The sequence below is a fragment of the Peribacillus sp. NPDC058075 genome, assembly GCF_042885195.1.
In the GTDB taxonomy this organism is placed as follows: Bacteria; Bacillota; Bacilli; order Bacillales; family DSM-1321; genus Peribacillus.
In genome coordinates, this window is record NZ_JBHVSL010000001.1 from 236,062 (window position 1) to 293,732 (window position 57,671).

The window sequence follows — 57,671 nt, forward strand, 5'->3', positions numbered from 1 at the left end:
ATGCAAACGCGTGTCGGACAATATAAGGATCTGAAAGAACAGCTCACGGAACTGAAAAAAGGATTTGATAGTATCGTTCATTTGGATGATGAGCTGCAGGGCCAAGGCGCAGAAGCCATTAAAGGGTTTTATAAAGCACAGATCGATGTCGTTGATTCTTGGCTGCGCCTGGTCGATCGGCATGTTGCCTTTTTAAGTGGAATTCAAGGAGATACCATCGAAGCGAACCTGAGTGAAACCGTGGTTACGGTTCCTTTTTTAGAGGAAGAGCTGACAATTGCCACTCGAAATTCCAAGGAAATGGTCACAGCCCAGAAAAATGATCTAAAAAAAATATTGGCTGGAATTGATGATATCATTCAGTTAGAGCCCTTTTCTGACGATGCGTTCCATGAGAATATCGAGAAGGCTGAAATGAAACGAACCGAAACGATAGACAAAGTAAACGAAATCGATCATAAGTGGACGGCTGAATACGCCAAATCCGAAGCGGACCAAGCGGCAGTGCTGGCACTCATGGAGCAATTGAAAGTATCGAGTACAAGGGGAGGAGTGGTATCCCCTCTCTATTTTAATGCCACAGCTTATAAAAATAGTGAAGCCTATAAAAACCTGGAAGTCAGGAAAAAAGAGACCGCACAATATCTGAAGGTTAAGAAAGAGGAAGCAGAGAATCGCCTGATCAAAGATTTGAAGGAACAACTCGATCATGTAACAGATCCAGATGAGTTCCTCAAAATCGCCAAGCAAATCGGGTACGAAAACTTAGCGCCCACCCAGCAGCAATATGTCATGCAGCTAGAAGCGGCTAAGCAAACCGCAGACATTGCAAAAGGAATCGGCGTAGGACTTTATGATGTAGGGAAAGACTTCGTGACAGGAGTTTGGGACTTTGTCACAGATCCTGGGGAAACGGTTGAAGGTGTAGCCAATTCAATCATGCACCCGATTCAAACCTATAAATATATATCCAAATCCATCTCCGACTCATATGAACGGGATATGGTAAATGGCGATGCCTATTCGCGGTCCCATTGGGTAACCTATGCCCTCGGAACAGTCGTCACATCAGTAGCAGGAACAAAAGGCGCAGGTGCTGTAGCGAAGACTGGTGCAGCAACTACAAAAGCGGCTGCAGTAAAAGGCGTTACGAAGGCAAAAGAACTGACCACTATCCCTAACCTATTGCCATACAACCCTAAAAATCAACTGTCGATGGCAGGTGGAGTACCTTATAATGTTGTTAATGGTGTTGGGTTGAAGGAACAGTTAATTTCTATGGCGAAAGTGGAGTCTGAGGTTAGTGGTAGGGGAACGGGGAAAGTTCTAGACTCTGTACCAACAGTAAGAAATGGGCAATTTAAAAACTGGTTTAATTCCTTAACTACAGAAGAATTTGATAAAGTATGGGCAGACCCTAAGCTAAGAGAGTCAATTAAAGACCGGTTGCGCCACCCTGGTGGGTTGCACGAATGGCACTTGGTTTCCCGTGCTGATACATTTAAATACTGGGGGGTAACTGCCGAACAAATTGTAGAAATGAGAACACTGATAAGTGAGACGAAGTTTGTTAATCCAACCGGAAAACATGGTGGAAAAGGCTCTACAAAAGCACATAATGAGCTATTAAAAATAATTGATACATCGGAAGACTATGATATGTTTAAAAGGCGCCTGCAAAATTGGGCAGATTATCGTTTTGAGGGTGGTTCTGATGCACTGCCAAGTGGATTGAAACCAAAATAGGAGGTAGCTTATGCAAAAAGAAGGATTTGTATCATTTTGGGTAGGGAATATTAATTCATCAGAGGAATTAGACAATTTACTTGAAATTTCTTATACAGAGGATGGGGATTTTATTCCCTCAATGTTTGCTCGAAGTTTTGGCATCGATAGATATGACGACGCTGTTAGAGAAGCGGATTTTTATGATGAAGCTGATAACTCGCTTAGTCGATTATTAGAAGGGTTCTCTTACGATGAGGACATTATTCCTAAATTTTCTTCATTGTGTGGCGCACAGTTGCCGAGCCAGTATAATGTTGTAATTCTTTTATACAACTTTAAATATGAGGGAATTAAAAAGAAAACTACTATTAATAATAGTAATTTAGAGTTTTTAGGTGCAGTAGAATACTTGTAATTTAGTTGAAAAACCTTGATTGGCTTAAGCTACTCAAGGTTTTTTTGTCAATATAGTTCAAAGTTTAAAATAAAAGAGGTTGCCTCGATTCTTTAACTAAAGAGATCGACTTTTTAGGTTGTAATTCTATTAGCTAATTTAATTACTGAAATGGGTGATATTTTTGTCTATTAAGAAATCAATGGGCCAATACTTCAGAATGAGACAAGAGCTTGTGGATGAAGGAATGGACTTTTTATTTAAGACTTCAGTGACTGAAGATGTTAATTCAATAATTTATGAAGGTGAAGTTGACGAAGAAGATTATATTACATGGAAACCTGTAGAAAAAACTACTTCACATGACTTAAAGGAGTTAGAAGAGAACTTAGGGGTGGGATTCCATAAATCAATTATTGAATATTTTAATTCGTATTGGTTCGCTGATTTAGACGGATTTTTAAATGATTTCTATATTAAATTAGAAGCGATTTTGCCAAACTTCGAGTTTGATTCATTCCGAGGGACCTTAGAAGGGTATAAGAGCAATCATAACAATAGACTAGAAAATATCCCTTTAGGTATTGAAGGGAATGGTTTGTTAGTGGTAATTGATAATGAGAACGGTAAAGTAAAGTTAGAGGATTTCGAAAGGAATTCATTTGAGGTTATATCAGAAAGTATTGAAGCATTAATTTCTAAACTAAGAATAAAAAGATAGTCGGAAATAAAGGAGAAACTAAATGGATAAAATTCAAATTGCGAAAGACATTAGAGGTGCCATAAAAAGTGGCCAATTGGATACATTAAGAGATTTGCTTGTACAAGAACCAGAAATGTTAACATGGGTGACACCCTTTGGTACATGGTTACATATAGCAGTAGCTTATGGGCATATAGAAATAATAGAATATCTTATTAATGCCGGGATAGATACTAATGTACAAGGGGGAACTTTTTCTACAAATGCTCTTGAAAGAGCAGCTACAAAAGGGCATTTAAATATTGCCGAATATCTCATTAACCAGAATATTGAGATTGATATAAGTGAACCAGATAGAAATCCTCTGTTTGCTGCAATATATGGTGGTCATTTTGAGATTGTTAAATTGTTAGTTGAGAAAAATATAGATATATCTATAAAATACTCTGGTGACAACATGATAGATATGGATGCTTATGGATTTGCCATTGAAAGAGGGCAAACAGAAATTGCTGAGTATTTAAAGGAGAAGGTGGATGAAAAAGAATAGAAAAGACTGAAAAGGAGGAAAAAGTTAAAGGATGGATAATAAACAAGTTGCAAAAGAAATTCGGTCGGCTATAAAAAAAGGCAATATGGAAAAAGTAGTTAAATTAATCGGTTCTAATGCTGAACATTTAAATATGATGACTCCTTTTGGTACATGGCTTCATGTTGCAGCTTCTAGAGGGGAGTTAAATATAGTTAAAAAACTAATAGAACTTGGTTCAAATATTAATGTGCTAGGTGGAGTATACGGTGGTGGAGCATTGAACGAAGCTGCTTTTGCAGGGCATATTGATATAGTAAGCTATTTATTATCTTGTAGAGCTGATATGGACGTAAGCGAGCCAGAAAGAAACCCATTGTTTGGTGCAATTAGTAATGGGCATGTTAATATTGCAAAACTATTAATTGAAAGTGGCATAGATACGGATGTTAAATATAGTGGTGAATCTATGAAAGATATGGACGCATTAACTTTTGCAAGGGAACAAGGGGAAGAGGAAATCGTTAAGTTGTTAGAAAATAAAAAAAGGAATAAACTCATATGAAATATTCATATGAGTTTAAGAAAGATCCATTTGGCGATTTAGGAATAATTTTGCCGGAAGAAATTTGTCTTTTCTCAAATTTCATTGAGAATATTGCAACAGTAGAGCAAGTCGATGAATACATAGAATATATCGAAAAGGTTTTAAACGGGACATATGAGGACTTTGAAATCGAATTAAATGCTACAAGTGTACTCATAAAAAAAGATGTAACAATTGTTGAAAACCTTTTTAGAATTGAAGAAACTTATGGAAATGCGATAGCGACAAAGCAATTTATAGAATTACTAGTAGTATGGAGAGATGAAATTCCAGAAATATTCCAAGGGTAAATCCGGGGGGTAAACCATTAATGGGAAATAGATAAGAGGAGGATATTAAAATGGTTAGAATTGAAAACTCGCATAATAAGCTTTCTCTAGAAGTGATAGAGCATTTGAAACAGAAAATAATGTGAAATTAACGGAAAAGTATAAGGGATTTTTACTTAAATGGAATGGGGGAACCCCCGAGCCAAGTATTTTTGATATATCTGAAGAGCAGGGAAAAAGTGTTTTGAATGTATTTAATGGGATAGGTGACATGTATGATAACTTGGAAGAGGTTATAGACATATATGAGTATAGACTTCCAGAAGGATTTATCCCAATAGCTGATGATCCTGCTGGTAATGCTATATGCTTAGGCACTAAAGTACCTTATATGGATAATATTTATTTTTGGGATCATGAGCAAGAATCTGAAAATCCTGATGATATGAGCAATATGTATTTTCTAGCGAATGATATTAATGAATTTTTAGAAAAATTACATGAAGACGTTGAAGAATAATCCATCTTATTTAATCAAGGATTTCAAAGTATTGGAAGGGGAGAGGAAAGCAATACGGAACTCAAGACTAGAAGGTGAATTAGTTGAAGTATTCTAAGTTACAAGAATTTATTAAAACAAATCGTCAAGAAGCTTATTTTGGAGTAAGTGAAGACAAAGTAAAAGAAACTGAACAAAAACTAAAGGTCTCATTACCGGAAAGTTACAAGTGGTTTTTAAGAAACTATGGCTCAGGAGGAATTTTTGGTATAGATATATTAGGGTATGATTTAGTAGGTCCATCAGTAGTAGATGCCACTAAAGATTATCAAAAGCATTATAAATTAATTGACGGGATAGTGATTATAGAAAATGTTGATGAATTTGCTTACTGTCTCGATACTAATAAAATGAAAGATGGAGAATGCCCAGTTATTATGTGGGATAATCAGGAGGGGTATGGTGTTAAACTAAAGAAGGCCTGTGGTTTTATGGATCTATCATAGCCAATGAAAATATAAAAAAATATAAAGATTTTCTAGCGGCTCTTGTTAATGAGGAGAAAGAATTCAAGGAAGATAGTTTTAATGAAGATTGGCTGAACGATGATAATTGGTTTATTATTGATGAGCATCAAAATAAAAAGGGAATATATTTACCGGCAATACATGAAGATGGGGAGATAAATTGGCGGTATAGATAAGTTAAAATTATGCCTTGAAAGCGTAGGTCTTTCAAGGCTTTTCTGAGTTAACTGTATTATTATGATTACCTTTTAAATGGATAACACGAACCAATATATTTGAAAGGACTTTGAAATTCAATATTAGAAGGTGATTTTGGGTGAAATATTCAGCTTTACAGGAATTTATTAAGCAGTATGGCAAAGGTGATGATTTTACAGGTGGAGTAAGTGAAGACAAAGTAAGAGAAACTGAACAAAAATTACAGGTCTCATTACCGGAAAGTTACAAGTGGTTTTTAAGAAATTATGGTTATGGTGGACTTTTTGGTGTAGACATTATTGGATATGGTTTTACGGGTCCAGCAGTAGTAGATGCTACCAAAGGTCATCAAAAGTATTATGATTTAACAGATGGACTTGTGGTTATAGAAGATATTGATGAATTTGCCTATTGCCTCGATACTAATAAAATGAAATATGGAGAATGCCCAGTTATTACATGGGATAATCAGGAGGGGTATGGTGTTAAACTAGCCGATAATTTTTTAGACTATTTTATCGAACGCCTTGAGGAGGCTAAAGATAATTGGGATGAAGATGAAGAAGATTGGTAAAAGCTGAAGGTAATAGTTATTTATCTTGTTCTTATAAAGTAAGAAATGTTTTTATATAAAAAGAAGTGGATAGAGCCTTTCGAAGATCAAAGGAACTATCCATTTTTTTATTAATTTAGATTTATTTGGGCGTCAAATACCGTAAGAGGACAACATAGCCTTGATTGTTTAGAGAAAGTAGTGAATCGGTTAAGGACTGTTGAAGCTTTTGACGATTTAGGAGACATATTTAGTACAAGGTAGTAGAAATACAGGAGGTAATATTATGGATGAAAAAAGTCTAAATAAAACTATAAGATATGCTATTAAGCTTGGTGATATTAATGAAGTAAAGCGTTTAATAGCCGATAATCCAGAATCTTTACATACAATGACGCCATTTGGTACGTGGTTACATGTTGCAGCAAAGAAAGGACATTTTGGAATAGTAGAATATCTGATCCATAAAGGAATCGATGTTAATACAAAAGGTGATATATTTGATGCTTCTCCTTTAAGAGTGGCTGCAGGAGCGGGGCATTTGGAGATAGTAAAGTATTTAATAGAGGCAGGCGCAGAATTAGATATGACCTTAGCGAAAGGAAACCCATTATTTGGAGCAATTTATGGTGGGCATAAAGAAGTAGTTGAGCTTCTAGTTGAAAACGGAATAGATATTTCAATTAGATATACGGGAGAGAGTATTAAGAATATGGATGCATATGAATATGCTAGAGAATTTGGGCAAACAGAAATTGCTGAATATTTAAAGCAGAAAATGGATGAAAAAGAATAGAAAAGAACAGACAGAAAAGAGATAACACACTAAGGGAAGGTATCTTCGAGTATGACCCTGACTTAGTGGGGATATATGAAGTAGCAGACCAACTTGTTTTTTTATGAAGTAAACGAGAGTGTATATTTAACTCTTGATTTAAATGATACTCAAATGACCTTCGTACACTTCTTTGAGACTAAGATAGCTAATTCATTAGATGATTTTATAAAAAAATTGATGAGACAATGAATACTTTTTTGATATTTGAGGAGGATGAAAGAGTAGGTATGCCCCAGTGGAAAGAATTATTAATAGAAGTAGAAAAAATTGAAAGCAAATATGATAGTTCACTTAGGAATGGAGTATCAAATTCAGAAATTATTAAAATGAAACAAACTATTCAGAAGAAACTAGGAAACATTATTATTCCTGAGTCGTATATTGACTTTCTAAAGAATGTAAATGGAATAGACTTTAATGGATTAGTAATCTATGGTGTTGATGAAATGCTACTTGATAACGAAGCAGATGAAGAGGTTCAGGGGTTCATTGAAACAAACGAGCTTTGGCATGAAAAAGATTGGCAAAAGAAATACATATTTTTTGGAGATTCTGATACAGCATGGTTTTGTTATGACTTAAATGAGAGAGTATATGTAGAAATTGATAAACCTTCTGGAACTTTAATTCAGTCATTTTATAGTTTCGATTCTATGTTGAGTGATGCACTTAAAGCAAGCCTTCTGTAATTTTATACGCCGAAAGTATTATAATGAGCACAAAATGCTAGAATTTGGTGACAAGAACAAAGAAAAGCACTGGATTGTCTAATATAGGCAACAAGTATTTTTTTTCTAATAAACCAAAATACCATTCACAACAAAATGCATGGGGCCATTATTGGAGCATCAACTTGGTATCATAACATCAGTGGAAAACGAGGAGACTAGAAACTTTAGGAGGGAATTAAATATGAGTATTTTTCCTGAGAAATTAGATCAAGTTCTAGGAGAGGACATTTATAAACGTGAAGATAAAAGTAAGGTAAATGAGGCATTAAATAGTTTAGAAGTAGATGTATCGGATAGTTTCCGTGAATTCTATCATTATTATGCTGGACCTTTTTGGGAAGAGTTAGTACCTTTTGAGTTACTTGATATCGTAGATGAAGAGAATAATATTGAATCATATACATTTATTTCCCGAGAAGAGCATGGCTTTCCGAAAGAGTATTTAATTTTAAGTGAAATGTCAGCAAATGCTGTATTAGTGCTTGATACTGTAACGGATAAGGTCTATACGGTGAATTTTGAGGGCGGAGATGAGCTACTTATAAAGGGAGAATTAAAAGAAACGTGGCCTACATTCTATGAATTTTTGAAAGCATATTTTAATTGCTAGTAGAGAAACACTGAACCACCACATACTGGAAAAAATGGATAAAGCGTTTACTAGAATCTTCAGCAACGGCCGTATTCTTAGCATTGTATGTCAAGGTATTAATCTTTCAAACCCTTGGCACCTCTGGTGTCAGGGGTTATTTCGGGCCTTCTTTCTAATATTTTTTTCTGTCCGATAAATTAGAAAAAAATTCAATCAATTATTCCCTGCATGTGTTCTTCAGACTTGTCCGTACAATACGAAATTTAAAATTAGTAGGTGATTTTGGTGAAATATTCAGCTATACAGGAGTTTATTGAGCAGTATGGCAAAGATGATGATTTTACGGGAGGGGTAAGTGAAGACAAAGTTAAAGAAACAGAAAATAAATTACAGGTCACACTTCCGGAAAGTTACAAATGGTTTTTAAGAAACTATGGTTATGGTGGTATTTTTGGTGTAGAAATAATTGGTTATGGTTTAAATGGTCCAGCAGTAGTAGATGCCACTAAAGATTATCAGAAGTATTATGATTTAATAGATGGACTTGTGGTTATAGAAGATATTGATGAATTTGCCTATTGCATCGATACTAATAAAATGAAAGATGGAGAATGCCCAGTTATTATGTGGGATAATCAGGAAGGCTATGGTCGAACGCTTGCGATAATTTTTTAGACTATTTAATCGAACGCCTTGAATGGGCAAAAGAAGATTGGGATGAAGATGAAGAAGATTGGTAAAATCTGAGGGTAATAGTTATTTATCTTGCTTTGTTATAAAGTTAGAAATATTTTTATATAAGAAGAAGTGGATAGAGCCTTTCGAAAATCAAAGGGACTATCCATTTTTTTGTTCATTTGGAGCTATGGTACACCAAAAAAGGAACAAATCAGCTAGGAAAAAGAATTAGTCTCAATTTCTAACCTTTTGCCTTACAATCCTAAAACACCAACTATTGTTTGAAGGGGGATTACTGAATGAATAAAGAGGTATTAACAAATTTTATTAATAAAAATAAGGAATCAGATGACTTTACAGGTGGAGTACAAGAAAGACAAATCAACGTCGTCCAAAATGAGATAGGGGTGGAATTACCAGAAAGTTATAAGTGGTTTTTAACGACCTATGGTTCTGGTGGCTCATTTGGTGTGGATATTTTAGGAGTGGCTAAGTCAAATAGAGCTCCTGTTGTTGTTAACACGAAGAGTTATAGAGATCTAGGATTGGATAAGGATTTAGTAGTTATTGAAGATGCTGGAGAATATGTTTATTGTCTATATACAAGCAAAATGGAGAATCATGAGTGCCCAGTAATAGCGTGGAATAGACAAGGCGGACTTGATGACTACAATACAGCAAAGAACTTTTATGAGTTTTTATCACAAAGGTTATTGGATGCAAAAGACGCATGGGAAGAAGACTTTTAAAATAGATAAATAGAAGTAATTACAAATGGGACATGCCTTTTTGGTTTATGTGGAAATTAATTGGGGAGTTAAAAATATATAAGAAACCGTAGCTTCGAAAATTTGCATAAAAGGATGTGAATATAAATGAATAATGATATACCTCTTAAATCAGAAACTCCAATATTAGGAACAGATCATACTATTTTAGATTTCTGGCAATGGGGATTTTCAAAAATATTAACAAACAACCTAAGAGGAATTTTTGCTGAGTTTTTAATTGGAACTGCTCTTGGCTGTTTAAATCAATTACGAGTTGAATGGGACGCATTTGATTTAGTTTATAAAGACATGAAAATTGAGGTAAAATCTTCTGCGTATATCCAAGCATGGCATAAAGAAAAATATTCAAACATCAGTTTTAGTATTGGGGCTAAAAAAGAATATGACTATGAAACAAATACATATAGCCCGACCGTAAAACGGAATGCAGATATATATGTCTTTTGTTTACTAAAAGAGAAAAACTTAGAATTAATTGAACCATTAAATACGACACAATGGGAATTTTACGTTGCATTAACTAAAGACTTAGATTTACATTTTCCACATCAAAAAACAATATCTTTAAATTCACTCAAAAAAATAGCTCAACCAAGTACATATGAAGAATTAAAAAATACAATAGATGGTCTATTGTAGGGATTTATAACATTTAAAGGAATCTGCTAGGTAAATGAAGCTGGAAATAAGGTAATGCATAAGGTCTCAAAGTGTGAATTTTACTGAAGCGAAGGCTTTAAAGAAAATTAATGAGTTTAGTAATTTCTATTTGAAACAGATAAGCGATCGGTTTTCATACGAAAGCGTATATTTTCAAATTTAAGGTAGTTATAAGGGGATAATTGGTTCTTCTAATATTACTCAAAACGCCCTTAAGAGTAAAATTGAGTGGGATATTGAGATTATTTCTAAAGAGAATGCTCAAATTCTTATAGATCTACACAATAATGCCTGGAACAGTAAGTACAGATCAAGTCGAGAAACAACTACTAATCAATCCTAGCAAACAAGTGGAACAAAGATAGATGAAGTGCTAAAACACCATTCCTAGCCAAGCCTATGAATCAAACTCTTTAAAAATTGGCTACAGCCGTATTACTAGTGACGGTGCAGTAGCTATTACAGGTGAAGAAATTCGTGTAATCTTTATAGGGCATGATTTCATTTGAAATATGCTCTTTTTAAAATTTAATTAATTTGAAATCCACTGTCTTTGCAATTAGAAGTCGTACTAAATCCTGAATTTTGGATTCCGTTAATCATCCATTTAGGTACCAGTCTAATTAACTATACTCACGATAACTTTTTTTTGATGAAAAGTTATTGATTATTGAACAATTGTTAGGAAGTTAAATTAATGAAATGTGGTTATTGTCAAAAACGAAATGATACATTATGATTAGTGAAAAGTTAATTTTTAGGTAAGATACTACCTGTTTTTAGATGTTTATTTACTATTTTACTATCATTCGGACTAGTTTTGGTTCTCTCGCAAGGAGCAAATGATGTGGCCGGTGCCTAACAAAGCTTAAGAAATGAAAAAACGGATAAAGTTTATTAAGAAGGCGTAGCTCGTTCATCATTCGTAAAACGAAATACAAGCCCCATGTTTCAAAGGCACGATAAGATGCCATTAAAAAAGCGATCATGACAAAGGCTTGGTCGCTTGTGAAAGATAAGGGTCTCCTCATGTATTTAGTCGAAAGTTCAAGATGTGTAGTATAGTTCATGTGTAGTATAGTTCAGTCATTCTATTGATAATAAAAGGTTAATCATCAAAATGTTTGCTTGAGTGTTAAATGAAAAATAAACCATGACAAAATGTAAAATAGGAGAATAACATGAAACTGAAGATTCATTCCCATAATTTTGCTGAGAATATTCTATCTCAAGAGCCATTTAAACAATCATATGATGAGCTATTGAATATTTGCGAACAAGCACCAATTCCTATATATAAAAATAAATCCACGAATCAAAAGAAACTTGACGTAATTCAACAAATTATAGATTCCTATTTAAATCTAAGACTAAAATTCGGTGGCTGGAACCATGATGAGCATTTTCCTGTAAATGATAAGGAATATTTAACGATTGACTATAAAAAAAATGTTTCAACCGAGGAACAAGACTACAATATTCATCTTGAAGTTGAATTTGGAAACGTAGCCAGTACTTATCGGAACTATTTTAAACTTCAATTTTTAAATTATAAAAAAAGCAATAATATTGGTGTGTTAATATTACCTACGGAAAGTTTATCAAAGCGCATAGATAGTGGAATAGCCACATACGAAAAAACTGTGGGTGAACTGGAATCGGCAAACGGTATATTTAATTTCCCGATTTTAGTGATAGGGTTAGACTATAATGAAGAAGATGAATTACCATTGAATACAAGTGAGCTCACATTGAAAGAACTCCAAAGCAAATCCAATATTAAGCATGATATGTTTGTTAGGGATCTTATTAAGAACATTAGAGCTTGAATAATTAATGTATGAGATCCTCATGTTAATTAATAAAAAATAATGGCAGCTGACCTTTGGTTGGTTGCTTTTTTGTTTTTAATCAAAAATTGGCGTATTCGTTAATGTTTTTAATCTTGAACAATCATATGGAATTGTATGATGGATTGTACAACAAACTTAAACTTGGAAAACAAATGGATTATTACTCTAGGACCATTGTGAACCGTTTGCTATAATTAAACATGAAACTATAAGTATATAGTTTCATGTTTAATTTTTTCAAGGTAGAAAATGATCAATGTTCATTTTCTGAATATATATTTTTATAGGCTTTTAAAAAATCTATAGACATACTGAGGTGTTTTAGTAATTGCAGAATAATAATTTTGGATTTTTAGAGGGGAAGTTTCCGAAATTAGCGGAAATTGGTCGGCAGATTGAAGATGTCTTTTATAATGATCCGCAAACGGTTTTAATAAAAGGAAGAATATTTTCTGAAGAGCTATTGAAGGAAATTGCTAAGCAACATGAAGAGCTTGAAAATATAAGCTACTTAAAATTGGTGGAACGGATCCAGCTTCTAGAGAAAGAGGAGATTTTAACAAAGGATATTGCAAGATCTTTAGATACAATCCGTTATTTAGGGAATAAAGGAACACATGAATTCATTGATAATGATTTGGAAAATGCCTTCAAGATGCATAAACGGTTGTTTGAAGTATCAGTTTGGTTCATGGAACTTTATGGAGATTATTCATTTGTTGCACAAAAATATAAATATCCTCAACCGAAAAGTGATTTAAATATATTTAGTGAACTTGAGGAAAAGACCTCAAGCTTAGAGAAAAAATTGGAATTGATATTGGCAGCATCCAAAGCGGCTGCTGCAACAGTTGAAACTGAGAGCGAAGTTCCTGTAAATCGGGAAAGTGCGCCACAAGCTAATCTCGTATATGAAAAAGAAATAAGTGACCAATTTGAATTCACTCTTGAAGAAGGAGAAAGTTATTTACTTAAAGAGCTATCTAAACTAAAGGAATCTTCGCAAGAGGCAATCGAGAATTCAAATCAATTTAGTGGTTTTAAAGAATATTTACATGTAAAAAGGTCTATTCAAGATGATTTGGAGCAGGCATTGAATAGGTCGGTAAGTAGGAATCAGGCTCAGTTGATTTTCTTGTGTGGAAGTGTTGGTGATGGAAAATCACATTTGCTGGCATATTTGAAAAATAAGTATCCTGACTTGGTAAATCAGTTCAGAATTCATAACGATGCCACGGAGAGTTTCGATCCGCAAAAGAGTTCTTTGGATACATTGGCTGAAATTTTGAAGCCTTTCAGTGATGGAAAAATTAAAGGTGCCCAAGATAAGTTGATTTTGGCCATTAATTTGGGAGTCCTGAATAACTTCATGGAATCAACTTATGCGTTGGAAAACTTCAAAATATTATCTGAATTCATTAAAGCGGCCAATGTCTTTGAAACTTCAATCATTACGGAAAACAAAGAGAATGACAATTTTCATTTAATTAGTTTTAGCGATTATCAACCCTTTGAATTAACGGCAAGTGGATCTGTTTCGGAATATTATTCAACCATATTAGAGCGTTTAGTGAATAACACGGATGAAAATCCTTTCTACCGCGCGTACTTGAGGGATAAGGATAGTATCAAGGGTTTCTTTATCACTAACTATGAATTACTGATGTTGCCGGAAATCAGGGAAGGAATAGTAGATTTGCTGATTCAGGCTATCATCAAGCATAAAATGATTATTTCAACACGATCTTTACTCAATTTCATTCATGATATTATGGTGCCGGCTAATCAGGAAGTGGATTATATCAATACTGATGCTGTTCAAAAGACGGAAGGTCTACTTCCTTACCTTCTATTCGAAGGAAGGGAACGCTCCCATTTGCTGTCGGTGATATCAGCATTGGACCCAATTCATAAGCGTACGGATGTAGTCGATCAAATACTGATTGAATTGAATAATTCATTGGATATTAAAGAAACCTTTCAAAAGTATATTGACCTATCTACCCTTGGAGATTGGACAAAGGAAATAGATAGAGTTGGAGCATTCCATGATTTAACGGAAGCCTCTCGCCATCTGTATAATAAGGCGTTAATCCGCTTGGCCTATTTTTTAGCCAATGAAGTGAAGGAAGTCTTTGTAGATAGCGAATACAAAGAATATCTTTCTTATTTATATCATTTTAATATAGGGGATAGGAATGGTTTGAGAAGGATAACGAATTTATTGAAAGAATCCATTTTCCTTTGGAACGGTACACCAAAGAATGATTATGTATATATCGATAAATCGAATGAAAATATTCAAGTGGCACAATCATTAATGATCAAGCCTCATTTTGGACACTTGGAAAGTAGCGGCGATGGTGTATTAAATAGGTTTCATTTGACGATTCGTTTAGCTTTTGGTGATGAATCAAAGAGAAATCCTTTTTTTATGGAGATTGATTATCCTTTATATGAAATGCTGGTTAAGTTGTCTAAAGGATACCGTCCCAATAAGAAAGATAAAGAAGATTGCATTCAATTTGTTGAATTTATAGATAAAATCATGCAGCACGGTAATAGGGAAAAGGAGTTATTATTCGTAAACCTTCAATCCAATAAAGCGTTTAAATTGATTTATGATGATGACTACGAAGAATTTACGTTCAGAAGGGATTAAGTGATGGTTGAGCAGAAAAATTTACAAGAATTAAGAGATTCCTTATCTATCAAGCCTGATAATGCAGGACTTAAACATACAATCAATCGTAAGAGCACCTTTTTACCATTTACCACAAGAGGTACGGAGCGACCTAAATTCCGTAAGGGATTTGAAGGCGTTTTAGGTGAGTTTACCCGTAATATTTCATCAAATAATTTGAAGGAAAAGTTGAATCTTGAGGATTTAATTAAAAATATCAGCAAGGTAGTCGATGTTTCAGAAGAAGATAAACCATTCTTTGAACAAATACTTCGCCATTTTTTACAAGATAAAAAGGGGAATATAAAAGTGTTCCATCCACACGTTTTTCAATACCTGCCCTTTAATGAGGGGCCGGAAATGAAAGGGGAACAGGAGATAGCAAAATTTTTGTCCGATGTATTGATTGAAGCGGATAAGGAATTCGAGAAAATGTTTGAAAAGAATTCATCCGATGATTTAGTGGCGAAATTAGTATTGCATCAACTTGTCGGGGTGGAGAAGACAGATGCTAAAATTAAGTATTCAAGCAAACTTCCATACATTTCGAAGATGTTTAAAGAGGATTTCTTGTTCTTGGTGCAACATGAGGATTACTTTAAAAGTCATTATGAAATATTCTTAAGCTATTATTACTTTTTGTATATCACCCAATTGACTTTAAAGGTTTCTCAAAAAGGAAAAGGAAAACTCGATTCAAACAATGAAGTTTTTTACACTTTGGATTGGGAAGCAACGAGTAAAAACCGTAAGAGCTATGGTTATGGTTATCAGATGATCAAGGAAGCCGCACGAACTCTATTAATTGATATCAATAGTTTAGAGCATTTGAACTTCCTGATGGGCACTGATGATTCCCAGAGTTATTCTGAACTGCAGCTGACATATGAACAGTTGCCTTCGGAAGAAAAAGAGTTGCTATTGGGCCTGCTTAGTAAATGGATAGTGGAGTATCGCTTTCATCTAGCTCTACCCGAACAAAACTTACCTGAGAATTTAACATATGAAGATTTGGTTGCAAAGTTATATTCTAGCATTGAAGAGGCATACGAAAAGCCGACGATGCAAGGTCCACGGAATCGGTATAGTCTGTCAATTGAAGAAATCGGAAAAAAGTTCTTCCTGAAAACAAGGGGTTCATTAGGTTACATGTTGAATGTTAGCCAGGATTTATTATTGTTGTTAACTGCACTTAGTTTAAAAAAAGAACGAAAGTCATTAAAGCAGGTTTTCCTTGATCTGGAACTCCGAGGCATATATTTAGATAGATATTCTCGGGAAGAAATCGTTAAATTATATGATAAATTGAATTTGTTAGACAAAAAGAGTGATAGTGGGGATGCCCAATATGTTAAACCAATTTTATAAATACCTATCAGAGAAATTAATCAGTTATTTTAATCAAGTCACTTTACAAGGTGGAGAACGCTTTTATCTGCAATTTGATAATGAGGAACAAGTTAATGCGTTTTACGAATTCTTGGAATCTGATGAAACATCAAGTATTTTTAGATATCAGCATCATCAAGGCTCTCCGTATACAACTTTTTCGCTTCAATCCGGAAGAGTAAAGATTGTCGTTGCGGCAACTTCCGAAAATGTGACCCCAGATTTCTTGGTAACACTTCGTAATCAAGTGGGGGAACAGAAGGGAATTTGGTCAGGGACGGCATTACTGAGCATTTGTCATGAAACACTTGACAGTATAAGGGGTGGAAGTAGTGACTTACAAAAAGAGGGGATGCCTTTCAATGTAAAGTCAATATTAAGGACTCTGAAAGAAGAGATTGAAAAAAATAAGTCCCTTGCATCCGATCAAAAAGAATTATTGAAATTTCACCTTAACAAAAAATTGGAAGAATCTTTTATTCAATCATCATTATGGGATTATGAAGAGATACTAGGCTTCCTATCACAAGGACAGATAAAAAAAGAAGACTATTCCCATTTAGGACTTTTTTATGACGGGAAATTGGACCAGTATCCTCAAAGCCAAATGAAAAAAAGATTGGAAGAAAACTATTCTTTATTCGAAAAAGTACAACATATACATGAATATGAAAACCTTCAAAACCAATTGGAAAAAATATTTGACGATAAAGGTGTCCAAGCCTTGCGTAAAGAAAGTTGGAATGAACTGGACTATGGATTTGTGAAGGAATCAGCAGAAAATGTAGTAACTGGACGGACTCTTGGTTATATTGAAAATCTGAAAAAGAAATCCAGTGAAGGATTATTCTATTGGGAGAAGCCTCATAAAGATACCAAAGTTGGCCAAAGAAAACGGCATTTGATTGTTTTCAATACAACAAAAGAAAGTGAAGTAAACCTTACCTTTGAATTTGATGAGTGGCTAAAAAAAGAATTCATTCATAAAAAATCCGAAAACTTGTGTACCGTATCAGGAAAAAAGCTAGTGATGTCTTTATCTCATGAACCTAATAGCACCTCTTTCCACCAAATCGTCTATACACATAACAATCAATCGAAATCCAAGTATGATTTCAATGTTGCCATTGTTGAATGCGACCAGGATTTCTTTGGGGAAATTAAAACGTTATATGAAGTCAATAGTAAAACCCAAAAGATTATTTTAAATAAAAAAGACGAAATGATTACCTTTGGCGATAAAAGTTTTGGTCTGAAGGAAATATTCGTTGAAGAAGAAAACCAAGTCATCATGGAATCGAATCAAGGGATTGAAATTTCAAATGCCTCTTCGGCTTGGAATGATGATAACTTACATTTCCAAATACAAAAAAATGGAGCCCTTATTCCATTTAATATAAAGGAAGAAATCTCTAGGGTAACTCCTATTACGGGAAGCAGAATATGGAAACTTAAAAGGGAACAGTTAGAGGATTTCCATTATGATGTCGAAAATAATAAGCTAAAACAAAACACACGTGAGTTTTCAGCACGTGAAGAAATAAAAGTATTTTTATTGGATGAAAAAGAGTGGGTGGGTAAAGGACTTTTTCATGCGAAGCGAGAGGTGACTGGGCTCGAAGGTTTAAGTCTGGACTTAAACGTGGAAATTGAACAGGCTTATAACGAATTGCTAAGGTATTTTAATTCGCGAAACCTATTACCTAGTCTTTCATATATGAACGAAGAGCTTTTCGATGTATCCTTTAAGTACGTAAATTCTTTCATTGAATTGATATCGGGGATTCAGGAGAATGTAATTTTGGCGGAACAATCCAAGAACTTATTTAAACTTGGAACAATCATAGAGAAAGATAAAATTTCATTTACACCTTTACACCCTTTAAATGTAGCCTATCAATTGGAAATCCATAAAAGGTTGAAGAATGAGCCAATAGAATCGCATATTTTGGATAGACTGCATCCCAATAACCTGCTTCCATATATTTATGGGGAGGATAAAGAAATCTATCGCCCAATAAATCAAAAAGATGCTCCAGAATGGATGATTTATGAGCCGATGCAAAAAGTGGCAATAGGCGAATCAAATGCGTTTCTAGCTAATGTAGTGGAGGAAAAATTAAATCAATTCGTACAGCACTTCCCTTTTTTATTTTTAAAACAATCAAAATCACCCATTCAAATTAATGTAATTAACATCAGTAATGATCATGAGGTAGTTAGAGGACTCATCAATTTCATCAAAAAGCAAATTGATAAAAAAGGTGCATCTGAAATCGTTCCGATTGAAGTAGCCTTGTATGAAGATAAAGCTACCGTCAGTGCCTTCGAAAAATTTTCCATGAATGACGATGTGGAAGAATTTGAAGCGACCTTTAATGTATCATTGACTACAAAAAAATTGGATGCAGTCGATGTTTTAAGGTTAATTCGAGAAAACGTGCTCTATTATAAACCATTGAATGCAGACGAATATGGCTATGCCCATATTTCCTTTTATAAAATGATATCGAATGATTCACCAGCTAAAAATAAAATACAGGATATAGATACAGGCTTGTCATTGAAAGGGCTTCTATCATCCATATCATTCTTGGAAACGGAAAAGGATTATCGTACTGGTTTTGGATTGAAGAACGCTGAACATCAAACCAATGAACTTATCTCTATTGCCATTTGTTTGAATGAATTAGCTAGCAACCTTGATAGCGGGGGTACCAACCCTTATCGTAAGGATGAAACAATCGTTACAAGAACAGCCAATTATGATGAAGATATACTAAATCAATTGTACGATACGTCATATTGGGTCACTTTTATAGAACCTAATGTCGATTTGAACTTTTTCCAAAATGCATCCCGGAACCTATTGGTAATCCATTATAGTGATCAATATTCTTCCTCCACACAATATGATGCAATCACCGTTACGGATAAATCAGCACAATATAAATTAATAATTGAGCAATATCTAGCTGGTAAGGGAATAATTACCAATCCGCCTCAAATTGAAACGGCAATTCGTGGTTTTAATAGCTTAAATGGTGAGTGGCTGCTCCGGATAATTGGCAGTAAAGGACACTTTTCCCGAGAAAAGTTAAGTATCATTTCAGCGATACGCTATATCCTCAGTACTTTGGATCACGAAAACATCTTTTGGGTGCCTATATCATTGGAGGAAGTATTGCGTATTGCAGGAGCAGTAAGGCTAACGAAAAGTGAAGGTGTATTTTCTGCGAAAAACCTTAATGTCAAAGGTATGCATAGTGATGATTTGCTTTTAATCGGCATTGAAACCAGAGGTGAGGATACCTTTGTGCATTATTATCCAGTAGAAGTGAAAATAGGTTTTAATCAAGAATCAACCATCGTTAAGGCAAAAGAGCAAATAAACAAAACTCAACAATTGTTTAAAACGCAATTAGCTAAATATAATGAGGATGGCCAAGCATTATTTAAAAATGAATTCTTTAGGAATTTCTTCATCCAATTGTTATTGTCTAATGTTGAGAAATTGATTGATAATGATATCTGGCCCGAAAAGGATTACTCCCGAATCCATTCCCTGAAAGAAAAATTGTTGAATGATGATTATCAATTACGTAATCATCTCCAACCGTTTATCGGAAAAGGGGCGGTGTTATCTTTTAAAAAGGAACAGACATGGAGATCTGTTAGACTGGATGATGATATTTTGGTCGTCGATTTAACTGAAGATGATGGATATTCAGGTATGATCACTGAGATTGAAACCCTTAAAACGAATATTAGAAGTGCAAAAACAGACATTAAACCAGAAAGTTTATTGTTCCATAAATATCGATTTAAATTAGAGGATAACCCTGATTCAAGGTCTGATGATATTATGGGAATACCTGGTATTGAACCACCCAAACCAGAACCAAAACCACAACTAGAACCAAAACCAGAACCAGAACCAGAACCAGAACCAGAACCAGAACCAAAACCAGAACAAGAACAAGAACCAGTTATCGTGGACCCGAGTATTCCACATATTCCTGAGTTGAAGGATGTTAGGGTTCTTTTAGGAACTGTAGAAGGTTCTGCAAAAGAAGTGTACTGGGAATACGGTCATCGTGAACTAGCAAATCGCCATATTTTGATTTCAGGAAAGTCAGGGCAGGGAAAAAGTTATTTCATCCAATGCTTATTATTGGAATTATCGAGAAGCGGGATTTCCAACATCATTTTTGATTATACGGATGGATTTAAAAATTCTAAACTTGAGCCACAATTCAAAGAACAATTAAGTGGTAGTCTGGAACAATTCCTGGTTGCAAGGGATAAGTTCCCAATCAACCCTTTCAAGCGTAATCAAAAGGAACTTGACGAGGATGAATACATGGATGAGGATAACACGGACATTGCCGAGCGAATTAAAGGTGTGTTCTCGTCAGTATACAAAGATTTGGGAATCCAACAGCAAAATGCCATTTATGAAGCTGTACTTCGCGGGTTGGATAAGTACGGGGACAGCATGAATTTAGAACTGCTCTTAGTGGAACTTGGAGAGGACAATACAGGTCCAGCCAAAACTGCACGATCTCAAATCAAGCCACTTATAGATAAAAATCCATTCAAGAGCGACGGTGAATATAATTGGGGAGAAATTTTATCTCAAAAAGGTAAAGTGTGCATAGTTCAGCTAACAGGCTATAATCGGGATGTTCAGATGATGATAACTGAATTCATTTTGTGGGATTTATGGAATTATCAATTAAATCATGGAGATAAGACTAAACCTTTGGCTGTCATTTTAGACGAAGCCCAAAATTTGGATCACCGTGAAAAGTCTCCAAGCGCTAAAATTTTGTCGGAAGGAAGAAAGTTTGGCTGGTCAGGTTGGTATGCCACTCAATCATTCAGAGGTCAGTTTACCATCGATGAAATTTCCAGGTTGCAAGGTTCGAGCCAAAAAGTTTACTTTATGCCACCTGAAAATGAAATTAGTGCAATAGCCGCTAATCTTGCACAAGATAGTCATGCAAGAAAAGAATGGGAACGCAAATTATCCACATTAAAAAAAGGGCAATGTGTAGTCTCAGGACCTATGCTTCAGGATGATGGTACATTGAAACATAGTATGCCGATTGTCATTGATATAAGTTCATTGGATGAAAGATTGAAATGAAATACAGAAGGCTCCAGTTTTCTAGGAGCCTTTTAATATTTTTTTATCGTCCTGATGATGCAAGTCTTTTATATTGACTCATTTGCATGGACCTTTTCGTTCAAATCTTTCAGTAATGCTGCGGCATTTATATAATTATTGGTGTTTAAAATGGAATCTAAAATTCTTTTACTATTTCTTCTTTACACTTTAAAATGATAGAGATAGGATATATAATATTAAACCATTAATTCAGTATTAAAAAGATTTATATAAAATATTAAGGTTAATCCTTGATTCTTTAGGGGATTATCATTCATTATAGATATAAAAGCCGAAAGGATGTTCGGTCATGATAAATGCAATTGAATTGTTTGCGGGGGTCGGGGGGTTTCGGCTTGGCCTGGAAGCTGCAAAAGGATTTGATGTGGTTTGGGGTAACCAATGGGAACCATCAAAAAAATCACAGGATGCTTTTGATTGTTATGCAAGACGATTCGATAAAGGTGCTCACTCTAACGAAGATATTACAACAGTGGACGAAAAGAAGTTTGTGAATAAAGGGATTGAATTAATTGTAGGTGGATTTCCTTGTCAAGATTATTCAGTTGCGAGGGGCCTTTCCGGAGAAAAAGGGATCCAAGGTAAGAAAGGAGTGCTCTTCTGGGAAATAATGCGGCTAGTAGGAGGAATCAGGCCAAAGTATATCTTGCTGGAAAATGTGGACAGATTATTGAAGTCCCCATCGAAACAGCGGGGAAGGGACTTTTCCATCATGCTGGCAAGCTTCAGGGATTTGAATTATTCGGTTGAGTGGAGAGTCATTAATGCCGCGGAGTATGGGCAATCCCAGAAGCGACGCAGGGTCTTCATTTTTGCAATCAGGAACGATACGCCGTATGCCATAAGCAGATTTAACGAAGGTGAAGCCGCAATGCTGCATGAGCGAGGTTTCTTCGCAAATGCATTCCCAGTGAAGTTGGAAATTTCCACAAAGCATAAGCCCGATTGTTTTATGATGGAAGAAGATCTTTTGGAAATATCGAATTCATTCTCGAAGACTTATTTGAATGCAGGGATAATGAGAAATGGCAAGGTTTATACTGAGCAACTGGTTCCTATAGAGGAGAAACCACGTATGTTAGGTGAAATCTTACAGTCAGGTGTCGATGAAAAGTATTATTTGAACGTAAATGCAATCGAGAAGTTCAAGGATTTTAAAGGGCCGAAAAAGATTGAGAGAATCGCTGCGACTGGACATAAATATACCTTCTCCGAAGGTGGGATGGCTTTCCCGGATGCATTGGATAAGCCTGGCCGTACTATGCTGACAAGTGAAGGTACTGTGAATCGGAGTAGCCATGTGGTGGAAGACCCTGAAACGAAAAGGCTTCGCATCCTGACCCCGGTGGAATGTGAACGATTGAATGGGTTCCCTGATCATTGGACGGAAGGAATGTCCGAACGGATGAGGTACTTTTGTATGGGAAATGCTTTGGTTGTCGGACTGATTGAAAGAATGGCCAAGCGAATTCTCGAAATTGAGGAAGAAGATGCCGAAGCCATTAAAGTGAATCCACAACAACTACAACTTAGTATATATTAAATTTTAAATGGTTCTTGGCTAATGGTCAGGGACCATTTTTATTCGTCTGCCACATCTTCTTTGGCCTTATCGATGAAATTGGTGATTTTTTCGATGGTATTATTAAAATCTTTCCTTATCTCATGCTCCCAGATTCGTAAAATATGCCAATTTCCATCTGTATAATATTTTGTGATTTCTAAATCGCGTTCCTGGTTTCTCTCAAGTTTCTTCACCCAGAAATCGACATTGCTTTTCGGCATTTTCCCATGAATTGGACAAAAGTGCCAAAAACAAGAGTCGATGAATATGACGACCTTATACTTTTTGATGGCGATATCTGGTGTCCCTATCATACCTCTTACATTCCTTCTGAATCTATATCCCCTGTGCCAAAGTTCATGTGAAACGAACGTTTCCAGCTTCGAAACGGCTTTTATTGATGACATGATTTTACTCCGGGTTTCTTTCGTTTCTAGTAATCGTGCTTTATTTGCCATATGAGGAATCCCCTTTCAGCAAAGAAGTGTTGTCCATTACATTATTAGTACCTATCCTTCCAATTTATAAACATTCATATTTGCAATGTTGCTATGGGTATAATGAAATAGCATAAAGTTGTTGGGGTGTTCCTGTTTGGCAGGTATTTAAGAAGAAGCAAATCCTTGACCGTTCCTAAATTTTTTGGTAATCGCTTTCATTCGAAGAAGGTAAGACTGGCAGCTGCCATCACGACGATTCTTGGAATCGCAGCATACTTGGTAGCCGTTACCCAAGGGGCTGCGGTTTTATTGGCCGAGGTTACCCGGGGTTTCCTATCCAATGGCCCTGGTGATCATGTGGGTCGTGTATTCATCCTTTACCATTCTCTCAGGTGCGAAGGGGGTCATGGTAAATGATACCGTGAAGTTCTTTTTATTCTCGATCGCAACGTATCTTAGCTTTCCTTATATCATCAAATCTGCAGTCGGATTCCCTGATGCTGTTATGAAAGCGGCAAACCTGGCAGAACGGCCTGATTTATTAAGCTGGCATGGCATTACCGGTCCTGCCGCAACGATGGGCACTCCTTGGGAAGCATTGGCCTGGGCAGTCATCATGGGCTTGGTCTGGGGCATTGTCATTGCATTCAGTCCATGGCAAAGCAGCCGATATTTTATGGCAAAAAATGAACACGTAGCCATCCGGGCCGGCGTTTGGGCAACGATATCCATTTTGACCGTTTATTTGTTTCTTCATATCAGCATATCGACAATCACTACCATTAAAGCGGATATCGCCCCGACGGAAAAGGTATTCATTTGGGCAGCGATGAATATCGTTCCGACATGGCTTGGAGTCATCATCGTCAGCGGCATCATGGCTGCGGCATTATCCTCCTGTTCGAGCTTCCTGCAGATTATAGGAAGCAGCATAACTCGGGATATCATGGAACAATCCCGGAAAAAGGAATACACCGATCAACATCTATTAAGGGCCAGCCGCATTTCCATGGTCGTGATTAGCTTGATCATTCTCTTGATTGGATTGTTCCAGCCGCCTGCCGTCATGTGGATCGGCTACTTTGCGGCTACATTATTTGCGGCATCATGGGGGCCGATTGCCATATCAAGCGTATTTTCTAAGAAGGTAACGAAAGAAGGAGCCTTTTGGAGCATCGTATTCGGCTTCGTTGGCGTGATACTCGGAGAAAGCCTCGGCATGTTCGGAATAAGCCTTCCCGTTTACCTCAATCCTGTCATCATTGGTTTAATCTTAAGCATAGGTGCAATGATCATTGGCTCCAAGTATGGAACGATCACCATCGAAGAAAGGGAGTTTCAAGCAAATATCCTTCAAACCCCAATTGAAATAGACGAGCAAAAAGAAATGAACATCACCCGCAGATACCCAGCCTATTTGATGATAAGCGGCGTCATGATCATCATGGTAACACTAGTGTTTTATTATTGGCCGATCAATTTGAATTGATAGAAATGGCAGGGGATCTCCCTGTCATTTTTTAATGTAACTATCACTATGACTATTTTCCCTCGCCTCATGAGCAAAACCAAATGATTTGTTTATGTCAGTCTTTCAACTAATTTAGTATTATGTTGAAAGAGGTGATTTCAATATTTAGTCTCTCTTTTCAAAGTGACACAAAAGTTATGTCTTTCCATGTTATGCTTTGAGTAAACAAATAAGGAGCTGCATACATGATTAGAATATATGCTGTCATTTTACTTGCTGGCTTAATGTTAATTGGATGTTCTTCTCAATCGAATGTAAAAACATCTAAAGAAAAGACATCTTCTAAAGAAGAGTCTGAACTAAAAGATCCCGCAGACTCTTTTATTTACGAAAAAAACAAAACTGAACATAAACAAACAGTGATATTTGAAATCGAGTCGAAATAATATTATTAATATTGAAAAGAGCGACTGCAGTTAATTAGCAATCGCTCTTTATTATTTATTTACCTGGTCTCATAGTAGTTTTCAGCTGTGTATATAGGCCAACTCCAAAACGCCTCACCTTGCGAAATAATGTAACGGTCTAAGAAGATTTCAAAATTAAGGTTTAGAGATGATAGATCTGTAAACTCCATAATGTTAAGGTAATTTGGATCTCCACCCTTTAATTTATCCGTATTTAGTATTAGATAACAATCCTCTAATAGATGTGCAATAGGAATCCCGTGTTCACTTAGATATTCAATCTCTTGATATTCTTTTATTTCGTCTAAACTAAATATCTCAAGACCATCACCTAGTTTATCACCGTCTTCATCGATAGACTCATATATTCTAGCTCCATTATGGAGTGTTAAGAATGCCTTATAGTCTTCAGGAAGTTTGATGCTATTTTCATTTTCAATCTTTTCTATTTCAGATGCAACAGCTTCGGAATTAAAAGAACAAGTTATCTCTCTAACTTCTCCTTCGTAAGATATTATTTTCATTTGGTCATTGGTATTCAACAATTTTTTAAGTCCGGATAGGGTGCTATGTACAAAATGACTCAATTCGCTTGTCCCTCCAAATTAAATTAATATGAAGCCTGCCAGGTGTTACTGTTTGTTGATGGATTCCTCTTGGCAATGGAAATAAATTAGACATCGAATTTGTTCCGCCACAGTTTAATGGCCATTTCGATGCGGAACATGCTTTATTGAAACAGAAATCAAAAGTAAAATCATTCAATGGTTTCAGTAGTTGTTTTTCCTTCAGTTGGAGCGTATTTATAGAATGTCATTCCCGCTGACCCAAGAAGAATGGTTGCTACTAGAACACCAGTAACCCACATGATGATTTTCTTTTTCATATTTTTCACTCCTTAGATGCTATCGTTTCATTGCTCTTGTCTACTTAATTATTAATAATATCATGCAAAATTTAATTGTAAAATAATTACTTTTTAGGGCGGTTTTTTTAAATCAAAACAAAAAAGAACAGCCGACGTCAGGCTGTCCTCTTCAGTCTCCACATTATCTTCATGATACGTACCTACCAACCTCTGATAAAAAACCTCCAGAGTTATTAATCATCCATTACGGATGAATCGTAACAGGCGTCCCGATTGGAACAGTCCTTGATAATTCCTCCACGTCCCGATTATGCATGCGAATACAGCCTTTTGAGACGGCTTTACCGATCGAGCTGGGATCATTCGTTCCATGAATGCCGTAGTGCTCCTTGGATAGACTCATCCACATTGTACCGAATGGGCCTCCGGGGTTGGGGTCTTTATTAACGATGATGAATTGTCCTACTGGTGTACCGAACAGCATTCTTCCAACAGCGATTGGATATTGTTTTTGCAGTAGTCCATTTTTAAGCAGCATTAGCTTACGATTGTTAACGGACACATCGATTTGAAATGGAATGGTATCAGCAGGGGGAAAACCAGGGATCATGATGGGTTGACCAGGATTAACGACATTTGGATTGATGTTCGGGTTAGCAGCGATGATGGCCGATAGCGGTCTCCGATAGTCCCTGGATATCTGTGTCAGTGTTTCACCTGGTTTAACGGTATGAATCAGTCTGAACACCTCCATAGGTTATAGTGGTCATGTTTCATTCTATGTGATTTTTCAAAAGTGTTTCGTAACTCGCTGTTATCTGTTTTTAATGTAACTAATATGTTAAGTAACTTAGCCGAAAAGAAATCGAAATGAACATTTGATAAAATAAGTTTTTATGGAGATGGATTTTTTGTTAGTTAAAGAGGGGGAATAAAGGTGGAGGAACATGTGAAAAAGGCTTTAGTAGAATGGAATGAAGAAATCAGTGATGTGTTAAATGGGATAGAAAAAGAGTATGAAGAAGTGAAGCGTGATCTTCAGGTTTATTCCTATAAATTCAATATTACCAAGCAGGTTGTACAATCCACTATAAATGATGAAATTATTCGCAACATCCGTGAGCTCTATCATAAGCCTTTCGAGCAAAAATTGAACGAATTGAAAGAGTCTATAAAAGAGCTGGAAGAAAAGAGAAAGGTTTTTCAAATGTTTGTCGATAAAATTGAAAAGGTTAGTGAAAGAGAAGAAGGAAAACCGCAAATATCAGTCATATAAGGCAGCGAAGAGTAGGACTCAGAACAACTCTACCATTCTATACACAAAAACCATGGCAGCGAATATACCTGCTTTTTTTTGCTGGAATTTGCAAAAAGCGTTCCTTTGTTTACCCCAAGATCAACCCGGGTACACTATCCTATAAAAAGGAAATGGGGGAATTCTATGTGGAATGCGGTCTTTTGGGGAGGGGTTTCGGGTTCTGCCGTCCTGCTTGGCGCACTTGCCGCCATCTTCATTCCTATTAAGAAAAACATCATTGGCTATATTATGGCTTTTGGTACGGGTGTATTGATTGGTGCAGCGGCATATGAGCTGCTTGCTGATTCGGTGAGTGATGGAGGAATATGGGCGACGGCAATCGGATTCATAACAGGGGCCGCCGTGTTTACTGCCTTGGATTTTCTTATTTCCAAAAAAGGTGCGGATAAAAGGAAACGATCTAATAATAGCTCCTCGAAGGAAGCGGGCCTAGCCATTTTCATCGGGACGGTGATGGATGCCATACCGGAGTCGATCATGATTGGCGCAAGCTTAATAAGCGGTGGCTCGGTAAGCTGGCTATTGGTCATTGCCATCTTCATCAGTAATATTCCGGAGGGGCTCTCAAGTACAACGGGACTGCTTAAAAGTGATTATTCCAAGAAGAAAATCATGCTGCTGTGGTTTTCCGTCCTGATCATTTCGGCACTCTCCTCGATGTCGGGCTATCTATTCCTCGATCATGCCCCGGACTATGTCCTGGCGGCGATGGCAGCCTTTGCAGGCGGCGGAATCATCGCGATGATTGCCTCAACGATGATGCCTGAAGCATTTGAAGACGGAGGCCCGATCACGGGCATATTCACCGCCGCCGGCCTGCTTATCTCTTTGGTTCTGGATTCGATGTGAAATTGTCCCCTTGGAAGAAAGGGGGGCAATTTTTTTGTGTATACATTCTTTCATAGTAAGAAATGCACAAGGAAATCTATCTCGGAAAAAGAATTGTTGGTGTTAAAATATCATTTCAAATCATACACTCTTCATATAGATTTTAGTCATTGAGGAGATGTTAGACATGAACTTCGAGATGCAAATAGCGAATATGCTGGCTGATAATATAAATGGTTTTATTACATTCGTCCGTGAAAATCATGAAAATGAAAATAATTGCTTTTGTTTAAATAGAGATAAATTGTATCAATTGAAGCTTCTTGTCGAGGAGTATAAGTTTCATGTATGGGCAGATGAACTTAAACGAATCAATCGGTTTACATGGGATGAAAATTACACGCATTTATTGGTTGATAGATTCAGAAAAGGGATGGAGATCATTGAAGAGTACGTTGAAAATAACTACAGCGATTTATTCATTTTTACCGCTAGAATTTATACGTTGAATAACCTCAGCTTAATATTTTGCAAGGATGAAGAAGCGGGCACAGCCCTCGGCGAATAAAAGAAGAGCACATATTATCGTATATAATATGTGCTCTTCTTTATTTCATTATAGGGATAGTTGACCAAAAAGATTCTAATTCTTTATATGCTCAGAGCCTGATCTTATTTGCTTGGCATCGTAGAGATATATTTTTTGACTACTTCATACACATATTCTTGATTAGCTGCTGCTGTATTAGGGTTATATTTACCGCCGTTCACTTTATTATTGGATAGTACTCGTATACCTAAGAAGGGAACATCGTAAGCTTTGGCGATTTGTGCTGCTGAAGCTCCTTCCATTTCTTCAACAGATGTACCATATTTCGTATGGAACCATTTAATCCGATCCACTTCATTATTCCAAACGTCTGCAGAACCGATAGTACCATAAACAACCTTACCTTTTGTATAAGTATCTTTAACTGCATGAGCAGCTGCGAGTAAATCCTTATCTCCCTCGTAGAAGCGTGGTTTTTCAGCGTTAGGATCTTCTCCTGCACTTCCTTCAGAAGCCATTAGGTCCATTGGTTTCCAAATGGTTGGATCAATTCCTTCGTTTTCAGCTTTATCTGCTGTTTTTAATGAACCTAGGTTTACCGTTCTTTTTCCTAAAACAATATCAAAAACGTTTAAGTTTGGATCATGTCCGCCTGATGTCCCTTGATTGATGATGGCAATAGGGTTATATCTTTCAATGGCCAATGCTGTAGCGGCAGCTGTGTTTTCCATCCCTTTACCTGTTTTTGCAACGATTACAGGATAATTGTCTAAAGTTCCAATGTAAAATACAAAATCTCCTGATTTTTCTTCTTTAACATTTTTTAACCTTTTCGCGAAATTTTCAGCTTCGATCGGCATTGGACCTTGAATCATGATAGGCCTTTGATTCTTTTTTTCGGCCGTTTCATTTTTGGAAGCAGAACTGCATGCTGCAATCACCGACACGAAAAGTAATGTAATGATTCCTAATATCGTGTACTTTTTGAACATGTTTTTTCTCATATAATTTCTCCTTAAAACATATTTATTCGATTGTTTGATACACTCGCAGTAAGGTCAAAGAAAAAGGTCCAGAACGGCAGAATGATTACTGCCTTCTAGACCTACGATAGTCAAAGTAAAGATGATTAAGCAAAATGATTAGCATGCTAAATCATTAGCTGCTCAAGAAAGCGGGCAGCCGAATACTTTAACTCGTAGTCTAGTTCTTTCACTGGGAACCAGGTAGAAACGCTCAGACCATATTTCCGAGCTTATACGAGTAAATGACGATTATTACTTTGCTAATATAACAAACAAATGATAGATAATCAATAAAAAAAAGTGAACATTAAAATATAATTATAATTTAATGTTCGTGTTTGAAGGGGTTTGGTTCGATAATAACGCTGATTGGAACGTAGGACACCTGATTTCCTCGGCTTGCGCCTGCGGAGTCTCCCCTAGAAGCGCTTTTCCCGCAGGAGTCTCGAACACCCGCTCCAATAAACCGGAACGCTTTTTAAATAAAAAACTACAGGCAAACTGCCTTTTCTTCCAATTTTGCTATCGTCTGGAGGGGGGCGGAATGGCTCATCCCGATCCATGATTATATGGTTTCTTAATGTTTTTTTAGATTTAAAAAATCTTAATTGGATGGAAGAAATTTGCGACACTCCTGCCGAATAACTGGCTAGCCGAGACCCCACAGACGCTTGCGTCGAGGAGGCTTGGCAGACAGTCGGCGGAAAGGGAGCGGATTTCTGAAATCAAACTGGAAATAAGTTGCGACACTTCCTGCACATCATACTCACGTTACGAAATACCCCTTCAGATCCAATTGTCCAAGGGGTATTTCTATGTCGAAGAGGCTAGTTAAAACATGTGTAAGGTTTTGTCAGGGGGTTATCCCTGAACAGTTATCACGACATTTCCCTTTTTATGTCCGAGTTCTACGTATCTATGTGCCTCGGGTATCTGTTCCAGCGGGTAGCGTTTATCAATGACCGCTTTTATTTTGCCAGTTTCGATTAGCTCCTTGAGGAGTAGTAAATCTTCCGTAAGTATCTTTGCTATTCCTTGTCCTTCAACGGACACGTATCGCCCGCTCGGGGTTAGTGCCTTCTTGCAATTGGCTTTCGAGCTTTTCCCGACTGCATCAAAGATGATGTCATATCGCTCTTGTCTTTCCGTGAAATCCTCTTCGGTATAATCAATTATTTTATCGGCTCCCAATGATTTCACCAATTCAAAATTAGCGGCACTGCATACTCCGGTAACTTCTGCTCCAAAGTATTTGGCCAGCTGTACGGCTGAAGTTCCTACTGACCCGGATGCACCGTAGATGAGGACTTTTTGTCCGTCCTGGATCTTGGATTTTCTGAAAAAATGCAGAGCTGTCGTTCCTCCAAAAGAAACGGCGGCTGCTTCCTCATAGGTTACATTGGCAGGCTTTAGTGCGATTGCCCCGTCTTCAGGTAAGCATGTGTATTCGGCATGAGCTCCAAAATTCATTCCAGTCATGGCAAAAACCTGGTCGCCTTTTTTGAATTTTTTCACATTCCTGCCCGTTTCCTCTATTTCCCCGGCTAGCTCCACTCCGAGTATCGATTTTCGCGGTTTTCTAAGCCCTAGAAAAATCCGCATCGGTAGCCACAATAAAAGGGGGCTATTGAAACTCCGGACTCGTATGTCCCCTGAAGCGACTGTTGACGCATGGACCTTTACCAGAACTTCGTTGTCCTTCGGAGTTGGTTTTGCTACCTCTTTGAGTTCTATTACATCGGGTGAACCGTATTTCGTGCATACCATTGCTTTCATCGCAGGTCTCCTTAGTTTTTGATTCAATCTTTTAATACTATGATTGCAGCTGTAATATAAAACTACATTATGGAAGCATATTCATGATCACCATCATAAAATCATTAGCTGTCTTTGTCATCATTGCCCTCTATACTTGGTTTGGTATTATATAAAATGATGAATTCACGAGTAAAACCTTGAAATTCACGAGTAAAACTCCAAAACTCACGTGTAAATGCTTAGAATTCACGAGTAAATCCCCAAAACTTACGAGTAAAACCATAAAAAGGTATCCACACTTGACGTGTGGGTACCTTTTTTTATACATATTGCCAATTATAAATTATAAAATGTAATATATATATTGCAAAAAGTGAAATGAATCATATAATAAGAGTGAGTAATGGAATTAAATGGAGGTCGATCGATGATGGATTTATTTAAACGAACGAAAAAGATTACAGATGAGCGGGTTGAGCATGTAAGAAATAAAATTTATAAAGAAATGTATTACGTCATCTTGGCCATTTGCCTGGTGAGTGCACTTTTCAAACTATATAAATATGGTGCAGGCAGCGGGGAGCTATATCTGGAATTCGCGATCCTTGTTGCAGGAGGGCTGTATTACTTAGCTCGGTCCATTTTCTTAGGTGTATTCTGGGATGAGGTGGAGATGCATGACCGCACCAGCAAAACACCGATGAGCAGGAAGACGATTCTTGGTTCGGTTACTCTAGCACTCATCATCGCTATATTCATGGGGGTGAATAGTGCTGTATCCTATGCGGATGGCAGTTCCCAGGGCGTATGGTATTTTGTATTGGTATCGTTTGTATCCGTTTTGATCTATTTACCGATTTTACTTTTGTTTTTTGGTGGTATATACTTGCTGGCGAAGAAAATCGGAATGAAAAATAGCGAAGATAATAAGAAATTGTAGGTGGCTTCCCTTGAAAAATATAAAACTGAAGCTTGCGAGAGTAGAAAAGGACTTGTCACAAGATGAACTGGCCAAAATAGTCGGCGTTTCCAGGCAAACGATAGGATTGATTGAATCCGGAAAGTATAATCCCTCATTAAGTTTGTGTGTCGGTATTTGTAAAGCATTATCGCGAACATTAAATGATTTGTTTTGGGAGGAAGACTGATTAGGGTATCCATTGACTTGGATATCTTTTTAGGAATTTATCATCAAAAAATGGGGGAAGGTATAGCATGTAAGCAAAAAATCTAACATTCGAGAGGGATGGTTTGATGGATCGTACGATTGGTTACTTACGTGAGATATTATCTAACTATACGGACCAATATCCTGAAGCACAGGAAATTTATAATAAAATCAAAAGCGGACATTTTCATTCTGAAGAAGAACTCGTCAATAAGCTATCTGGTAAAGAAGCCAGTCTCCTTAACCATATTCTTCCTCAGGAAATCAAGCATGCGAAGGAAGCGAGTGATACGGAACGGGTCACGCAATTATCAGAGGTATATGAACTGATTATTATTTGATGAAACCTTGTCCATGATGATCATGGACAAGGTTTTGTTGGTTTTTTTATTCCATTTCACTTAGTGAATCCATATGACTGGCGATCATGGCGATGATCGTGCTTGCTTCTTCCTTGCTGAAAATGAAATTCGTTTCATCCTTAATCAGGTCATCATCCGCTGTCCGAATCCGGTTGATCCGTTTCAGCACACCATCACCTGTTTCCTGAACGATACCGAATTGGTAGGTGACCTCCACTTCATTATCCTGGAAATAGGCGGTCACTTCAGGCGTTTCCCAATCTACATCAATTTCGTATATATCGGAATCGTCGCCGTCAGGATCATCCAAATCATTATTATCATCATCCATATCATATTCATAATCGTAATCATCATCATCCGCTTCCAAATAGTTATGGAAGCTCTCGTGGACAGCATCGACAATATCTTCAATGTCCGAAAGGATGACCTTGCTGATTTGCCCTAAATCCGGCTCAAACGATTCCATATAAAATTCTTCATTATACGGATCAAAAAACAGCGTTGAAAAATAATCCCGCTCATTGTCATCCAGCTCTGTATAAAACTCGATCCGTGGATGCTTCGACCCGCGCTCCACGATCAAACTGCCATTGCGGTCGTATTTTTCACAAATTGATTGAAGATGATCCTGCAATTCCCCGCTTACTCTGTCAAACCATTCTAATGACATCAACATCCACTTCCTTTCGTGATTATTATTTCCCAGAAAAGGCGAACATGACGTGCCATTTAAAGCCAAATGCAATTTAACTTCCATCAAAAAGGTCAGTGATAAAAAAATGATTAAAAGGGAAAATAAACTGAAAAGCAAAAACGATAATAAAAATAGAGGGTAGATTTTAGAAGGGGATTTTTATTAAGCTTCCTTATACCTTTCAATGATAAAGTCAATAAAATACCTGCTTGCTATAGGCAATACCATTTATCTTTGTATGCCAAAGTAATTGTCCCGATAATAGAAGGAGAGATGGCTTTCGTTACAATCTTACAGGGACATTTATGTAAGAGCAGTTTCGGTAAAATCGAAATGCCAAGCTCTTGTTCAATCATCGACATAATCGCATAAGGATGATATGCCCGGTATTGTGTATCAGGTTCAAAATTGTTCTGTTTAAAAATGGCTCTTTTCGTAAAGATTGTTGTTTTTAAAACAAAACGATTTAAGGGTGATTGGAGCGGAAGTGCAAGACTCCTGCGGGAGCAGCGGGACAGGTGAGACCCCACAGGCGTTTACGCCGAGGAGGCTCACCGCCCGCCCCGCGGAAAGCGAGCATCTGGAGGGGAAATCAACCACACCGCACTACTTGGTAAATAGCAGTAAATAGCAACAAAGTATGCGAAAACAGCCTTGAAAATTAATAATGGTTCATTTATAACTCCCTCATCCAACAGAATATAAGGATCTTTTAGCAAATCCTCCAAGGAGACTTTAGTGGATGACGCTAAAGGGTGATCTACTGGCATTACAGCCACCATTTGGTCTTCTTGCAAAGGAATTGTAGATAGATCTGTAATATTTGAATTTACAAAGCCAAAGTCTAAGCTGCCTTTTTTAATCCAGTTTGGGATTTCCGTATAATTTCCTTGCTGTAATTCAAAATGAACAGTTGGGTAAAGTTCCTTGAAATCTTTGATCAATCCCGGTATCCGATGACATGTAACACTGGAGAAGGTGCCAATTCGAATAAGGCCGCTTTGCAGTCCCTCCACTACTTTATGCTTTTCAGTCAGTTCTCTATGTGAATGACAAATCTTCCGGATATATGGCAAAAATTCCTCGCCATCTGGTGTCAGTGTAATACCATTTCAAGAGCGTAAAATAAGAGTGGTGGAAAGCTCTTCCTCTAATGAATGCACCATTTGGCTAATGGCGGACTGCGTATAGCCAAGTTCTTCAGCAGCTTTTGTAAAACTGCCAGTTTCTATGGTTTTGATAAAAGCAATTCAATCTCACTAACCCCTTTGTATTAGTAATTCTAATAATATCTATTAAAGTCAAAAAAACTGATATAGAGCTGCCCAAATGATGGGGAGCTTTTTATACGTTTTCCGAAAAGTTTCAAGACCATGCTACTTTCATCCTGTAAAAGTTTATATAGAGTGTGAAAGGGGGTGAGTGATATGGCAAATCAAATTCCAGTATCAAGTACGTTGCGGATCGATTTTGAGACGGGGTTAAATGAAAAAGGGGCTCTCGTTTTCAAGCGGAGGACATTTTCAAACATCAAGGTCGAGGCGACGGCGGACCAGTTGTATTCAACAGCCGTTGCAATCGCAAGTGTACAGAATTATCCAATGGGTGAAGTGACCAGGGTGGATGCGTATTCTTTGATTGGCTAAACGGATTTCGAAAGATTTTTGAAGAGGGGGAGGTGATGTGAAATGGCTAAAGTATTGGAATTGATTTTCGTTACGGCGGAAGGAAAGTCAGCGACGATTTCCGTTGATAATCCGAAGGAGCCGGTCGGAGTTAACACGGTTAAACAGGCAATGGAAAAAATCATTGCGGGAAATGTGTTCGTAACATCCTCCGGGAATATCGTCGATTTGAAGGCGGCGCGCCTTGTTGAGCGGAATGTAGAGGAAGTGGAACTTATTTAAACGAAAGGGAGGTTCATCTTTGTTGGACACACTTGAAGTGAGGTGAATAAAAAAGTGGATCAAATTCTGCCATTTGTCAGTGATATTGGGTTCCCGATCATTGTTACCCTTTATTTGCTTCATAGAATCGAAACGAAATTGGATACTTTGAATGAAACCCTTGTAGAGCTGCCAAAACGCCTGCGAGAAGGGATTCCCAAGTAGGTTAGGAAGCATCATGAGTGATATCATTCATGATGCTTTTTCCTTTAAAATGGAAAAGTTTTAATAGATTCTAGTTTTATATCAAATCTATCGGGTATACATAAAACTGTAGCTAGTTCATAAAAAATCCCAAATAATAAGGAGGAGTTTTAATGACTAACAACAATGAAAAAATGAGCAGGGAAGAAGCTGGCCGCAAAGGCGGGGAAGCGACAGCAAAAAATCATGATAAGGAATTTTACCAAGAGATTGGTCATAAAGGCGGAGAGGCCACTTCCGAAAATCATGATAAGGATTTCTATCAGGAAATTGGCAAAAAAGGCGGAGAGGCTAGAGCCAATCAACGTGATGGATCCGATGATTGAAAAATGAGCAGGGAAAAGCAGGACTTAATGGCGAGGAAAAAAGTCGTCGCTAAAAAACGATCTGAAGTTTATAGCTGTTCAAGCGGGTACATGTCATATGTAGCTAGTACATGAAAAGTCCAAATAATAAGGAGGAATTTTTAATGGCTAACAACAATGAAAAAATGAGTCGTGAAGAAGCAGGACGTAAAGGTGGAGAAACAACAGCAAAAAATCATGATAAGGAATTCTACCAAGAGATTGGCCAAAAGGGCGGAGAAGCAACTTCCGAAAATCATGATAAGGAATTCTATCAAGAGATTGGCCAAAAAGGCGGAGAAGCAACTTCCGAAAATCATGATAAGGAATTCTATCAAGAGATTGGTAAAAAAGGCGGAGAAGCGACATCCGACAGTCATGGCAAGGAATTCTATCAGGAAATCGGCGAAAAAGGCGGACAGGCACGGGCCAATCAACGTGATGATTCCGATGATGGAAAAATGAGCCGTGAAGAAGCAGGACGCAAGGGCGGGGAAAAAAGCAGCCGTTAAAATATAATCCAGAAACTAATAAATGACCGAGGGAGTAACCACTCCCTCGGTTTTTTTATGCCATCACAGCACATTGCAAAGTGTGCTTGGAGAATTAAGTGGGTAAAGAAATAACACCTAGAAAAAGGAAGAGGTGATGAAGAAATTGATTGCCCATTATTTATTCCCCCGTTTAAAAGTAGGCGGAATTACATTCACTGCGAGGCATTCATTGCTTGCTCTTGGACTTGCGGGAATCGCTTATCTTATTTCCAATAAGAGGCAGCATCAGGCGGTATTCAAAACGGCTTCATTGATGTGTAAGATCGAACGGAAAGAAGATGCCATTACGCTTATTTGGCCTGATGAAGTCGGTTTCTATCGGGTATTTAGGGGGCAAGAGCTGATTTACAGCGGTTCAGAGCCGAAGGTTGCAGATCGGGGCCTGACTCCAGGAACCATTTACACGTACACGATAGATAGTTTGAATGAAAAAAATCAGGCAGTGAACAGGGTGAAGATACAGACATCAACGACCGCCCAGAGTAAAAAAGAAGATAATATCCTTTTGGATTTGGTATTCACGACAATTGTCGCAAAAGGCCAAACCAGTCTGGAATGGGAGCACATCAAAGGAATAAAAGAGTATACGATTTACCGAAACGGCGTGGATATTGGGAAAGTGGGCGGATGTTCCTTCAGTGATCGAAGTATTAGTGAAGATCTGGAATACACATATACCATAAAAGCTAAACGGCCCCTTCCACGGTCAGAGCAGGAGTCCTATGCCGTGAAATCACTTGTAGCGAGTATTGTCGGAGCCGTAAAAAAAGGTTCATCCCAAGCACAGGCAGCGATCGAGGAAATAACGAATACGAAAAAGATTGGGCCTGTAAAAAAGCTTTTGCAGTCAGTTGAAAACGATGCGGACGGTAAAAAGAAAAGAAATTGGCAGCTGCGCTATACAACCTTTTTACCGGAAGAATGGCTAAAAAACCCCAATCTTGCATCGAAGGTTCCCTATTTTAAAGGAGACAATCGCGCGTTTGATCCTGAATCACCCCGTTTCCGGACTAGAGTCGATGTGTATATTCACGAAAAGGAAAGAAAAGCCGAGATTGAATTTTCCAAAGCGGTCGGGAAAAGTGAAGCCTACAATCATGATGGCGATTTCCTCGAAGAAGGAGTTGCCTCGGATGAAGACATTGTAGTGAAGCGTGTATTATCCAATCATGAGAAAACGACCATTCAGCTGACACACTCTGTAGGCAACCCAATCATCATTTCTCCTGCCGTGGATTATAAAGTGATCGGGACCTTTTACCGAAATGGAGAAATCAATATCGCCGGCTATCATGATCAGGCACCGCATCACGAAGTCTACCTCAAGGAGGCAGATGACCCGGACTGGGAACCCCTGCACCTGGCGGAAAACAAAGGGCTCGAAATGATGGCGCATCCTACGGCCAATCATTTATGGAGATATTCCACGTTTACACAATGAAAAGGACGAAAAGCCCTGAGCGCTAATCGTCCTTTTTTTGTTCGTATACCTTCTTGAAGCCTGCTAGACCAGAGTAGCAGCTATTAAGTTATTTGCAATTATTAGTGAATTTTCGGTAATGATCACTTTTGTTATATCTTCCAATTTTCCCTATTGGTTTTTGGTTAATTAGTTATTTAGGAAAATTTAATTTAACTAATTATTGACCAAAATTCAAACGATAATTAAAATAAAATGAATAAAATAATTTTATCTGCTCCTACCCCAAACTTCTGAAGATGTTTGATTAGCCTTTTCCTGATTTTTTCCCCCTAAGTGCGAACTATTTCTCCACGGTCATTAATTAAATTAACATTAATGTTTACAAGTCTATTTATAAAAAGCGTTTTCGAACACCTGGCGACGGCAGCATACAGCTTTCTTCTTTCTTTCCGAACCATTTGTAACGGTTCCTGGCAATGAAATCATAAACGGAGTTACGGGTGAAGCTTGGGATGATGATGAAGCCGTAAAGCAACTTCCATGCCCCTTGTAAGCGGCGGCATATCCTCAAGGCTGCAGACGATTTATAGTAGGCCTTATCCCTTTCGATCAGGACCATGCTATCTATATCTGCAGGAACATCATACTTCTTCAGCAACTCTTGTCCCGCCTCACTTTGAAGCGAAGCGTAATGAAAAAGCCCCTGCGGATCCCGCTTTATAATGAACTGTACACTCGAATCGCAAAAGTTGCATTCACCATCAAACAAAATGATCGGATTCATGAACATTCCTCCTATAGAGAGACGTTATCATACTCATGCTTCTATAATACACTACCCGTTTTGGTTAGGCGAAAACGTCTGGAACTGCTTGGGAGTTGATTTTGGAAGTGATTGTTCGTTCCGGCAAGTCATCAACGGGTGCGTTAGCGCCATAAGCCAATTGGCGGGTGGAGTGTTTTGTTTAAGTCTCTTGTTATCAAACTGTTATTTTACATTAACTATCCTGTAAACAAGCTGTGATATGGTAGATACTCCAATGAAGTTCCTTAAGTAAAAGGCCGGCAATCCTATATTAGGGGAAAGCCGGCTTTTTCATTCAAACCATAATTGAGGATTAGAAGATAGAACGAGTAGTTTCTTTAAAGGGGGTAAGATTTCATGAAGCGTGATCCATATTTTGATAATGCGAAAGCTGTTTTAATCGTACTAGTTGTTTTGGGACACACATTAGCAAGAATGGTAGAAGAAAACGAATGGATTTTAACGATTTATTTGTTTATTTTTTCATTTCATATGCCAGCTTTTATTTTAGTATCCGGCTATTTTTCAAGAAAGATTAAAAGTAAAAAGGACTTCTGGGGGCTAATTAAGAAAATATTAATTCCCTATGTAATATTCCAGATGATTTATACCTTCTATTATCAGAGGTTATTTGATGAACCAATTGAATTCACAATTCTAACTCCAAGATGGGCTTTATGGTTCCTGATAAGCTTATTCTGTTGGAATATATTATTGTTACTATTCACCTCAAGGAAATATGGAATCGTTTTTTCTATAATTGTATCTCTAATAATTGGTTACTTTGGTGAAGTGAATGAATGGTTAAGTTTGTCGAGAACATTCTTTTTCTTTCCTTTCTTTTTAATTGGACATTTTTTAGAAAAGGATCATTTTGAGTGGGTTAAAAAGAAAAGGAATGCTCTAATCGGCTGGGGTGTACTAGGGCTAATTTTTGCCGGTATTTATTTCTTTGGTGAAATTACTTGGAGAGAGTGGTTTTATGGCCGTTTAGGTTATAAAGAATTAATGCAAGGTCCCATTGCCCTCGGGTTTATATATAAGTTGATCGTTTATGTAATCATGGGAGCGGCAACTTATTGTTTTCTTTGTATTGTTCCTAGAAAGCATACATTTTTTACTGAAATAGGATCCATTACATTAGCTATTTATCTTTTTCATATGTTTTTTCTGGAATATGTTTATAACTCATTTATTTATGATTGGATCAAAGAAAGTGGCCAATATTATGTTTTATTAGTCATATCTGTAACCATTATATTTATATTATCAAGAAAACCGATTGTAAAAGTGGAATGTCTGTTATTAGGAATGAAAATGAAAACATAACAGATTTTCAACACCTATAAAGTAACTAGCCCTTCCGTTTAAAGGGGTGAGTTAGTAGACAAAAGGGGTTTTATCTAAAGTTCAAAACAGAGTTGATTGGAGCGAGTGCCCTATGTTCCAATCAACGTTCCAGGTTTTATAAACCTAAATAAAAATCGAGACAAACTTGTTCTTCATCGAGTTTATCTACAGTCTGAGCCCTTCGGTTTGAAGGGTTTTTTTCATGAAAAGATGTAGTGATTTACAAAAAATCTATTTAAAGGGGATTAAATAAATCATCCAATAAAAGGACGATACCCCTTATAAAGTTATTGTAGGAAAGAAAAAGAAGAACATTCCCCGAAATGTTTCCAGAATTATTAAGGGGCAATTACTTTTGTATTTCACTTTCAATAAATCAACTCTAAACATTCAGATTTATTTTATTATGACTATATAGGATTTTACTATCACTAAAGGAGCGGCATATGAAAAAGTTTTTCTTCATCTTCATTTTGGCTTTAATCCCCTTCGCCTCTACGACTGTAAGTGCAGAATCTGACTTACCTCTCATTAGTGAAGCCGGGATCATTATTGATGCGAAAAGTGGAAAAGTATTATACGAAAAAAACATGAATAAAAGTATGTATCCAGCCAGTCTAACGAAAGTTGCCACTGCTATTTATGCTATAGAACACGGGAATATGGACGAACTAGTGACGGTTAGCAAAAAAGCAGCGAAGGCAGACGGGTCTTCGGTATTTATTGAACCTGGGGAGGAAATAGAGCTTTCCAATTTAATTGCAGGAATGCTAATCAACTCCGGAAATGATGCAGCCATCGCAATTGCAGAGCATATGTCTGGCAGTGAAAAACTGTTTATGGAAGATTTGAATGAGTTTTTAAGAAAAGAAGTAAACGTTACCGATACTCATTTTACGAACCCCCACGGATTGTTTGACAAAGACCATTTAACTACAGCCAGTGATCTTGCGAAAATTACCCAATATGCAATGAAAAATGAAACTTTCCGTGATTATTTTGGGAAGAAGGATTTACCATGGGAAGTGGAAACATGGGACACAACCCTAATTACCCATCATAAAATGTTAAAAGGCGAACTCCCCTATAAGGGAATAACCGGCGGGAAAACCGGTTTCGTCAGTCAGTCCGGCTACACCCTGATTTCCACGGCCACCAGAGGAGAGCAGGAATTGATTGCAGTCACTCTAAAAGCTCCTTCAGACAAGGTTGCCTACGCTGATACCAAGCTTTTATTCAATTATGGCTTTGATCACTTTAAGTCAGGCAAAATTGATAAAAAAAGCAAACTTTATTCAGTGGACTACTCTCATTCCTACACGCTGAACGAAGACTTATACTATACTCATTTAATCAGTGATCAACCTAGTCTAAAAACGAGTAATGATGGAATTCTCTCAATCATGAACCAAGAGGGGGAAGCAATAGAATCCTTTGACCTTAAAACGTTCGCTGATGTTAGGAACACAGTATTGCCTGCCCCGATTAAAAAAGAAGCAATCAATGATAAGCTAATAAAATTTTCTGTACTATCCCTAGGAGGGGGAGGATTTTAGAACTCGTTACTATACATACCCCAGTTTATACATAATAAAAACAATAAAAGAGTGCCCTTATCATTCATGACTGATAGGTGTACTCTTTTATTTTTATTGATGATTCAGCAACAGGAAGATTCTTATCGTACTGCAAAAATGTCGTGTTTTTAGATAGGACAATTTGATTGTGTGAAATAAAATTCTATTCCTGAATTTGTTATATTTACCTAAAATAATGACTGAATTGGAAATGGCGTTTATGAACATAATAGTAGTAAAAAAACATTAGGGATGATTTCATGATGTATATCTATAATGATTATGGGGGTACACATACCACATCTTTGGCTGCCGCATATCATTTAAAACAATTACCACAATCGGAAAGAAAATTAACATCGGAAGAAATATTAAATGTAAAATATTTTAACAAATTAACGAAAAAGGAATTTGGAAAGCTAATTTTTCGGGGGACCGATGAAGAGGGCAACTCAGTTTATACAATTGGACATAAAAGAGAGAAACTCGTTGTTCCGGCATTAAAAGAATTGACTTTACTATTAGAAGAGAAATTTCATTTTAACGAAAAAATAGTATTCTCCCATACATCACCAACTGTACCTATTGCCATGTCTATAGGGGGATTCCTATCAAGAGTATTAAAAATTGATTTTATAGGTGTACCATTATTAATTATAGGTGCAAAACAATGCTGTGATAATATTTTTAGGTTGGTTGAAAATACAAAACAAATAGGGAAAGCAGCGAATGGGGAAAAAGTGATTATATTGGAAAATGAAATATATAAGTAATACGATTAAAAGTTTTATCTCTGTTGGATGCCGGAATTGTATGAGAAGCGATATATATTAAGTCAACTTTTGTTACGCCTCTGGATGGATATGTGCTATAGAAGACGTGGTGCTTGTTCATTTTAACGGGTGCGTTAGCTGAAGATTAGCACTTTCGACTTAATTTCAGAAAATTGAGGTTTTATGAAATAGAAAAAATAACCCCGAAAGATTGAGGTTATTTTTTATTTACTTGACGTCCACTTTTTTTGGAGCTCTGTGAACTTGTGTTTCCAATTTGAAATTCATTACCTAGTTCAACATCATTTCTTTTATCCTGTTTCTCGATTTGCTTTCTCGTTTGATCCTTGTTTTGCATCCCTTGTTTAGACATTACGTATCCATCTCGCTTTCAATGTTATTGTTTTTAATATGCGCAAGTATGAGGAAAATTAATACGTATAATTCTTGTCTTTAGTAGCTTATTATTTGTCCTTGTTGAAATATCAGGTGCGTTAGCTGAAAATCTGAGCTGTCTTTAAGGCAGTTTTTTTTGTGCAACTAACGGGCAGGATAGTTCAACAAAGGGATGGATTAATTAATAAGATGGTAATTGGACTTAACCGAACAATAAACCACCACCCGAAAGTGGAAGTTTATTAATTGAATCGAGGAAATTACTGTTCTTTTAAGCTGGTTACAGAAACACTTTGTTTTTTATTTGGATCATCAAGGGGATGGATTGTAGCCGTTCCATTTTGTTCATCGACGTGCTCGATATAGATGCTTTCCTCATTATAGGTTACATTTACCATATGTGGTGAAGAAGCAATTTCTTCTGCTCGTTGTGCTTTCATTTTCGCCACCTCCTTTGATTTTGCAACATGTATAATATTTGTTTCGGATTACTTAGTTATACTTGTTGTATTAAAATTCTTCCAAGAAACCCTTAAAGCCTTACTTAACTAACTGGTGCGTTAGCTGAAGATCGAGTTATATGTAAGGCAGCTTTTAACCATCTCGGCAGGTAAGTTCTAAAGATTAAAACAGTGATTTGGTATAATTACAGAAAATTTAAAACGTTCAGGGGGATGTAAAATGAATAGTAAGGGGTTTTCAATTTCCACTAATAAAAAGTATTTAGATGTGGATTTAATACATGATTTTTTGAATCAGGAAGCTTATTGGTCAAAGGGAATACTCAAAGAAACAGTAATAAAGTCAATTGATAATACGACCTTATGTTTTGGGGTTTATAAAGGTGAAATGGAAAATGAAGGAGGTGAACAAGTTGGATTTGCAAGAGTAATAACCGATTTAACGACCCATGCGTACCTTTGCGATGTGTTTATATTACCTGACTATCGTAAATTAGGATTATCAAAATGGTTAATGGAGGTTATCACCAACCATTCCGAACTAGAAGGGGTTCGCAGGTTTATGTTAGCTACTAATGATGCCCATTCATTATATAAAAAATATGGTTTTAATCAGATTGATAATCCAGAGCTATTTATGCAAAAAGTCCGTAAATCCCCATCTCAACAATGAGAGTATTTTCAATAACTGGGGCAAAAGTTCTCTAAGGGGCAGTGACGAATTGCTCTTTTCTTATAGGGCAAAAGGGGCTTAGCTGAAGTAGAAATTCTGACTTATATGCAGGAATACAGGAGCCAAATGTGAATACCGGTTAATTGACGATGCTTATATAACTATTTTAATAGAAAATGTTTATACCCTGCATCATCGTGCACAGAATGTCGGATGATTCGTTTCAACTCCTGCTATTCTGTTGATATAAGGGAGGTCATTGAATGGATTTGCTCAAAAATATGAATGGTGCCATTAAATTCATTGAAGAAAATCTTACGAACGAAATTGACTTTAAAGAGGTTGCAAGGCTAGCTTATTGCTCGGAATATCATTTTAAAAGGATGTTTTCCTTCCTTGCAGGTATTTCACTATCCGAGTATATCCGCCGAAGACGACTTACACTTGCAGCGTTTGAGCTTAAAGATAACAACATAAAGGTCATTGATATAGCGATAAAGTACGGATACAGTTCACCGGACTCGTTTGCGAGAGCATTTCAACATTTGCATGGCATCACACCAACAGAAGCGAGAAGTAATGGCCATTCACTTAAAGCGTATCCACCGATGTCCTTCCAATTATCCATTAAAGGAGGCAGTGAAATGAACTATCGAATTGAAGAAAAAGAGGCATTTCTTATAATTGGAATGAAAAAAAGAGTTCCAATCATTTTTAACGGGGTTAATCCAGAGATTGCATCCATGTGGAAAAGTTTAGACGAGAAAATGATAAATGAACTTAAAAACCTTTCGAATGTCGAGCCATTAGGTCTGCTTAGTGCATCTGCGAACTTTTCCGAAGGCAGATTTGAGGAAAAAGGGGAGCTTGATCATTATATCGGCGCAGCAACAACGAGGGAATGTCCAGATGATTTAACACAGCTGAAAGTGGATGCATCTACATGGGCCGTATTCGAAGCAGTCGGACCCTTTCCTGAAACACTGCAAAATGTATGGGACCGGATTTATTCCGAGTTTTTTCCATCCTCTAACTATGAACAAAGAGAAGGGCCGGAAATCCTTTGGAACGAAAATAAAGATATTACCTCACCGACATTTAGAAGTGAAATATGGATCCCTGTTATAAAAAAGTAGAAAAAAATCTATTCGAATAGCTGTCTTAAGGCAGCTTTTTCTTATGGAACAAACAGGCAGGAAGGTGGAATGGGGGCTAGGTAATAATTGCTAAAACGAGCTAAATGATGGATAGAAAGTGCTTATATAAGGAGATTGAGAAATGCCTGTTATTGAGTATCAACAATTTATTAAAGCACTGGTTGAATGATGTTTTGACCTGAAGAGGAGCGTGGATATCCATACCAAAACGACAGCGAAAACAAAGGAAATTGCAGTTGATGGTGTAACAGAAGGTCTATTAGAGGAGGGAGATACTGTAACTTGGGAAGCCATTCACACAAGTGACATGAATGGTAAAACCAAATAAGTTTGTGGATATTATGGTGAAGAGACCTTCCATTCCCTTCGCACATACACATCCGTTTAAAGAAGAGCAGGGCGGGACTATAATGATAGATAAATTTCAATATAAGTCACCGTTCGGTCCTATTGGAGTTTTAGCTGATCAGTTGTTTTTGGAGAAATATATGCGAGCCTTTATCGTTTCTCGTGCAAGGCACTGAAAAAGATTGCCGAGAATACGCACTAGGTTCAATAGTGGCAGGTCAGTTCATCAAGAAAAGAAATGTTGAATTTGCCTTAACTATCACACTTAATAATTATGAACTACGTGAGAAAACACGACTGGTAATAAAAAAGTCGTTATAGAACTAATGGGTGCTTTAGCTGAAGTTCGTAGCTGTTTTTATCACCGGCACCCTGAACGTTAGCAAGTGGCTCGGCTCAGCGGTACAACCGTGTTAGGCCCGCGGATACAACCGGCCTTTATTTATAATTACGGATCAAATCATTTTGGTGCGATTTGATCTTTTTATTTGTTTTTATAACAATAACACAGATAGAACAAATGTTCCAGTATAAAAGTGTAAAATTATTACTTTTTTTAAGAAATCAGCTCTGATAAAGTAGGTTAGCTAAGGAGCCGTAGGGTTTTCCAAATTCGTAAGAGGATTATGATATAATTATCCAGAAAAGGAGAATATTAATTGAATGCACTAATTATCTCTATATATGTAACTCTTACACTTGTATCTCTCTTTACTTTCGCTGGACCTTATTCTCCGTTGGTGGGACTTGCAGTTGGATTGCCATTACATATTCTAATATTACTTACACAAATATATAAAGAACTAAAAGTGATATCTAAAAAACTATACGAATAATTTTGTCAACTCTACGTTCTGTGCAGTGACGTGAGTGTTATGGATAAACCAAAAAAAGAAAGGGGTGAAGTTCCTTTGAGTTACAATATCGGTGATATGGTATATCAACTTATTATGTTTGTTTTGTTGTGTGGGATGATTTTTGCTGTTTACTTTTTTGTTCGGTCTCTTCTTACAAGGTCAAAACAATCCCATAAAATAGAACAAAAGCTTGATAGAGTCATTGAGATGCTTGAAAAGGATAAAAGAGAGTAATTTTTTTTAATCCTTTTCTTTTTTTGTGCCTTTACATTTTATGGTCACTCTAAAATACTAGTAGCGGCGCAGGTTAGTCCAATAAGAAGTCGAATATACTTTAGTGAGTTCATCTAGTGCAAAAAAGATTATGGAGCAAATAACCGCAAAGATAAAGAAACCTCCTGGGTCGATAAAGTATGTAGCCAATCCAAAACCAAAATGTATTGCTCCAGATAACCAGAAACGAATATGGAAGAACTTCATTGAAATAATTTCAGCAATCAGTGAGACTGGTAAGCCATAAAAGAAATTTCCCATTAAAGTATAAAAAAGCACAATAAGAATAATCTGAAATAAATCTCCATCTAATGTAAAGGATGGTTCTTCAAAGATCGAGACTAGAAATAAACCAATTGTAAAGGTCAATGATGAGTAGAATGCCACTTTAATTTTTCTGAAATGGTCTTTATACAGAAGCTTTCTAATCACAGGAAATAAAAACGCAATCGTTATAAAAGCAAGTAAGGTTTTAATTATGTTTGGTGTAGTTGAAACAAGTACTATTGTCAACAGAACAAGCATGGAGAATACAAGAATATAAGAATTTCCTTTTATCATAAATACCTCGGACCTTTTTAGCTTCATATTACAATAAGCTGAAGTTAATAGGAATTAGATGTCACAAACAATAAAAATTTTCAATGAGTAATAAGGTGTCCGGAAGTTCTGAGCTGTGTTAGGCGAAGCTACATGAAATCTCCAAACAAAACCCTGTTAAACTGTTTTATTTCGGATCACCTAAAGGTGGTTAAAAAAGTTTTCGGTGATTTTTGTGTCATTATCCTAAATAGAACATAAGTTGAAGTAACCCATTTAATTTTCCTCCTAAAACGAATAAGGAGATGTTTCTATTGTCAAATTGTGGTCATGAATCAAGTTGTTGTAATGATGTTGGTGGATTTGGTGGAGGTTTCGCTTTTATAGTCGTTTTGTTTATACTCTTAATCATCGTTGGAGCGGCTTGTTTCGGCGGTGACGGAGGTTACGGCGGTTATGGCGGCGGTTGCAGCCCCGTACAAGGATATGGCGGTTTCTGCTAAAGTAGTATTTTAAAAAAGCCGACCTTTATTGGTCGGCTTCTTTTATGACTAATTTATCGCGAAGTTAGCTTAATGACTGAATCGATCATTTCATCCCAATCTTCACTATGAATCTCGTGCCCTGATCCATCAAGAGTCACTAATTCTGCATGAGGGATGGCTTTTGCAAGAGCAAGCCCGTGTTCGTATGGCAAGGCTGGATCTTCTGTGCCATGAATAATGAGGACAGGTATGGATATCTCACCCATTCTATCATAATATTCGTCCCCTCCAGCAAGCAAAGCATGATTGAATCTGCTCGGCAGCTGTTTGGCACGGTCCGCCTCTCTTTTTGCCAGTTTATACATTCTTTCCTGCTCATAAGGTTTGGAACCGGCTAAAGTTTTCCATCCATCCGCAAGAAAAGCGATGACCGTCTCCCGATTTGACCAATCCATGGAAGCACTCTTTGCATGATGATCCAATATGCTTTGGTCCATTGGAGGCAGTTTTTCCATGACAGTCCCGAACACACTTGATGCAATTAGCGTAAGCGTAGTTACGCGTTCCGGGTATCTTAATGCAAGAATCTGGCCGATCATACCGCCTAGGGACATCCCGACGATAGTCGCCCGCTCTATGGAATAAGCGTCAAGGACACCCGCGGCATCGTCAGCCAAATCCGTTATTGTATAGTTGGAGGTACCGGGTTCATAACTGACCGATCGTCCGAGATCCCGATGATCGTACCGAATGACAAACCTCCCCGAATCAGCGAGGCGGACACAGAAGTCAGCATCCCACCAGTCTAATGAAGACATCGCACCCATGATCAAAAGCACGGCAGGGTCCTTACGGTTTCCAAAACTTTCAGTACATATATCGACTTTATTTATTTTCAGTATCTGTTCACTCATGTTTTTTTACCTCCGTATTAAATATTATCCAATAGCCGATACGATGGCGCAGATCAATAAATTCTTTCCGGAGCATGATGATTGGCCTGCGCTTTTAATTATCGCAGTCTAACCCACTTAATAATCATGACGAGGCCTCCTTTTGATATGTGTAAAATGGGAGGTTTCCCTATATTACTGTAACATGGGAGATTTCTTTTTGTCACCAAATTTTTCCATATTTCCATGAAGACAGAAAACCCCGAATACAGAGCACCTTTTTTGGTGTCCTTTATTCGGGGTTTTAGAGATCCATTTTATTGAGCTGTATACCCGCCATCTAACACGACTGCCTGGCCTGTGATGCCCCGTGCTTTGTCGCTTGCGAGGAAAATGGCGTAGTCGGCAATTTCACTTACATCGAGTAAGCGGTTTTGTGGGACAAGTGGATAGATGACCTCTTCCAAAACGCTTTCTAGCGGTACTTGTCTTGTTTTCGCCAGGTCCTCCAGTTGACCGCGGACGAGAGGCGTGTCTACGTATCCTGGGCAAAGGGCATTGACGGTAATGCCAAAAGAGGCGCTTTCCAAGGCGGCGACTTTCGTCAATCCGATTACACCGTGCTTGGCACTATTGTACGCTGCTTTGTTGGCAAATCCAATCAGACCATTAATGGAAGAGATGTTGATGATTCTGCCGAAGCCCTGTTCTTTCATGATCGGCAAAACGTTCTTAATTGAAATGAATGGCGCGGTCAGCATGATTTTGATCATCAGTTCGAATTTTTCAGTAGGAAACTCCTCGATTGGAGCAACATGCTGAAGGCCGGCATTATTGATGAAAATATCTATTCGTCCATATTTGTCTTTAGCTTGTTTGATTAGTTGGATTATATCCTCTTCACTTGTTACGTCAGCTTTTAAGCCGATAACCTCCAAGCCATTGTTCCTCAGGTCTTGAGCAGCTTTTTCAACCGTGTTTTGATCAAGGTCGGACAAAACGACCTTTGTGCCATTTTCAGCGAATATCTTTCCAATCTCAAAGCCGATTCCTCTAGCTGATCCGGTAATGATCGCCACTTTATCTTTAACCATATTACATTCCTCCAATAAAAAATGTAATGGTCCAGATCTGTCATTTTATGTCGTAAACAGGGAATATTTCACAGAGTAAGCTCCATTGGAAATATAAAGGGAAGGTTATTAAAAATATGGTTTAGGTTAATGAGTAAGAGTCTATCATGATTTTCAAGATAAAAAAAGAATTTTATTTCCCCTTTTCGTTGGCATAGATATTGCATATATAAAAAGGTGAGTAAATAAAGGTAATTGAAACGGAAAGGGGAAGCTGGATGATTAAAAAAATAGCCATTATCGGTTCAGGTGTAATGGGAAGCGGGATCGCTCAGTCTTTTGCAGTTAGCGGATATATCGTCGCCATTAACGATATAAAGGAAGAGTTGCTACACCGTGCCCAAAATCGAATTTCTGAGAATCTATCATTGCTCATTGAGGAAGGGGGTTTGACTGATCAGGAAAAGCAAGTCGCTTTAGCCCATATTACATATAGCGTGGATTTGGAAGGGGCAGTAAGGGATGCTGATTTTATCATTGAAGCCATTCCGGAAGTCATCGAGCTGAAGTTGAATCTATATGAGCAAATGGAGGAGATAATTAAACCGGATGCCATTGTTGCCTCCAATACATCGACCTTTCCGATTTCTCAATTGATGGAGAAGGCCTCGTTTGCGGACCGAATGGTCATAACGCATTTCTTTAATCCTGGCCATTTGGTTCCATTGGTTGAAATTGTTCAGCATGACGAAACAAAGCCGGAAATCGTCAAGACAACAATGGAGTTGATGCGTAAAATCGGCAAGTCTCCGATTCTCTTGAAAAAAGAAATAGCAGGATTCATTGCCAACCGTCTCCAGACTGCCTTGATGAGGGAAGCCTTTTATCTATTAAAAGAGGACATCGCCAATGCTGAGGATATCGATACAGCGATAACGGCTGGACCAGGTTTTCGATGGGCATTTACCGGGCCGATCGAGATTGCTGATTTTGGCGGACTGGATACATGGCAGCGCGTTTTCGATAATGTTTCACCGGTATTGGATCAGAGTAAGGAGGCCCCTGATTTGATTCGTGATTTGGTGGCTGAGGGTAAGCTTGGGACGAAGTCGGGAGAAGGGATTTTTACGTATGAACAATCTACTGTTTCTCAGAAAATCAATGAGAGGGACCGTAATTTTATTAAACTGGGAAAATTAAAATCGGAGAAGGAGGATGTATGATGAGAGAAGTAGTGATTGTAGGGGCAGCAAGAACACCAGTTGGTGCATTTGGAGGCAGCCTTGCCAATGTGTCGGCGGTCGACTTGGGAGTTGTGGCCGCCAAGGAAGCGATTAAGCGGGCTAATATCTCGGCTGATATGATCGATGAAGTATTGGTAGGGAATATTCTCTCTGCTGGATTAGGGCAAAATGTGGCACGTCAGGTTGCGATTCATGCAGGGATTCCGGAAACAACGCCGGCCATGGCCATTAATAAACTTTGCGGATCTGGTCTCCGTACGGTCATAATGGGAGCGCAATTCATTGCCCTTGGTGATGCTGATGTGATTCTTGCCGGGGGCATTGAAAGCATGAGCAATGCCCCATATTTACTTCCAAATTATCGTTTTGGACAGAAAATGGGTAATGCCGAAGCAGTTGATTCCATGACATATGACGCCTTAACGGATGTTTTTAATCAATATCATATGGGCGTGACTGCGGAGAATATTGCCGAGCAGTGGGAAATCAGCCGTGAAAAGCAGGACGAATTTGCTTTAGATAGCCAAAGAAAGGCTGAAAAGGCACAGCTTGAAGGACGATTTGCAGATGAAATCGTACCTGTTGAATATAAACGCAGAGGAAAGACGGTCTTGGTGGACCAAGATGAACACCCGCGTCATGGGCTGACGATCGATCAGCTAGCGAAGCTGCGTCCTGCTTTTAAGGAAAATGGAACGGTTACGGCAGGAAATGCATCCGGAATCAACGATGGGGGTGCAATGTTAGTCCTGATGTCTAAAGAAAAAGCGGACGAACTGGGACTGGAAGCATTAGCAACAATTAAGTCATATGCAAACGCTGCGCTTGATCCGAAAATCATGGGATACGGTCCCGTGCCTGCGACAAGGAAAGCTTTGGCAAAAGCGGGATGGACAATAGAGGATATTGATTTGATGGAAGTGAATGAAGCCTTTGCGGCACAGTCACTCGCCGTGCTTAAAGACCTTGAACTGAAGCCGGAGAAAGTGAATGTAAATGGCGGTGCGATAGCTCTGGGTCATCCGGTAGGTGCTTCCGGTGCCCGCATCTTGGTGACTCTATTGTATGAAATGAAGCGCAGAGATGCAAAAACGGGACTTGCCACATTATGTATCGGTGGCGGACAGGGGACTGCGCTGATTGTGGAACGGTAATGACTTGGCCTCATTTTCCTATGATATAATGGAGGAAACTTCAGACGGGTTAAGGAGAATAGGAATGGCCAGCGATAATAAAACTATTCAATTGGAATTAGTGAAAGCGATATTGGAAGAATTGCCTTTTGGTGTTTTGGTGACGAAAGACGAAAAAGAAATCGTTCTAAGCAATCGCGTATTATCAGAGGCTTTTGCTGAGAATCAATTTGAGATGCAAATAAATTTGATTTTAGAAAAAAACCTTGTACCAGCTGTAAACACTCCGATCCGTTTGAATGATAATAATGGGATTGTCAGAAAAACCATCATTCAAATGGGTGATGAGGAGTATCAGATTTACCTCCTATTGTTTACAAATAATAAAAGTGATTTTCTTAATATCGATAATCATGAAGAACTTCTGTTTAAGGATATTATCGAGTTTGCCTATGACGGCTTGGTGATGGTCGATACGGAAGGGTATGTCCAAATGCTGAGCCACGCGTATGCGGATTTTCTTGGGGTCAATCAGGAAAGCTCGATAGGGAAACATGTAACGGAGGTCATTGAAAACACCCGTATGCATGTGGTCGCCAAAACTGGCAAGCAAGAGGTCGCTGAATTACAAAAAATTAAAGATAATTATATAATTGCGACCCGCTCCCCGATACGGAAACAAGATAAATTAATAGGAGCGGTCGGAAAGATCCTTTTTAAGAATGTCGGACAATTTACCGCTCTTTCCAAGCGGATAAATTCACTTGAAGTAGAGCTGAAAAAGTACAAAGGCGATTTTCGCGAGAGAAATAAGGCCTCATATACGTTTGATCATTTGATGGGAAGAAGTCCTGCTTTCATGGGAGTAAAAGGTCAAGCCAAAATTGCGGCTAAAAGCGACTCGAATGTGTTGATTTTGGGCGAAAGCGGAACAGGTAAGGAGCTGTTTGCCCATTCCATTCATAATGATAGCAGACGGGCCATGGGCGTATTTGTCAAAGTGAACTGTGCCGCCATCCCGGCAGAGCTGCTGGAATCAGAGCTTTTTGGTTATGAAGAGGGTTCTTTCACTGGTGCAAAAAAAGGCGGAAAAGCAGGTAAGTTCGAAGCGGCTGAAGGCGGAACGATTTTTCTCGATGAAATCGGTGAGCTGCCACTTCATATGCAAGTGAAGCTGCTCCGTGTTTTACAAGAAAAAGAGATTGAGAGAGTAGGTTCTACGGGAAGTATTCCGATTGATGTACGGGTCATCGCTGCAACGAACCGTAATCTGGAGGAAATGGTCTCGAAAGGGGAATTCCGGCTTGATATGTATTACCGGCTGAAGGTCTTGCAAATTCAGGTTCCTTCCTTAAGGGAGCGACCGGAGGACATTGAAATACTGGGAAATCATTTTGTTGAAAAGTACCAGAACCTCATGAAAAAACGCGTAATGGGAATGAGTGATCAAGCATTACGGCTGCTTCGTCTTTATAAATGGCCGGGGAATATTCGTGAGTTGGAGAATATCATTGAACGCGCAATGAATATTGTTGAAGAAGGGGAAATGATACGTTCCAAGCATCTCCCTAAAGAAATAACGGGTCATAAAGAATCAGTATCGATCCGCACCTTAGCTGAAGTAATGGATGAAACGGAACGGGCTGCAATCGTTTCATGTTTGGAAATGACCTCAGGCAATAAATCAGAAACGGCAAAGAGACTCGGAGTGAGTCGAACAACACTATATGAAAAAATGAATAAATATGGTTTATGACTGCAGAATTTGTCCTTTTGCGAAGGGTACTTTCTAAATTTTAAAAATAGTAGATTGGACGGTGAGCGAGTGCCTGTAGAGGAAATCAACGATCAAATTGTACAAACCGTAAAAAAACTATAGACCAACTCGATTTTCATTTAGTATGTCTACATGAAGTGCCCTTTAGTCCAAGGGCACTTTTTTTATACTTTTTAACCTCCTCTTAAGAGGGTGTGTTAGGAAATCCGTACATAAAAGGAAAAGGAATTTAAATATTGTAAGAAAAGTCTTACACTTTTTTTAAGTTTATAAGTAGGTGTACTGAAACCTTGACAGTTTTAAGGATTTTAGCTTTTAAAAGGGAAATAAAATGTTGGAAAAGGCTTTAAAAGATAAGATTTTTCATAGTATTAAAGTTGGCACAATAATTGCATAATTAACTTTAGTGAATGGCCTATCTGTCATTTTATATGGTTTTTTCACGTAAAATGAAAAGGGATTTCGTAATTCAGCAAATTGTTGAAAGCGTTCTCAAAAATTGGAAGATCATTCAGCCTGACTTGGGGAAGGCAGGCATGGATGGTAAAAGCGGAAAGATTAAAAATGTGGAATTTAGGAGATTAATAGTTCTATTTAAATGCTGCCGAAATCATTTTGGGGCAAGGGGAGAAAAGGGGGAATTGAGTTGGTGATTCAAATTTTAGCCATTGTTGTGGCGCTGGGACTTTTAATCTTTTTAGCCTACCGGGGCTATCCGGTCATTATCATAGCGCCGGTTGTTACTTTACTGGCGGTCATCTTATCCGGTGGACATTTGCTGCCGAGTTACACAGAGACATATATGACGTTTGCGGCTAACTATATAAAAGCGTTTTTTCCGATATTTTTATTAGGGGCCGTATTCGGAAAAGTCATGGAGATGAGCGGTGCAGCTGCATCCATCGCCAAGACCATCGTAAAATCACTAGGCTCAAAGCAGGCCATTCTTGCTGTAGTGCTGGCGTGTTCGGCGCTGACATATGGCGGGGTTTCATTGTTTGTAGTGGCATTCGCCGTTTATCCATTCGCGGCGGCAATTTTTAAAGAAGCAGACATTCCAAAGAGATTATTGCCGGGAACGATAGCATTAGGCGCTTTCACTTATACGATGGATGCCCTTCCTGGAACACCTCAGATTCAAAATATCATACCAACGAATTATTTCGGAACAGATACGTATGCAGCTCCAATAATAGGGATTATTGGCGCGATCATGGTATTCACTGGAGGAATGATCTGGTTAGAGCGTCGCCGTAAACAAGCGTTGGCAAATGGTGAAGGATATGGGGAAGGACATATTAATGAACCAGAAAGTGCAGAACAGCAAAACCTGCCTAACTTTTGGCTGTCCATCGTACCGCTCATCCTTGTCGTAGCATTTAATTTTGCTTTCAGCCGCAGTGCCATTTCGGTTAAGCACTGGTATGATGCATCAATGTTGAAGGAAACTTTCAACATTGCCGATGTAAGCACAGTCACTTCATCCTGGTCTTTGATTGTTGCTTTGACAATCGGTATTATTGCAGCGATGCTTCTGAATGTTGGACGTATCAAGGTAAAACTGGCAAGTGGATTAACAGCTGCGGCAATGGGATCATTGCTTGCCATATTCAATACCGCTTCTGAAGTTGGTTTTGGGAACGTTGTGAAAACGCTACCTGGATTCTCGGTCATTCAAAACTGGGTGTTCAATGCAAGCGGTAATCCACTCGTATCTGAAGCTATTGCCGTCAATGTTCTGGCAGGAATAACCGGATCTGCATCTGGTGGACTTTCGATTGCGTTGGAAGTAATGGGAGGACACTATTTGCAGGTAGCCCAAAGTGTCGGAATCACCCCGGAAATGCTTCATCGAATTGCATCCATGGCATCTGGCGGAATGGATACGCTGCCGCATAATGGTGCAGTCATTACCTTACTTGCTATTACTGGACTGACACATCGTCAATCTTACAAAGATATCTTTGCGATTACAATTTTGAAAACAGTGACCGTGTTCATCATTGCTTTTGCAACTTCACTGTTTATTTAATAGAATAGTATTTAGAATGGAGATGATGGAAAATGAGTAAAATATTAACATCTTTTGATAGCGCTATTCAACAAATCGAGGATGGAGCAACCATTATCGTCGGCGGGTTCGGATTAAGCGGAATTCCAGAAAAACTGATCATTGCTTTGCGTAACAAAGGTGTAAAGGATTTGACGATTGTCAGCAATAATTGTGGAGTCGACGATTGGGGTCTAGGGCTTTTGCTTGAAAACAAACAAATCAAAAAAATGATTGCTTCTTATGTAGGGGAAAATAAGTTGTTTGAACAGCAATTTTTAAGCGGCGAGCTGGAGGTCGAGCTAGTTCCCCAAGGAACGCTGGCCGAGCGTTTAAGAGCGGGCGGAGCGGGAATTCCTGCCTTTTATACAGCTACAGGAGTAGGAACGGAAGTCGCAAAAGGTAAAGAACATAAAGAATTTGATGGCCGCACATACATTATGGAAAAAGGAATAGTCGGAGATTTTGCCTTTGTAAAGGCCTGGAAAGCAGATCATTTCGGTAATCTTGTATATCGGAAAACGGCAAGGAATTTTAACCCTGTCGTTGCCACCGCAGGGAAAGTCACGATTGTCGAAGTGGAGGAGCTTGTGGGCACAGGAGAGCTTGATCCGGATGAAATTCATACTTCAGGGGTTTATGTACAGAAAGTGCTTGTAGGGAATGACTATGAAAAACGAATTGAAAGACTTACAACTGCTAACGCATAAAAAGGAGGAGTATTCGAATGACAAGACAACTAATCTTAGAACGGGCCGTTAAAGAAATCCAGGATGGCATGTGTGTAAATTTAGGGATTGGAATGCCGACCTTGATTGCCAACATGATTCCGAATGACTTTAATGTCATGCTACAATCGGAAAATGGCTTACTGGGAATCGGGCCTTATCCCCAAAAGGCTGAAGTCGATCCGGATTTGATCAATGCAGGAAAAGAAACAGTAACCGCAAAAGCGGGGGCATCATTTTTTGATAGCGCTGAATCATTCGCGATGATTCGCGGCGGCCATATCGATCTAGCCATTTTAGGCGGGATGGAAGTTTCCGAAAATGGGGACTTGGCAAACTGGATGATTCCAGGGAAGATGGTAAAAGGGATGGGAGGAGCGATGGACCTCGTCCAAGGCGCAAAACGTATTGTTGTCATCATGGACCATGTGAACAAGCATGGGGAATCCAAAGTGAAAAAGAACTGTACATTGCCATTGACGGGAGAAAAAGTCGTACATTGCCTGATTACCGAATTGGCTGTTTTTCAATTTACAGAAGCGGGCATGGAATTGATTGAACTGCAAAATGGCGTAACACTTGATGAAGTGAAAAGCAAAACAGAGGCTGACTTTACGATAAGCCCCTCAATTGAAATTAAAGCGTAAGATAAAGATTAAAAAATAATACATGATT

The 57,671-nt window shown here is 37.9% G+C and carries 61 protein-coding genes, 3 pseudogenes and 1 riboswitch (1 of these 65 running past the window's edge); of the genes and pseudogenes, 49 read left to right on the top strand and 15 right to left on the bottom strand.

Going from position 1 to position 57,671, the window contains the following annotated elements:
* The 20 genes and pseudogenes from ACFVS1_RS01215 to dcm form a co-directional block, all read left to right on the top strand.
* Positions 1-1,746 carry the 3' portion of a ribonuclease YeeF family protein gene (locus ACFVS1_RS01215; protein ID WP_387544778.1) on the top strand. It extends 39 nt beyond the left edge of the window, so the window shows 1,746 of its 1,785 coding nt (coding positions 40-1,785); the start codon falls outside the window, past its left edge; its stop codon occupies positions 1,744-1,746.
* A gap of 10 nt (positions 1,747-1,756) precedes the next feature.
* On the top strand, positions 1,757-2,143 hold the full coding sequence (locus ACFVS1_RS01220; protein WP_387544780.1) for an immunity 22 family protein: 387 nt from the start codon (positions 1,757-1,759) through the stop codon (positions 2,141-2,143).
* A gap of 181 nt (positions 2,144-2,324) precedes the next feature.
* Entirely contained in the window at positions 2,325-2,843 is a 519-nt protein-coding gene (locus ACFVS1_RS01225) for a SecY-interacting protein Syd (protein ID WP_387549156.1), read from the top strand.
* Positions 2,844-2,865: 22 nt separating this feature from the next.
* Positions 2,866-3,375, top strand: a complete 510-nt coding sequence (locus tag ACFVS1_RS01230; protein ID WP_387544781.1) for an ankyrin repeat domain-containing protein — start codon at positions 2,866-2,868, stop codon at positions 3,373-3,375.
* 31 nt (positions 3,376-3,406) lie between these two features.
* Positions 3,407-3,901: pseudogene (locus tag ACFVS1_RS01235) on the top strand (ankyrin repeat domain-containing protein); the annotation flags it as partial.
* 14 nt (positions 3,902-3,915) lie between these two features.
* On the top strand, positions 3,916-4,251 hold the full coding sequence (locus ACFVS1_RS01240) for a tRNA-Val4 (RefSeq protein WP_387544783.1): 336 nt from the start codon (positions 3,916-3,918) through the stop codon (positions 4,249-4,251).
* Positions 4,252-4,372: 121 nt separating this feature from the next.
* Complete coding sequence (locus tag ACFVS1_RS01245) at positions 4,373-4,750, top strand: SMI1/KNR4 family protein (RefSeq protein WP_387544785.1); 378 nt, start codon at positions 4,373-4,375, stop codon at positions 4,748-4,750.
* An 83-nt stretch (positions 4,751-4,833) separates the two neighbouring features.
* Complete coding sequence (locus ACFVS1_RS01250; RefSeq protein WP_387544786.1) at positions 4,834-5,235, top strand: SMI1/KNR4 family protein; 402 nt, start codon at positions 4,834-4,836, stop codon at positions 5,233-5,235.
* Positions 5,236-5,572: 337 nt separating this feature from the next.
* On the top strand, positions 5,573-6,028 hold the full coding sequence (locus ACFVS1_RS01255; RefSeq protein ID WP_387544787.1) for an SMI1/KNR4 family protein: 456 nt from the start codon (positions 5,573-5,575) through the stop codon (positions 6,026-6,028).
* A 265-nt stretch (positions 6,029-6,293) separates the two neighbouring features.
* On the top strand, positions 6,294-6,803 hold the full coding sequence (locus tag ACFVS1_RS01260) for an ankyrin repeat domain-containing protein (protein WP_387544789.1): 510 nt from the start codon (positions 6,294-6,296) through the stop codon (positions 6,801-6,803).
* 227 nt (positions 6,804-7,030) lie between these two features.
* Complete coding sequence (locus ACFVS1_RS01265) at positions 7,031-7,534, top strand: YrhA family protein (protein WP_387544791.1); 504 nt, start codon at positions 7,031-7,033, stop codon at positions 7,532-7,534.
* Between the two features lie 223 nt (positions 7,535-7,757).
* The gene (locus ACFVS1_RS01270) at positions 7,758-8,186 is read left to right on the top strand and encodes an SMI1/KNR4 family protein (RefSeq protein ID WP_387544792.1); all 429 of its coding nucleotides are present in this window, start codon (positions 7,758-7,760) and stop codon (positions 8,184-8,186) included.
* Between the two features lie 267 nt (positions 8,187-8,453).
* Positions 8,454-8,908 (top strand): annotated as a pseudogene (locus ACFVS1_RS01275) (SMI1/KNR4 family protein).
* Positions 8,909-9,145: 237 nt separating this feature from the next.
* The gene (locus ACFVS1_RS01280) at positions 9,146-9,595 is read left to right on the top strand and encodes an SMI1/KNR4 family protein (RefSeq protein ID WP_387544793.1); all 450 of its coding nucleotides are present in this window, start codon (positions 9,146-9,148) and stop codon (positions 9,593-9,595) included.
* Positions 9,596-9,721: 126 nt separating this feature from the next.
* Positions 9,722-10,276 (top strand): hypothetical protein, encoded by a 555-nt coding sequence (locus ACFVS1_RS01285; protein ID WP_387544794.1) that lies wholly within the window; start codon positions 9,722-9,724, stop codon positions 10,274-10,276.
* Positions 10,277-11,478: 1,202 nt separating this feature from the next.
* Complete coding sequence (locus ACFVS1_RS01290) at positions 11,479-12,126, top strand: BglII/BstYI family type II restriction endonuclease (protein ID WP_387544795.1); 648 nt, start codon at positions 11,479-11,481, stop codon at positions 12,124-12,126.
* Positions 12,127-12,478: 352 nt separating this feature from the next.
* Entirely contained in the window at positions 12,479-14,812 is a 2,334-nt protein-coding gene (dptF, locus tag ACFVS1_RS01295; RefSeq protein WP_387544797.1) for a DNA phosphorothioation-dependent restriction protein DptF, read from the top strand.
* A 3-nt stretch (positions 14,813-14,815) separates the two neighbouring features.
* Positions 14,816-16,201, top strand: a complete 1,386-nt coding sequence (gene dptG / locus ACFVS1_RS01300) for a DNA phosphorothioation-dependent restriction protein DptG (protein ID WP_387544799.1) — start codon at positions 14,816-14,818, stop codon at positions 16,199-16,201.
* Complete coding sequence (gene dptH / locus ACFVS1_RS01305) at positions 16,182-21,374, top strand: DNA phosphorothioation-dependent restriction protein DptH (protein WP_387544800.1); 5,193 nt, start codon at positions 16,182-16,184, stop codon at positions 21,372-21,374. Before dptG ends, dptH begins: the two co-directional genes overlap by 20 nt.
* Before the next feature lie 331 nt (positions 21,375-21,705).
* Positions 21,706-22,959 (top strand): DNA (cytosine-5-)-methyltransferase, encoded by a 1,254-nt coding sequence (gene dcm / locus ACFVS1_RS01310; RefSeq protein WP_387544801.1) that lies wholly within the window; start codon positions 21,706-21,708, stop codon positions 22,957-22,959.
* A gap of 38 nt (positions 22,960-22,997) precedes the next feature.
* Here the strand turns inward: dcm and ACFVS1_RS01315 are convergent, their stop codons facing one another.
* Positions 22,998-23,438, bottom strand: a complete 441-nt coding sequence (locus tag ACFVS1_RS01315) for a very short patch repair endonuclease (protein ID WP_387544802.1) — start codon at positions 23,436-23,438, stop codon at positions 22,998-23,000.
* Positions 23,439-23,603: 165 nt separating this feature from the next.
* Between ACFVS1_RS01315 and ACFVS1_RS01320 the strand changes: the two genes are divergently transcribed.
* From ACFVS1_RS01320 to ACFVS1_RS01330, 3 genes are all read left to right on the top strand, one after another.
* A complete protein-coding gene (locus ACFVS1_RS01320) occupies positions 23,604-23,837 on the top strand; it encodes a hypothetical protein (RefSeq protein ID WP_387544804.1) in 234 nt (77 codons plus the stop codon).
* A complete protein-coding gene (locus ACFVS1_RS01325) occupies positions 23,776-24,909 on the top strand; it encodes a sodium:solute symporter family protein (protein ID WP_387549158.1) in 1,134 nt (377 codons plus the stop codon). The genes ACFVS1_RS01320 and ACFVS1_RS01325 overlap by 62 nt, the downstream gene beginning before the upstream one ends.
* Before the next feature lie 227 nt (positions 24,910-25,136).
* Positions 25,137-25,337, top strand: a complete 201-nt coding sequence (locus tag ACFVS1_RS01330; protein ID WP_387544806.1) for a hypothetical protein — start codon at positions 25,137-25,139, stop codon at positions 25,335-25,337.
* 59 nt (positions 25,338-25,396) lie between these two features.
* On the opposite strand, the gene ACFVS1_RS01335 is transcribed toward ACFVS1_RS01330, so the two are convergent.
* The 3 genes from ACFVS1_RS01335 to ACFVS1_RS01345 form a co-directional block, all read right to left on the bottom strand.
* Positions 25,397-25,945, bottom strand: coding sequence for an SMI1/KNR4 family protein (locus ACFVS1_RS01335; RefSeq protein WP_387544808.1), 549 nt, complete (start codon positions 25,943-25,945; stop codon positions 25,397-25,399).
* Between the two features lie 170 nt (positions 25,946-26,115).
* Positions 26,116-26,244 carry a hypothetical protein gene (locus ACFVS1_RS01340; RefSeq protein WP_262870760.1) on the bottom strand — a complete coding sequence of 43 codons (129 nt, stop codon included), beginning with the start codon at positions 26,242-26,244 and terminating at the stop codon, positions 26,116-26,118.
* A 226-nt stretch (positions 26,245-26,470) separates the two neighbouring features.
* Complete coding sequence (locus ACFVS1_RS01345; protein ID WP_352926030.1) at positions 26,471-26,965, bottom strand: L,D-transpeptidase family protein; 495 nt, start codon at positions 26,963-26,965, stop codon at positions 26,471-26,473.
* Positions 26,966-27,163: 198 nt separating this feature from the next.
* Between ACFVS1_RS01345 and ACFVS1_RS01350 the strand changes: the two genes are divergently transcribed.
* The 3 genes from ACFVS1_RS01350 (at position 27,164) to ACFVS1_RS01360 (ending at position 28,940) form a co-directional block, all read left to right on the top strand.
* The gene (locus ACFVS1_RS01350) at positions 27,164-27,502 is read left to right on the top strand and encodes a hypothetical protein (RefSeq protein WP_057276953.1); all 339 of its coding nucleotides are present in this window, start codon (positions 27,164-27,166) and stop codon (positions 27,500-27,502) included.
* 165 nt (positions 27,503-27,667) lie between these two features.
* Positions 27,668-28,393 carry a ZIP family metal transporter gene (locus ACFVS1_RS01355; protein WP_137024404.1) on the top strand — a complete coding sequence of 242 codons (726 nt, stop codon included), beginning with the start codon at positions 27,668-27,670 and terminating at the stop codon, positions 28,391-28,393.
* 166 nt (positions 28,394-28,559) lie between these two features.
* Complete coding sequence (locus ACFVS1_RS01360; protein ID WP_352925937.1) at positions 28,560-28,940, top strand: hypothetical protein; 381 nt, start codon at positions 28,560-28,562, stop codon at positions 28,938-28,940.
* 104 nt (positions 28,941-29,044) lie between these two features.
* Here ACFVS1_RS01360 and ACFVS1_RS01365 read toward each other — a convergent pair whose 3' ends face one another.
* Positions 29,045-29,926, bottom strand: a complete 882-nt coding sequence (locus ACFVS1_RS01365; RefSeq protein WP_387544811.1) for a 5'-methylthioadenosine/S-adenosylhomocysteine nucleosidase — start codon at positions 29,924-29,926, stop codon at positions 29,045-29,047.
* Between the two features lie 175 nt (positions 29,927-30,101).
* Positions 30,102-30,205: riboswitch (purine riboswitch) on the bottom strand.
* Between the two features lie 603 nt (positions 30,206-30,808).
* Positions 30,809-31,723: an NAD(P)-dependent alcohol dehydrogenase gene (locus ACFVS1_RS01370; RefSeq protein ID WP_387544815.1), complete on the bottom strand. Its 915-nt coding sequence runs from the start codon at positions 31,721-31,723 to the stop codon at positions 30,809-30,811.
* A gap of 409 nt (positions 31,724-32,132) precedes the next feature.
* On the opposite strand from ACFVS1_RS01370, the gene ACFVS1_RS01375 reads away from it, so the two are divergent.
* From ACFVS1_RS01375 to ACFVS1_RS01385, 3 genes are all read left to right on the top strand, one after another.
* Positions 32,133-32,645, top strand: a complete 513-nt coding sequence (locus ACFVS1_RS01375; protein WP_387544816.1) for a DUF6773 family protein — start codon at positions 32,133-32,135, stop codon at positions 32,643-32,645.
* A gap of 10 nt (positions 32,646-32,655) precedes the next feature.
* Positions 32,656-32,853 carry a helix-turn-helix transcriptional regulator gene (locus ACFVS1_RS01380; protein WP_352925946.1) on the top strand — a complete coding sequence of 66 codons (198 nt, stop codon included), beginning with the start codon at positions 32,656-32,658 and terminating at the stop codon, positions 32,851-32,853.
* A 106-nt stretch (positions 32,854-32,959) separates the two neighbouring features.
* Positions 32,960-33,214 (top strand): sigma-G-dependent sporulation-specific acid-soluble spore protein CsgA, encoded by a 255-nt coding sequence (locus tag ACFVS1_RS01385; RefSeq protein WP_101223217.1) that lies wholly within the window; start codon positions 32,960-32,962, stop codon positions 33,212-33,214.
* 46 nt (positions 33,215-33,260) lie between these two features.
* Here ACFVS1_RS01385 and ACFVS1_RS01390 read toward each other — a convergent pair whose 3' ends face one another.
* The 3 genes from ACFVS1_RS01390 to ACFVS1_RS01400 form a co-directional block, all read right to left on the bottom strand.
* Positions 33,261-33,908 (bottom strand): hypothetical protein, encoded by a 648-nt coding sequence (locus tag ACFVS1_RS01390; protein ID WP_387544817.1) that lies wholly within the window; start codon positions 33,906-33,908, stop codon positions 33,261-33,263.
* Positions 33,909-34,483: 575 nt separating this feature from the next.
* A complete protein-coding gene (locus ACFVS1_RS01395; protein WP_387549160.1) occupies positions 34,484-34,948 on the bottom strand; it encodes a LysR family transcriptional regulator substrate-binding protein in 465 nt (154 codons plus the stop codon).
* Positions 34,949-35,044: 96 nt separating this feature from the next.
* Entirely contained in the window at positions 35,045-35,182 is a 138-nt protein-coding gene (locus ACFVS1_RS01400; RefSeq protein ID WP_387549162.1) for a LysR family transcriptional regulator, read from the bottom strand.
* Between the two features lie 177 nt (positions 35,183-35,359).
* On the opposite strand from ACFVS1_RS01400, the gene ACFVS1_RS01405 reads away from it, so the two are divergent.
* The 6 genes and pseudogenes from ACFVS1_RS01405 to ACFVS1_RS01430 all read left to right on the top strand — a co-directional run bounded on the left by ACFVS1_RS01405 (position 35,360) and on the right by ACFVS1_RS01430 (position 38,421).
* Complete coding sequence (locus tag ACFVS1_RS01405) at positions 35,360-35,578, top strand: DUF1659 domain-containing protein (protein WP_387544818.1); 219 nt, start codon at positions 35,360-35,362, stop codon at positions 35,576-35,578.
* A 42-nt stretch (positions 35,579-35,620) separates the two neighbouring features.
* Complete coding sequence (locus ACFVS1_RS01410; protein ID WP_387544819.1) at positions 35,621-35,839, top strand: DUF2922 domain-containing protein; 219 nt, start codon at positions 35,621-35,623, stop codon at positions 35,837-35,839.
* A 54-nt stretch (positions 35,840-35,893) separates the two neighbouring features.
* Complete coding sequence (locus ACFVS1_RS01415) at positions 35,894-36,043, top strand: YvrJ family protein (RefSeq protein ID WP_387544820.1); 150 nt, start codon at positions 35,894-35,896, stop codon at positions 36,041-36,043.
* Positions 36,044-36,195: 152 nt separating this feature from the next.
* A pseudogene (locus ACFVS1_RS01420) lies at positions 36,196-36,393 on the top strand (KGG domain-containing protein); the annotation flags it as partial.
* 158 nt (positions 36,394-36,551) lie between these two features.
* The gene (locus ACFVS1_RS01425) at positions 36,552-36,938 is read left to right on the top strand and encodes a KGG domain-containing protein (RefSeq protein WP_387544822.1); all 387 of its coding nucleotides are present in this window, start codon (positions 36,552-36,554) and stop codon (positions 36,936-36,938) included.
* A gap of 136 nt (positions 36,939-37,074) precedes the next feature.
* A complete protein-coding gene (locus ACFVS1_RS01430) occupies positions 37,075-38,421 on the top strand; it encodes a DUF3238 domain-containing protein (protein ID WP_387544823.1) in 1,347 nt (448 codons plus the stop codon).
* Positions 38,422-38,794: 373 nt separating this feature from the next.
* Here the strand turns inward: ACFVS1_RS01430 and ACFVS1_RS01435 are convergent, their stop codons facing one another.
* Entirely contained in the window at positions 38,795-39,187 is a 393-nt protein-coding gene (locus tag ACFVS1_RS01435) for a thiol-disulfide oxidoreductase DCC family protein (RefSeq protein WP_387544824.1), read from the bottom strand.
* A gap of 378 nt (positions 39,188-39,565) precedes the next feature.
* On the opposite strand from ACFVS1_RS01435, the gene ACFVS1_RS01440 reads away from it, so the two are divergent.
* The 3 genes from ACFVS1_RS01440 (at position 39,566) to ACFVS1_RS01450 (ending at position 42,908) form a co-directional block, all read left to right on the top strand.
* Positions 39,566-40,537, top strand: a complete 972-nt coding sequence (locus tag ACFVS1_RS01440; RefSeq protein ID WP_387544825.1) for an acyltransferase family protein — start codon at positions 39,566-39,568, stop codon at positions 40,535-40,537.
* Between the two features lie 467 nt (positions 40,538-41,004).
* Positions 41,005-42,114 (top strand): D-alanyl-D-alanine carboxypeptidase family protein, encoded by a 1,110-nt coding sequence (locus ACFVS1_RS01445; protein WP_387544826.1) that lies wholly within the window; start codon positions 41,005-41,007, stop codon positions 42,112-42,114.
* Positions 42,115-42,395: 281 nt separating this feature from the next.
* On the top strand, positions 42,396-42,908 hold the full coding sequence (locus tag ACFVS1_RS01450) for a DUF3189 family protein (protein WP_352925962.1): 513 nt from the start codon (positions 42,396-42,398) through the stop codon (positions 42,906-42,908).
* A 217-nt stretch (positions 42,909-43,125) separates the two neighbouring features.
* Here the strand turns inward: ACFVS1_RS01450 and ACFVS1_RS01455 are convergent, their stop codons facing one another.
* On the bottom strand, positions 43,126-43,281 hold the full coding sequence (locus ACFVS1_RS01455; RefSeq protein ID WP_164468797.1) for a hypothetical protein: 156 nt from the start codon (positions 43,279-43,281) through the stop codon (positions 43,126-43,128).
* Positions 43,282-43,564: 283 nt separating this feature from the next.
* Positions 43,565-43,744, bottom strand: coding sequence for a small acid-soluble spore protein H (locus tag ACFVS1_RS01460; protein WP_352925964.1), 180 nt, complete (start codon positions 43,742-43,744; stop codon positions 43,565-43,567).
* Positions 43,745-43,985: 241 nt separating this feature from the next.
* On the opposite strand from ACFVS1_RS01460, the gene ACFVS1_RS01465 reads away from it, so the two are divergent.
* The 4 genes from ACFVS1_RS01465 to ACFVS1_RS01480 all read left to right on the top strand — a co-directional run bounded on the left by ACFVS1_RS01465 (position 43,986) and on the right by ACFVS1_RS01480 (position 47,034).
* Positions 43,986-44,438 carry a GNAT family N-acetyltransferase gene (locus ACFVS1_RS01465; protein ID WP_352925965.1) on the top strand — a complete coding sequence of 151 codons (453 nt, stop codon included), beginning with the start codon at positions 43,986-43,988 and terminating at the stop codon, positions 44,436-44,438.
* A gap of 263 nt (positions 44,439-44,701) precedes the next feature.
* A complete protein-coding gene (locus ACFVS1_RS01470; protein WP_387544828.1) occupies positions 44,702-45,574 on the top strand; it encodes an AraC family transcriptional regulator in 873 nt (290 codons plus the stop codon).
* A gap of 211 nt (positions 45,575-45,785) precedes the next feature.
* Positions 45,786-45,923, top strand: coding sequence for an SRPBCC family protein (locus tag ACFVS1_RS01475; RefSeq protein WP_352925968.1), 138 nt, complete (start codon positions 45,786-45,788; stop codon positions 45,921-45,923).
* 895 nt (positions 45,924-46,818) lie between these two features.
* Complete coding sequence (locus tag ACFVS1_RS01480; protein ID WP_387544829.1) at positions 46,819-47,034, top strand: DUF4083 domain-containing protein; 216 nt, start codon at positions 46,819-46,821, stop codon at positions 47,032-47,034.
* Positions 47,035-47,091: 57 nt separating this feature from the next.
* On the opposite strand, the gene ACFVS1_RS01485 is transcribed toward ACFVS1_RS01480, so the two are convergent.
* A complete protein-coding gene (locus tag ACFVS1_RS01485; RefSeq protein WP_387544831.1) occupies positions 47,092-47,634 on the bottom strand; it encodes a hypothetical protein in 543 nt (180 codons plus the stop codon).
* A gap of 284 nt (positions 47,635-47,918) precedes the next feature.
* On the opposite strand from ACFVS1_RS01485, the gene ACFVS1_RS01490 reads away from it, so the two are divergent.
* Complete coding sequence (locus ACFVS1_RS01490) at positions 47,919-48,116, top strand: YjcZ family sporulation protein (RefSeq protein ID WP_387544832.1); 198 nt, start codon at positions 47,919-47,921, stop codon at positions 48,114-48,116.
* 53 nt (positions 48,117-48,169) lie between these two features.
* Here ACFVS1_RS01490 and mleCBF read toward each other — a convergent pair whose 3' ends face one another.
* Both mleCBF and ACFVS1_RS01500 read right to left on the bottom strand, forming a co-directional pair.
* Positions 48,170-49,012, bottom strand: a complete 843-nt coding sequence (gene mleCBF / locus ACFVS1_RS01495) for a CBF family alpha/beta fold macrolide esterase (protein WP_352925973.1) — start codon at positions 49,010-49,012, stop codon at positions 48,170-48,172.
* 296 nt (positions 49,013-49,308) lie between these two features.
* Positions 49,309-50,085 (bottom strand): 3-hydroxybutyrate dehydrogenase, encoded by a 777-nt coding sequence (locus ACFVS1_RS01500; RefSeq protein WP_352925974.1) that lies wholly within the window; start codon positions 50,083-50,085, stop codon positions 49,309-49,311.
* Between the two features lie 257 nt (positions 50,086-50,342).
* On the opposite strand from ACFVS1_RS01500, the gene ACFVS1_RS01505 reads away from it, so the two are divergent.
* From ACFVS1_RS01505 to ACFVS1_RS01530, 6 genes are all read left to right on the top strand, one after another.
* Entirely contained in the window at positions 50,343-51,287 is a 945-nt protein-coding gene (locus ACFVS1_RS01505; protein WP_352925975.1) for a 3-hydroxyacyl-CoA dehydrogenase family protein, read from the top strand.
* On the top strand, positions 51,287-52,462 hold the full coding sequence (locus ACFVS1_RS01510; protein ID WP_387544833.1) for an acetyl-CoA C-acetyltransferase: 1,176 nt from the start codon (positions 51,287-51,289) through the stop codon (positions 52,460-52,462). Before ACFVS1_RS01505 ends, ACFVS1_RS01510 begins: the two co-directional genes overlap by 1 nt.
* Before the next feature lie 64 nt (positions 52,463-52,526).
* Positions 52,527-54,197: a sigma-54 interaction domain-containing protein gene (locus ACFVS1_RS01515; protein WP_387544834.1), complete on the top strand. Its 1,671-nt coding sequence runs from the start codon at positions 52,527-52,529 to the stop codon at positions 54,195-54,197.
* Positions 54,198-54,864: 667 nt separating this feature from the next.
* Entirely contained in the window at positions 54,865-56,250 is a 1,386-nt protein-coding gene (locus tag ACFVS1_RS01520; protein ID WP_352925980.1) for a GntP family permease, read from the top strand.
* 32 nt (positions 56,251-56,282) lie between these two features.
* The gene (locus ACFVS1_RS01525) at positions 56,283-56,978 is read left to right on the top strand and encodes a CoA transferase subunit A (RefSeq protein WP_352925981.1); all 696 of its coding nucleotides are present in this window, start codon (positions 56,283-56,285) and stop codon (positions 56,976-56,978) included.
* 17 nt (positions 56,979-56,995) lie between these two features.
* Positions 56,996-57,643, top strand: coding sequence for a 3-oxoacid CoA-transferase subunit B (locus ACFVS1_RS01530; protein WP_387544835.1), 648 nt, complete (start codon positions 56,996-56,998; stop codon positions 57,641-57,643).
* The last annotated feature ends 28 nt before the right edge of the window (positions 57,644-57,671 follow it).

Bases quoted from the DNA above. Each gene is read 5' to 3' on its own strand.
- ACFVS1_RS01505 (WP_352925975.1), top strand. From the start codon at position 50,343: ATGATTAAAAAAATAGCCATTATCGGTTCAGGTGTAATGGGAAGCGGG.
- ACFVS1_RS01370 (WP_387544815.1), bottom strand. From the start codon at position 31,723: ATGAAAGCAATGGTATGCACGAAATACGGTTCACCCGATGTAATAGAA.
- ACFVS1_RS01455 (WP_164468797.1), bottom strand. From the start codon at position 43,281: ATGTCTAAACAAGGGATGCAAAACAAGGATCAAACGAGAAAGCAAATC.
- ACFVS1_RS01450 (WP_352925962.1), top strand. From the start codon at position 42,396: ATGATGTATATCTATAATGATTATGGGGGTACACATACCACATCTTTG.
- mleCBF (WP_352925973.1), bottom strand. From the start codon at position 49,012: ATGAGTGAACAGATACTGAAAATAAATAAAGTCGATATATGTACTGAA.
- ACFVS1_RS01375 (WP_387544816.1), top strand. From the start codon at position 32,133: ATGATGGATTTATTTAAACGAACGAAAAAGATTACAGATGAGCGGGTT.
- ACFVS1_RS01365 (WP_387544811.1), bottom strand. From the start codon at position 29,926: ATGAGAAAAAACATGTTCAAAAAGTACACGATATTAGGAATCATTACA.
- ACFVS1_RS01430 (WP_387544823.1), top strand. From the start codon at position 37,075: ATGAAGAAATTGATTGCCCATTATTTATTCCCCCGTTTAAAAGTAGGC.
- ACFVS1_RS01440 (WP_387544825.1), top strand. From the start codon at position 39,566: ATGAAGCGTGATCCATATTTTGATAATGCGAAAGCTGTTTTAATCGTA.
- ACFVS1_RS01220 (WP_387544780.1), top strand. From the start codon at position 1,757: ATGCAAAAAGAAGGATTTGTATCATTTTGGGTAGGGAATATTAATTCA.
- ACFVS1_RS01500 (WP_352925974.1), bottom strand. From the start codon at position 50,085: ATGGTTAAAGATAAAGTGGCGATCATTACCGGATCAGCTAGAGGAATC.
- ACFVS1_RS01325 (WP_387549158.1), top strand. From the start codon at position 23,776: ATGTGGGTCGTGTATTCATCCTTTACCATTCTCTCAGGTGCGAAGGGG.
- ACFVS1_RS01225 (WP_387549156.1), top strand. From the start codon at position 2,325: ATGGGCCAATACTTCAGAATGAGACAAGAGCTTGTGGATGAAGGAATG.
- dptH (WP_387544800.1), top strand. From the start codon at position 16,182: ATGTTAAACCAATTTTATAAATACCTATCAGAGAAATTAATCAGTTAT.
- ACFVS1_RS01480 (WP_387544829.1), top strand. From the start codon at position 46,819: ATGGATAAACCAAAAAAAGAAAGGGGTGAAGTTCCTTTGAGTTACAAT.
- ACFVS1_RS01435 (WP_387544824.1), bottom strand. From the start codon at position 39,187: ATGAATCCGATCATTTTGTTTGATGGTGAATGCAACTTTTGCGATTCG.
- ACFVS1_RS01230 (WP_387544781.1), top strand. From the start codon at position 2,866: ATGGATAAAATTCAAATTGCGAAAGACATTAGAGGTGCCATAAAAAGT.
- ACFVS1_RS01290 (WP_387544795.1), top strand. From the start codon at position 11,479: ATGAAACTGAAGATTCATTCCCATAATTTTGCTGAGAATATTCTATCT.
- ACFVS1_RS01530 (WP_387544835.1), top strand. From the start codon at position 56,996: ATGACAAGACAACTAATCTTAGAACGGGCCGTTAAAGAAATCCAGGAT.
- ACFVS1_RS01265 (WP_387544791.1), top strand. From the start codon at position 7,031: ATGAATACTTTTTTGATATTTGAGGAGGATGAAAGAGTAGGTATGCCC.
- ACFVS1_RS01240 (WP_387544783.1), top strand. From the start codon at position 3,916: ATGAAATATTCATATGAGTTTAAGAAAGATCCATTTGGCGATTTAGGA.
- ACFVS1_RS01405 (WP_387544818.1), top strand. From the start codon at position 35,360: ATGGCAAATCAAATTCCAGTATCAAGTACGTTGCGGATCGATTTTGAG.
- ACFVS1_RS01460 (WP_352925964.1), bottom strand. From the start codon at position 43,744: ATGAAAGCACAACGAGCAGAAGAAATTGCTTCTTCACCACATATGGTA.
- ACFVS1_RS01410 (WP_387544819.1), top strand. From the start codon at position 35,621: ATGGCTAAAGTATTGGAATTGATTTTCGTTACGGCGGAAGGAAAGTCA.
- ACFVS1_RS01315 (WP_387544802.1), bottom strand. From the start codon at position 23,438: ATGGCAAATAAAGCACGATTACTAGAAACGAAAGAAACCCGGAGTAAA.
- ACFVS1_RS01260 (WP_387544789.1), top strand. From the start codon at position 6,294: ATGGATGAAAAAAGTCTAAATAAAACTATAAGATATGCTATTAAGCTT.
- ACFVS1_RS01470 (WP_387544828.1), top strand. From the start codon at position 44,702: ATGGATTTGCTCAAAAATATGAATGGTGCCATTAAATTCATTGAAGAA.
- ACFVS1_RS01525 (WP_352925981.1), top strand. From the start codon at position 56,283: ATGAGTAAAATATTAACATCTTTTGATAGCGCTATTCAACAAATCGAG.
- ACFVS1_RS01445 (WP_387544826.1), top strand. From the start codon at position 41,005: ATGAAAAAGTTTTTCTTCATCTTCATTTTGGCTTTAATCCCCTTCGCC.
- ACFVS1_RS01340 (WP_262870760.1), bottom strand. From the start codon at position 26,244: ATGAAAAAGAAAATCATCATGTGGGTTACTGGTGTTCTAGTAGCAACC.
- ACFVS1_RS01355 (WP_137024404.1), top strand. From the start codon at position 27,668: ATGTGGAATGCGGTCTTTTGGGGAGGGGTTTCGGGTTCTGCCGTCCTG.
- ACFVS1_RS01280 (WP_387544793.1), top strand. From the start codon at position 9,146: ATGAATAAAGAGGTATTAACAAATTTTATTAATAAAAATAAGGAATCA.
- ACFVS1_RS01385 (WP_101223217.1), top strand. From the start codon at position 32,960: ATGGATCGTACGATTGGTTACTTACGTGAGATATTATCTAACTATACG.
- ACFVS1_RS01485 (WP_387544831.1), bottom strand. From the start codon at position 47,634: ATGATAAAAGGAAATTCTTATATTCTTGTATTCTCCATGCTTGTTCTG.
- ACFVS1_RS01425 (WP_387544822.1), top strand. From the start codon at position 36,552: ATGGCTAACAACAATGAAAAAATGAGTCGTGAAGAAGCAGGACGTAAA.
- ACFVS1_RS01360 (WP_352925937.1), top strand. From the start codon at position 28,560: ATGAACTTCGAGATGCAAATAGCGAATATGCTGGCTGATAATATAAAT.
- ACFVS1_RS01330 (WP_387544806.1), top strand. From the start codon at position 25,137: ATGATTAGAATATATGCTGTCATTTTACTTGCTGGCTTAATGTTAATT.
- ACFVS1_RS01515 (WP_387544834.1), top strand. From the start codon at position 52,527: ATGGCCAGCGATAATAAAACTATTCAATTGGAATTAGTGAAAGCGATA.
- dptG (WP_387544799.1), top strand. From the start codon at position 14,816: ATGGTTGAGCAGAAAAATTTACAAGAATTAAGAGATTCCTTATCTATC.
- ACFVS1_RS01285 (WP_387544794.1), top strand. From the start codon at position 9,722: ATGAATAATGATATACCTCTTAAATCAGAAACTCCAATATTAGGAACA.
- dcm (WP_387544801.1), top strand. From the start codon at position 21,706: ATGATAAATGCAATTGAATTGTTTGCGGGGGTCGGGGGGTTTCGGCTT.
- ACFVS1_RS01510 (WP_387544833.1), top strand. From the start codon at position 51,287: ATGAGAGAAGTAGTGATTGTAGGGGCAGCAAGAACACCAGTTGGTGCA.
- ACFVS1_RS01390 (WP_387544817.1), bottom strand. From the start codon at position 33,908: ATGTCATTAGAATGGTTTGACAGAGTAAGCGGGGAATTGCAGGATCAT.
- ACFVS1_RS01465 (WP_352925965.1), top strand. From the start codon at position 43,986: ATGAATAGTAAGGGGTTTTCAATTTCCACTAATAAAAAGTATTTAGAT.
- ACFVS1_RS01490 (WP_387544832.1), top strand. From the start codon at position 47,919: ATGTTTCTATTGTCAAATTGTGGTCATGAATCAAGTTGTTGTAATGAT.
- ACFVS1_RS01270 (WP_387544792.1), top strand. From the start codon at position 7,758: ATGAGTATTTTTCCTGAGAAATTAGATCAAGTTCTAGGAGAGGACATT.